We start from the raw sequence: 56,807 nt of genomic DNA on the forward strand, positions 1-56,807 counted from the left end.
ATCGCGCTGATCCCGGAGAGTCGCAAGAGCGAAGGTCTCGCGCTGCTGCGCTCGGTGAGCGACAATCTGGTGGTGTCGGCGCTGCGAAAGCTGTTCCCGAGCGGGCTGTTCGACCAGCGCGGTGCGCAGCGCACCTCCGATGCCCTGATCCGGCAATTGAGGATCGCGACACCGAGTGCGCGTCAGACCGTCGGCCTGCTCTCGGGCGGCAACCAGCAGAAGGTTGTGATCGGCAAATGGCTGGCGGCCGGCTCAAAGCTCTTCATCTTCGACGAGCCGACGCGCGGCATCGACATCGGCGCCAAGTCCGAGATCTTCGCGCTGATCGACCGCCTGGTTGCGGAAGGCGCGGCGGCGCTGATGATCTCGTCCGAACAGGTCGAGATCTGCCATGTCTGCGACCGCGCCTATGTGATGCGCGAGGGGCGCATCGCCGGCCACCTGAACCGCAACGAACTGACCGAGGAGAACATCGTGCGACTGGGGATGCATCATGCGTGAGGCCGCGGTCGTTTCACAGCCCAATCCGCTGCAACGCATTCCCGGCGTTGCCATCGTGCTGGTGCTCCTGATCACGCTGTTCAGCGTGATCGCGCCGGGATTTCTGTCGGTCGCCAATCTCTCCAACGTGCTCGTGCAGTCGACCATCCTGACCATGCTCGCGCTGCCGATGACGCTGATCATCATGACCGAGGGGCTGGACCTGTCGATGGGCGCGGTGCTGACGCTGACCTCGCTCTGCGTCGCGATCGTGTCGCTCGCCACCAAATCGATGCTGCTGGGTTTAGGCGCCGGCCTGCTGGTCGGCGCGGCCTTCGGCGTCGCCAACGGCTGGCTGGTGGCGATCCTGGGCATTCCGCCCTTCGTCGCCACGCTCGGTACGCTCGGCATGGCGCAGGGCCTGTCGCTGATCGTCAGCGACGGCCAGAGCGTGGTCGGCATCCCCCACAGCGTCCGCGACATTTATTCAGCGACGCTGCTCGGCATTCCCGTGCCGATCGTGATGGCTCTCGTGACCTACGCGGCGTTCCACGGCCTGCTCTATCACACCCGCTTCGGCACCTACATTTTCGCACTCGGCGGCAATCGCGAGGCGCTGCGCTATGCCGGCCTCTCGCCGAACCGTCTGCTGATCGCGGTCTACGCGATCGGCGGCGCCATGGCGGGCATCGCGGGCCTGTTGATGACCGCGCGGATGAATTCCGGCCACCCCACCGCCGGCCTCGGACTTGAATTCGATGCCATCGCCGCCGTCGCGGTCGGCGGCACCTCGTTCGAGCGCGGCAATGGCTGGCTGCTCGGTACCCTGCTCGGCGTCCTCTCGGTCGGCGTGTTGCGCAACGGGTTGAACCTGATCTCGCTGCCGTCCTCGGTGCAGGTCGCAAGCGTCGGCGTCCTCGTCATCGTCGCGCTGTTCCTCGATGGTCTCAGGAGCCGGGCATGACCGACATCACCAAAGAGGCGATGATGCCGCCCCGTTCCTTCCTGTCGCAGGATGCGATCCAGGTGTTCTATCGCCTGCTCGCGGCCCTCTTGATCTGCGCGGTGCTCGCCGTGCTCAGCGATTCCTTCCTGAGCCTCGGCAACATCCTCAACGTGCTCCGGCAGGCGAGCCTGACCTTCTTCATCGCCTCCGGCCTGACGCTGGTGGTGCTGACGGCCGGCCTCGACCTCTCCGTCGGCGCCAATGTTGCGCTGTCGGCCTGCATCGCCGGGACCGTGATCCACAAGACCGGCTCGCCGGCGCTCGGCATCCTCACCGGGCTTGCCTGCGGCGGCATCGTTGGCCTGCTCAACGGCGTCATGGTCACCGCGCTGCGCATCCCCTCCTTCATCGCCACCTATGGCATGCTCTGGGTGCTCAACGGGCTCACCTATTGGTACATGGCGGGCGAGACGCTGCACGGCTTCCCGGCGGGCTTCCGGCAGATCGGCAGCGGTTATCTGTTCGGCCTGCCCATCCCGGTCTATCTGCTGCTGGTGTTCCTCGGGATCGGGACGCTGTTTGCGCAACGGACGATCTGGGGCCAGGAGATCTATGCGATCGGCGCCAATCCGGTCGCCGCGCGCCTCTCCGGCATTCCGGTCGCGCGCCGCCTGCTGCTGGTCTATGCGGTCTCAGGCACCATGGCGGGACTTGCCTCGATCATCTTCCTGTCGCGGCTCAATTCGGCCGAGGCCGATATCGGCGAGAGCCTGACGCTGCCGGCGATCGCGGCCGTTCTGATCGGCGGCACCTCGCTGTTCGGCGGCGTCGGCACCGTGTTCGGCACCTTCATCGGCGCGCTGATCCTGACGCTGGTGCTGAACGGCATGAACCTGCTCTCGGTCAGCGCCAACTGGCAGCCGCTGGTGACAGGCATCATCGTCATTCTCGCGGTGTGGCTCGACATGAAGACCCGCCGCCGCGCGCAATGAGTTCATTGAGTTCCAACAAGCAAAATGAGGGATGGAGGCAACATGAGACAACAGAAACTGGCTTACCTCGCACTGCCGCTACTGGTGGCGGCCGCGTTCACCAGCGAGGCGCGCGCCGACGGCGAGACCATCGCCGTCTTCACCAAGAACCAGACCAACCCGTTCTTCCAGACGGTGCGGGTCGGCGCCGACAACATGGCGAAGACGCTGAACGCCAAGACGCTGCAATACATCCCGACCAAGCCCGACAGCATCCCGGAGCAGCTGAGCCAGATCGAGGACGTCGTGGTGAAGAAGCCGAGCGCGATCGTGTTCACGCCGGTCGACTACAAGGCGATGGTGCCCGGGGTCGAGAAGATCAACGAGGCCAAGATCCCCGTCGTCAACATCACCGACCGCTCCGCGGGCGGCAAGTTCCTCTCCTTCGTCGGCGCCGACGATTACAGCCTTGGCCTGGAGACCGCGCGCTACCTGCTCAAGTCGCTGGGCGGCAAGGGCAACATCGTCATCATCGAGGGCGTCAAGGGTTCGCTGACCAATGTCGACCGCGTCCGTGGCTTCAACGACGCGCTGAAGGAGACCCCCGGTGCGAAACTCCTGGCCTCGCAGCCGGGTAACTACCAGCGGCTCCAGGCGCTCCAGGTCATGGAAAATTTGATGCAGTCGAATTCGCAGATCGACGGCGTGCTGGCGGCCAACGACGCCATGGCGGTCGGCGCGATCGAGGCGCTCGACGGCGCCAACCGCAAGGCCCAGGTGATCGGCATCAACGGTACCAAGGAGGCGATCGACGCGATCAAGTCCGGCAAGCTGCTCGCGAGCGGCGACTACAACGGATTTGCCCAAGGCTGCCTCGGCACCATGATGGCGATCCGGTCCTTGCGCAACCAGCCCGTCATCGCCGAGATCGTGCTGAAGCCGACCGTCATCACCAAGGACAATTTTGGGCCCTTCGACGTGCCGCTGGAACAGCGGACCTGCCCGACCTTCGAAGATGCCGGCAAGCTCAGCGCGAAGTAGGCGCATTCCCGATGATCTCGGACGGCCGTCGCGGCGGCCGTCCCAAGAACCGAGCTAAGAAACGGAGACCACCATGCTGTTCGCCATTCACGCCATCGACCGCGCCGGCGCGCTGCCGACCCGGCTCGCCAATTACGATGCCCACAAGGCGTTCCTGAGCGACACCTCGCGCTTCGGCGTGAAGATCGTGATGTCGGGGCCGCTCGTCTCCGACGATGGTCAGACGATGATCGGCAGCCTGTTCCTGATCGAGGCACCGGGTCGTGGCGACGTCGAGGCCTTCAATCGCGCCGATCCCTTTGCGGCGGCCGGCATCTGGGAAAAGGTCACGATCACGGGCTTCCTGCGCCGGCAGGGTTGAGGCCGGCCCCATCAAAAATGCGAAAACAACCCCATGCACAGTAGAATGGGGTTGTTTTTGCTGACGAATTTCCGGCGCGAATCTCACCCTTCAGCCGCTCGTCGCCACAGCTCCGTCTTCGAGATGACAGGCCACCCACTGCTCGGTCCCAACTGCGCGAAGCACCGGCTCTTCGACCCGGCAGCGATCGAAGACGAGCGGGCAGCGAGTGTGGAAGCGGCATCCCTTCGGCGGATTGATCGGGCTCGGCACGTCGCCCTTGAGGATGATGGGATTGCGCTGGGCGCCCGGCTCGGGGAGCGGCACCGCGGACAGCAGCGCTCTGGTGTAGGGATGCCTTGGCGCGGCAAAGATCTCTCGGCGCGGCGCTATCTCGACGATCTTGCCGAGATACATCACGGCGACGCGGTGGGTCATGTGCTCGACGATCGCGAGGTCGTGGCTGATGAACAGCAGCGCGAGCCCGAACTCGCTCTGGAGATCCTGCAGCAAATTGACGATCTGCGCCTTGACCGAGACGTCGAGCGCCGAGACCGCCTCGTCGCACACGATCAGCTCGGGTTCGGCCGCGAGCGCCCGCGCGATGCCGATGCGCTGGCGCTGGCCGCCGGAGAACTCGTGCGGCCGGCGGTTCAGCGCCTCGCGCGGCAGCCGCACCGTGTCCATCAGGGAGGTGACGCGGACCTCGAGATCTTCGGCGGATTTGGCGAGGCCGAAATTCCGGATTGGCTCGGCCAGAATGTCACGCACTCGCATGCGCGGATTGAGGCTGGAGAACGGATCCTGGAACACCACCTGCACGCGTCGGCGCATCTGGCGCATCGTGCCCGGATGTGCGTCGTCGATACGCTGGCCGTCGAGGATGACTTGGCCCGCGGTGATGTCGAACAGCCGCAAGATGGCGCGGCCGACCGTCGACTTGCCGCAGCCGGACTCACCGACGAGCGACAGCGTCTCGCCGCGCGCGATCTCGAAGGAGACGCCGTCGACCGCATAGACGAATTCGGACTTGCGGCCGAACAGGCCGGACTTGACCGGAAAGTGCTTCTTGAGGTCGTTGACCTGGAGCAGCGGAGGGCTCATGCCGCGACAGCTCCTTTGGCCGCATAGTGGCAGGCGGCGACGTGACGAGGGCCCTTCTCCTCGAGCCCCGGCGCATATTGGCGGCACAGATCGGTCGCGAGCGCACAGCGACCGGCAAAGACGCAGCCGGTGATCGGCTTTCTGAGATCGGGCACCTGCCCGGGAATTTCGGCGAGCCGTCTTGCCGTGCCCGTGAGCGACGAGCCGAGCCGCGGCACCGCACCTAACAGGCCTTGCGTATAGGGATGACGCGGCGAGCGGAACAGTTCCGCCACCGGCGCCTCCTCGACCTTGCGGCCCGCATACATCACCATGACGCGCTCGGCGATCTCGGCGACAACGCCGAGGTCGTGGGTGATCAGGATGATGGCCGCGCCGACACGGCGCTTGAGGTCCAGCATCAGCTTCAGGATCTGCGCCTGGATCGTCACGTCGAGCGCGGTGGTCGGCTCGTCGGCAATGAGAAGCTTGGGATTGCAGGCCAGCGCAATGGCGATCATCACGCGCTGGCGCATGCCGCCGGAGAGCTGGTGCGGATATTCGCGCACGCGCCGCTTCGGCTCGGGAATGCCGACCAGCGTCAACATCTCGATCGCGTGCGCCTCGGCCGCCTGCTTGTCCAGGCCCTGATGGATCATCAGCGTCTCGCGGATCTGTCGGCCGACGGTCAGAACCGGATTGAGGCTGGTCATCGGCTCCTGAAAGATCATCGAGATGTCGTTGCCACGGATCGCGCGCATCTCGCGATCGGAGAGTTGCAGCAGGTCTCTCCCGGCAAAGCGGATCGCACCTGCGATCCTGCCCGGCGGCTCCGGGATCAGCCGCATCAGCGACATCGATGTCACCGACTTGCCGCAGCCGGACTCCCCGACGATGGCCAGCGTCTCGCCCTCGTTGACATGGAAAGACACCCCGTCCACCGCGCGGTTGATGCCGCCGGGGGTGCGGAAATGAGTCTGGAGGTTATCGACTTCGAGCAGCGCCATCGCGATCAGCCCCGGTCAGAGACGCTTGGCCATGCGCGGATCGAGCGCATCGCGAAGGCCGTCGCCGAGCAGATTCACCGCAAGCACGGTGACGGACAAGAAGGCCGCCGGAAAGAACACGATGTAGGGCTTGACCTGCCACAGCGCGCGGCCCTCGGCCATGATGTTGCCCCAAGACGGAATGGTCGGCGGTGTTCCGGCGCCGATGAAGGACAGGATCGCCTCGGTGATCATGGCGCTGGCGCAGATGTAAGTCGCCTGCACCAGCATCGGCGCCAGCGTATTCGGCAGGATGTGACGGAGGATGATCATCGGTGTGCGCGTGCCGCAGGCGACCGCGGCATCCACATAGGGCTGCTCGCGCAGCGACAGCACCACGCTGCGCACGAGCCGCGAAACGCGCGGGATCTCGGCGACGGTGATGGCGAGGATGACGTTGCCGACGCTCCCCCGCGTCAGCGCCATCAGCGCGATCGCCAGCAGGATCGGCGGGATCGACATCAAGCCGTCCATGAAGCGCATCAGGATGCCGTCGGCCCAGCGGATGAAGCCGGAGACCATGCCGATGGCCAGGCCGGCCACGGATGCGAAGATCGCGACCGACAGGCCGACCGTGAGCGAGACCCGCGCACCGAACAGCACGCGCGAATAGATGTCGCGGCCGAGCACGTCGGTGCCGAACCAGAAATCGGCGGACGGCGCACGCGTGCGCTTGGCAGGGGCGAGCGCGGTCGGATCGACCGTTCCGAGATAAGGCGCGAAGACCGCGATAAGCACGAGCGTCAGCAGCAGCGCGCCACCAATGGCGACCGTCGGATGGCCGCGCAAAAACCCGACGAAGCCGCGCCGGATCGTGACCGGCCGCAGGATTTCCGGCAGTTGTGGCGCAAGAACGAGCCCGGCCGGGAGCGCCTGCGGATTGAGGGTCGTGTCGGTCAATAGCGGATCCTCGGGTCAACGAGCGTATAAATGACGTCGATCATCAGATTGACGAGGACGTAGACGAAGCTGAACAGCAGGACGATGCCCTGAATCACCGGATAGTCGCGGCGCAGGATCGCGTCGATCGTGAGCCGACCGAGACCCGGAATCGCGAACACGCTTTCGGTGACGACCGCGCCGCCGATCAGGAGCGCGATGCCGATCCCGATCACGGTCACGATCGGCACCGCCGCGTTCTTCAGCGCGTGAATGAACAGGATGCCGCCCTGCCCGAGGCCCTTGGCGCGCGCGGTGCGGATATAGTCCTGCTGCAACACTTCGAGCATGGCGGCGCGCGTGATGCGCGCCACCAGGGCGATGTAGACGCAGCCGAGCGCGATCGCGGGCAGGATCAGGTTCTCGAGCCACGGCCAGAAGCCTTGCGTGAGCGGCGTATAGCCCTGCACCGGCAGCCATTCGAGCTCGAGCGCGAAGATGTAGGCGAGCATGTAGCCGACCACGAAGACGGGCAGCGAGAAGCCGAAAACGGCAAAGCCCATGATGACGCGGTCGATCAGGCTGCCAGCCTTCCAGGCCGCCACCACGCCGAGCGGCACTGCCACCACGATCGTGAGCAGCAGCGTGACGATCATCAGCGACAGCGTCGGCCCTAAGCGCTGTCCGATCATCGCCGAGACCGGCAGATTGGTGAAGATCGAGGTGCCGAGATCGCCGTGCAGGATGCGCCAGACCCAGCCTCCGAACTGGACCAGGAAGGGCCGATCGAGACCGAGGCTCTGGCGGATGCGCTCCACATCCTCCGGACTCGCCTGGTCGCCCGCGATCACCACCGCGGGATCACCCGGCGCAATGTAGAGCAGGCTGAACACAAACAGCGCGACGATTGCCATGACCGGCAGGGTCGCGACGATGCGACGGAGGATATAGGAGAGCATCTGGCCTCAACGCACGATCATGCAGACTTCGACACGCCCCAGAAGAACGGCAGCGGCCCCTTGGTGATGCCGGAGACGTTCTTGCGCCAGGCCGTGTAGGTCAGGAAGAAGCCGGTCGGCGCATAGACGACATCCTCGAGCGCCGCCTTGTTGACCCGCCCGATCGCCGCCTTCTCTTCCTCGAGATTCTTGGCGTCGAACCAGGTCGTGATCTCCTTCTCGGTATTCGGACTATTGGGCCAGCCGAACCAGGCCTTTTCGCCATTGGCGCGGATGGCGGTATAGGCGGCGGGCGTGATGCAGTCGGCGCCGGCGTGCCAGCTGTGGAACATGTTCCAGCCACCCTGCCCGGGCGGCGTCTTCGCCGCGCGGCGCGAGCCGACCGTGCCCCAGTCCGTCGCGACGAAGTCGACATTCATGCCGAGCCGCTTCAGGAGATCCGCGGTCACGTCGCCTTGCGCCTTGGTGATCGGCTGATCCTGCGCCACCAAGCAAGTCACCGGCTGGCCGGAATAGCCGCTTTCGGCCAGCAGCTTCTTGGCCGCATCGAGATCGCGCTTGCCCTTCAGGATCTCGCCGCCGAGCTCGCTGTAGAGCGGCGTATCCGGCGTGAAGAAACCCGGCAACGCCTTCCACAATGCGTTGTCGTCACCGACGATCGCGCGCATGTAGTCTTCCTGGCTCATCGCCATCAGCACCGCGCGCCGCGCCCGCACGTCGTTGAACGGCGCGAATAGATGGTTCATGCGGAACGAGCCGATATTGCCGAGGGGATCGCCGATGTCGACGCTAATGTTCTTGTTCTTCTTCAGCACGGGCACGAGATCGGCGATCGGATTCTCCCACCAGTCGACCTCGCCGTTCTGCAGGGCGGCGGCCGCGGTGGCCGGATCCGGCATCACGATCCATTCCACGCGATCGACCAGGATCTGCTTGCCGCCGGCAAGCCAGGAGGCTTTCTCCTGCCGCGGGACGTAGTCTGCGAATTTCTCGAACACGGCCTTGGCGCCGGGGACCCATTCGCCCTTGGCGAATTTCATCGGACCCGAGCCGACATACTCGGTGATCTGCTTGAACGGATCGGTCTTGGCAATGCGCTCAGGCATGACGAAGGAGCACGGCGCGTTGTTCTTGGCCAGCGCGTAGAGCATTTTCGGGAAGGGCTGCTTCAAGACCCATTTGAAGGTGCGGTCGTCGACGACGGTCAATTCCTGCTGGTTGGCGAGGATCATCAGCCCCATCGGATCGCGCGCAGCCCAGCGCGACAGGCTCGCGACGACATCCTTGCTCAGCACCGGCTCGCCGTCGTGAAACTTGAGACCGGGGCGCAATTTGAACGTCCAGGTCTTGCCGTCGTCCGAGGTCTCCTCGGACTCGACCATCTGGCGCTGCGGCTGCAACGAGGAATCGATGCCGTAAAGCGTGTCCCAGACCAGCGCGGCGGCATTGCGCACGACATATTGCGTGCCCCAGATCGGATCGAAATTGGCGAGATTGGCTTGCGGCACGAAGCGGAGGGTGCGGGCTGATGCGCCTTGCGCGATCGCGGGGGCCGAGAGGCCCGTCAATGCCAGACCGCCCGCGCCAGCCAGTCCCTTCAATACGGTCCTGCGATCCATGAAATCCTCCCAGTAATGCCGTGATGCCGGCCATCGTTGGCCAAGAGCAGGTGAAACCAGAACCCATTGGCGTGCAAATGGTATGCCACTAACCGAACCTTCGCCAGCGGGATCTCACCGCCATTTGGGCCGGCCCAGGCCTCACAGAGCTGCCGCCAGCATCTCGCCGGTCTCGATATGCGGGATCGCCTCGACCAGCTTGCGCGTGTAATCGGTCTTCGGATTGTCGAACAGCGCGCGGCTTTCGCCCTGCTCGACGATTCCGCCATTGCGCAGCACGATGGTGCGGTCGCAGAGCATGCGCACCACGTTGAGATCGTGGCTGACGAACAGCAGCGCGATGTCGTTCTCGCGCCTGAGGCGATCGAGCAGTTGCAACACAACCGCCTGCACCGAGACATCGAGCGCGGCCGTCGGTTCGTCCAGCACCAGGAGCCGCGGCCGGCAGGCGATGGCGCGGGCGATGCCGACGCGGGCCTTCTGGCCGCCGGAGAGCTGGTGCGGAAACCGCGGCAACAGATCCAGCGGCAATCCCACCCGCACGGCGCATTCCTCCACCCGTTCGCGAAGCGCCTCACCCGGGCGCATGCCGCCAAGCCGCATCAGGGGGTGGGCGATACAATCGAACGCCGTAAAGCGCGGATTGAGGCTCTCGTTCGGATCCTGGAACACCATCTGGATGTCTTTGCGCAAGGGCGAGCGGTGAAAGTCGCGCGAGGCCACGTGTCCGATCGAATGCCCGTCGAACACGATGTCGCCTTCGCTCGGGTCGATCAGGCGGCAGATCATCCGCGACGTCGTGCTCTTGCCGGAGCCGGACTCCCCGACGAGACCGACGCTCTCGCCGCCGGCCATCGTCATCGAGAAGTCGGCCACCGCGGCAGAGCCCTCGTCGAAGCGTTTTGCCAGTTTTCGCACTTCCAGGAGCGGCGGCGTGCCATGCACGAGTTCCGCTCGGGGCTTGCTGGCGACAGTCGCGGAGCGCTCTTTCTCCTCTTCCGTCACGAGGTCTTCGATACGGGACGTCGCGGTCGGCGATGCCGCGACCAGGCGCCTGGTATAAGCGTGCTGCGGCGCGCCGAAGAGTGTCCTGGAACTCGCCTCCTCGACGATGCGGCCACGTTCCATCACGGCGATGCGGCGGCAATAACGCGCCGCGAGCCCGAGATCGTGCGTGATCAGGATCGTGGCCATGCCGCGCGCGGCGGCGATATCCGCCAGGAGATCCATCACCACTTTCTGGGTGGTGACGTCGAGGCCGGTGGTCGGCTCGTCCGCGATCAGCAGCGCGGGATTGCAGGAGATCGCGATCGCTATCATGACGCGCTGGCACATGCCGCCGGAGAGCTCGTGCGGATAGGCGTTCATCCGCGCCTCGGGTTCGCGGATCTGAACGGCGCGCAGCAGGTCCAGCGCCTCGGCGCGCGCGGCGTCCTTGGAGATCCGCTTGTGGGTGAGGATCGCGTCCGCGATTTGCAGGCCGATGGCCCGGATCGGATTGAGCGCCGCCCGCGGGTTCTGGAAGATCATCGACATCGCGGCGCCCTGGAGCTGACGAAGGTCATCGCCCCTGAGTTTTGTCACGTCCCGTCCACGAAACAGGATCTTGCCGCCGGTGACGCGCCCCGCTGCGTCGAGCAGCCGCGTCGTGGCGAAGCCCGTCACAGACTTGCCCGAGCCGCTCTCGCCGACGAGGCCGAGCATCTCGCCCTTCTCGACCGTGAGCCTCACGCCGCGCACGGCCTCGACCATGCCGCGTCGCGTCGAGAACGCGACGTGGAGGTCGTCAATGCTGAGCAGCGCCTCGCTCATGTGCGCATGCGGGGGTCGAGAATGTCCCGCATCCCGTCCCCGAGGAGATTGAAGCACAGCACGGCCATCATCAGCGCCAGACCCGGAAATGCGACCAGCCACCACCGCCCGGTCGAGATGAAGCGCGCGCCTTCCGCGACCATGATGCCCCATTCCGGCGTCGGCGGCTTGACGCCCAGACCGATGAAGGACAGGCCCGCGGCGTTGAGAATGGCCCAGCCGAGGTTGAGCGAGATCTGCACCGCCATCGCCGGCAGGATGTTCGGTAGCAGGAAGCGCAGCACCACCGAGAAATGGCTCTCGCCGCAGGCCCGCGCCGCCTCCACCCAACCGACATTCCGGCGGACATTGACCTCGGCCCGCGCGAAGCGGATGTAGAAGGGAAGATTGATGATCGCGGTCGCGATCACGATGTTCTCGATCCGGTTGCCGAGGGCTGCGACCATGGCCATCGCCAGCACGAACAGCGGAAAGGCCATCATCACGTCGACGAAGCGGCCGACGCCGCGATCGAGCCGGCCACCGGCATAGCCACAGAACGAGCCGACCACGGCACCGATCGCGAAGGAGATGCCGACGGCAGAGACCGCAATGGCAAGATCTAGACGCGCGGCGATGATGAGACGGCTGAACACGTCGCGCCCGAGCTGGTCGGTGCCGGCAATGTGCGCCGCGCCCGGCGGCAGCAACGCCTCCGAGACATTGGAGGCCACGGGATCGTAGGGCACGATCCACGGTCCGAAGATCGCGACCAGCACGAACAGGAGCACGCCGGTGGCGGCAACGGCGGTGAGCGGGTTTCCGCGCAGGATCCAGACCGAATGGCGGAGGGTTGCGCTGGTCATCCGATTGACACCCTGGGATCGGCGATGCCGTAGCAGATGTCCACGACCAGGTTGACCAGCACAAACAGGCTGGCCATCAGCAGCACAAAGCCTTGCACCGGCGCATAGTCGGAGGACAGCAGCGCATCGAGCGCATAGGAGGCAACGCCCGGCCAGGAGAACACTTTCTCCACCAGCACATTGGCGCCCAGCATGGTCGAGAATACGATGCCGGCGATGGTGATCACGGGGAGGATCGCATTGCGTAGCGCGTAGGTCACGACCACCTTGCGCCAGGACAGTCCGACCGAGCGCGCGGTGCGCACGAAGTCACTGCCGAGCGAGACCAGCATCGAGGCACGCGTGATCCGCGCCAGCGGCGCAATCACGAACAGCGCCATGCTCACCGCCGGCAGGATCAACTGCTTGCAGGCCGCCCACCAGCCCTCGAAATCGCCGGCGAGCACGAAGTCGATCGAGAGAAACCCGGTGTGCTGCGGCGGCAGCGACGTGAAGACGTCAATCCGCCCTGTCGGATCGGGTGCAAGGCCGAGCAGATAGTAGAAGACGTAGATCAGCAGCAGGCCCGACACAAAGGTCGGCACGCAGACGCCGAGCGCGCAGAACAGCCGGACGCCGTGATCGACGACGGAGCCCGGCCTCAAGGCCGCGAGCACGCCGAGCGGCACCGCGGCGATCAGCGCGATCAGGAGCGCGGTGAAGGTGAGTTCGAGCGAGGCCGGCAGCCGCTCGCGCAGATCCTTCAGCACCGGCTGCCCGGTCATCATGGAGCGGCCGAGATTGCCGCGGCCGATGTCGGAGAGATAGAACACGAGCTGCTCCGGCACCGACTTGTCGAGCCCCATCTGCTTGCGGATCTGCTCGATCTCCTCCTTGCCGGCGTTGGGCCCGGAGGCGAAGAACACCGCGGGGTCGCCGGGCAGGACGCGCATCAGGAGGAAAGTGAAGACCAGCACACCGAACAGCGCCGGCAGCGACGACAGCAGCCGCCCGCCCGCCCGCACCATCGTTGCGCCGAGTCCGGCCCTCACCTTCCAGAGCTCCTTTCGTCTGACGCTATCACTTGCGGCTGACATCGCGATAGTCGACCTGGCGGTGGAACTCGTAGGTGTAACCCTCGATCGAGGACGCCATCACCGCATCCTGATTTGGCTGCCACAGCATGATTTGCGGCATCAGATCGAAATGCATCGCGTTGAGCTTGCGGCCTGCTTCCTCGTACTTCGCCTTGTCCGGCTCGAAGCGGGCTTCCTGCGCGATCGCGGCGAGCTCCGCGTTGTTGATCGAGCTGTAATTCCAGCGCTGATTGCCGGTGTAGAAGTTGCGGTAGAAGTAGTCCGTGGACGGCAGCCAGGCGACGATGCCTTCGGTGTAGAAGGGCAGCTTCTTCTCGTTGATCTGCGTCGACATCTGCGCATCCGGCAGCTTCTGGATGTCGACCTTGATCCCGATCTTGCCGAGCGATTCCTTCACCAGCGCCGCCATCGGCTCGGCGGTCGAGGCCTGGCCGACATTGAAGCTGAAGGTGGTCGAGAAGCCTTCGGGGAGCCCGGCGGCCCTGAGATATTCCCTGGCCTTGTCGAGATCGATCTTGACGGGTTGCTGGAACGGATAGATGCCGTTCAGCGGCTTGCCGTCCGGCCAGCTCGCACCGAACAGCGGCGCGCCGCGGCCGAACAGAGCGGCCTTGAACATGTCGTCATAGGGCAGCGCGAAGGCGACGGCGCGGCGGACATTGACGTTGTCGAAAGGCGGGATCTGATTGTTCATCGAGACGAAGGTGATCGAATTGTATTGCGGCGTCGAGATCACCTTGAGCTTGCCCTTGGACTCCAGCGACTGCACGTCGCTGGCCTGCAGATCAACGACGAGATCGGCATCGCCGCGCTCGACCAGATTGGCGCGCGTCGCCGGCTCCGGCACCGACTGAATGATCACGCGCTTGAAGAACGCCGGCTTGTCGGGCGAGCCACGATTCCAGGCCTCGTTGCGCTTGACGATCACCTGCTCGCCCGGCTTGAACGTCTCGATCACATAGGCGCCGCTGCCGGCGGTGTGCTCCTTCAGCCAGGCGGTGGCCCAGGGATCATCCGCTGTCGCGTGCTCCTTCGCCACCTTCGAATTGATGATCATGGGATAGACGGTGGCCAAGTTCGGCAGCGCGAGCTTGTCGGGCTTCGGCAACGTCACCTCGATCGTGAGGGGATCGATGACCTTGAACTGGTCGGCCGACGTCAAGGAGCCAGTCAGCAGCTGCGCCTTGCCGAGGATCGGCGCGGTGACGCAGCGATCGAGCGACCATTTCACGTCCTCGGCCGTGACCGGCGAGCCGTCCTGGAATTTTGCATCCTTGCGCAGGCGGAAGGTGAGCTTCAACCCGTCGGGGCTGACGTCGTAGGATTCGGCGAGCTCGCCGGTGATCTTGTCGAGATCGAACACCCATTTGCCATTGAGCTGCTTGCGACCGAACGCCACCAGCCGGTCGTAGGTGCTCATGCTCAGCGCGAAGGATTCACGGGTCGAACCGGGGATGTTGGGATCGAGCGTGTTGACGGATGCGCCGGTGACATAGCGCAGCGTCTCCGCCCGGGTTTGCGCCTGCGAAGGCGCGGTGGCGATGAGCAACAGCGCAGTGGCGGCGAGCACGGAGGACGCCGGCCTGAAAGACACAAAACGCATTCGTTTTCCCCAAGATTTCGACAACAACGCCAGCAAGGCAGGTTAAGAAAGAAGCAAGTTGCGCGCCAGTCTCATGATGCGCTTCTGCGGACGCTTCGTCGCGGCGGCGCATGGATGATCATCGCAATTCCCCGCTGCTTCGCGCTTGCCGCGTGACCACGGCCTGCGGCACGTCATAGGCGCTGAGCGAGGCCCAGTGCCGCGCAACATCGGCGCGGAACAGGCCACGCGTCAGGCCATGAACCAGCTTGGGCACCGCGGTCGTCATCGCGTTGATCGACGATCCCGACGGGCCGAAACTCATGGTCGAGGCGATGGCGAACAGATGGATGTCGGAAATCCACGGCGTCTCGCCCGGGACACGTTCGGTGAAAGCATAATCGTCGGCGAGATAAGGGAAGCGGCCGAGCCGTTCGTTGCGCTCGTTGTCCGGCGGCTGGTAACGGTCGGCCCAAGTCGCGATATTGCCGGCAAATCGGCTGAGTTCGCCGCGGCCAGCAAAGATCATGTCGATACCGGTCCCGCAGATGACGAAGTCCGCCGCGATGGCGCCGCGCGGCGTCTGCAGTTCAAGACCGCCCGCGGTCTGACGCGCGGCCTCGATCGGAGCGCCCTCGTGCAATGTGAAATTGGCGTGGCGCGCGCAGCGGTCATAGGTTGCTTGCGGAAATCCCTCGCGCATTTCCAGGATCGTGCGCATGAAGCGCCAGCGCCAGGCATCGTCGAGATCGCTGAGATGGCGCAGGAAGCCGCGGAAGGTCAGCCAGCGATAGGGCTGGATCACCTGGATCTCGGCCCGGCGGCAGAGCAGGTGCACCTCACTGGCGCCAGCCTCCAGCGCAGTGGCCGCATTGTCGAAGGCGGATGCGCCGGCACCGATCACGGCGACGCGCTTGCCGCGAAGGTTTTCGAAGTCGATATCGTCGGCGACGGTTGCGACCGAGCGTGCCGGAAGATCGCGCAGCGGCTCGGGGATCATCCAGCCGCCCATGCCCTCCTGCCCCGTCGCCAGCACGATCTTGCGTGCATGGAGCGTCTGGACGCCATCAGCACTTTTCACGATGGCAGCCAGCAGGCCGTCGGCCGCCGGCGCAATCTCCAGAAGCTCGCAGCCGTTGCGCACGGGTAGGTCTATCGTGCGCCGCAACCAGAGTAGATAGTCGGCCCAATGGCCGCGCGAGATCAGGTCGAGCGTCTGCCAGCTCTCCTTGCCGAAGCGGGCTTCATGCCAGGACTGATAAGTCAGGCTGGGGATATCGAGGTCGGGTCCCGTATAATCCTTCGGGCTGCGCAAGGTCGGCATGCGGGCATAGGTCAGCCACGGGCCCTCCATCCCCTCCGCGGCCTTGTCGAGCAGCAGGATGTTGCTGACGCGGGAGCGCATCAGGCCGAAGCCGATAGCCACGCCGGATTGGCCGGCGCCGACGATGAGCACGTCCAGCGCAGGCTTGCCGTCCGGGCCCATCTTCGGCTCGAGCCAGGCGGCGCCGGGATGCGCGATCCTGGCGAGATCGGCGCGAATGCCCGCTTCGAGTTCTGTCAGCGCATCGCTCATGCCGCGAGCCAACCTCCGTCGATGATGGCCGAGCGCCCTTGCGGTGGCATGTCAAATCTCCTCCCGGTGCTGCATCCACCAGGTGCTCATCGCCGCCGCAGACTCTGCGCAGCCGAACCGCGCGTGCCAGCCGAATTCGTCCGCCATCCGTGTAACCGAGAGCGGAGCGCGTTCCGGCCCTTGCAGTCTGATGAAGGTGCTCTCTCCGGGTGCCGCCAGCCGGCATTGCAAACCGGGATGCAAAGCCGCAAAGGCCTCGCCCCATTGCAGCGCAGACCACGCCGCACCGCTGGAGATGTTGTAGAGCCGGTGGCGTGGCCGCTCGGCCTCGATCAGCACAGCGACGGCTTCGGCGGCGTCTAGGGCATAAATCCAGTCCTTCACTCCCGGACCTGGCATGAGCGCCAGCCCGCAGCGAGCGAACTCGGCAAGGATCTGGAACTGAAGGCTCGGCGTATCCCGCACTTTGCCGATCCGCTCCCAAGGACCGAACACCGCGCTCAAACGCACGCTCAGGAAATCACCGCCAAAGAGCTCGGCGTGCCGCGCCACCGATCGTTCCGAGGTGAATTTGCTGATCGCGTAGAAGGAAATGGGATCGCACGGCGTTTCCTCGTCGAGGACCGGGTAACGGTGCCCCGCGGCACCATAGGCGGACGCCGAGGACAGATTGATCACGCGCCGAACGCCACGGCGGATCGCCGCGCCCAGGATCGGCATCTGAGCCATCACATTAATTTCGAGGATGTTCGAGGTCGTGGATCGCTCGAGCTGATCACCGGCCGTTATCGCAGCGCCAAGGACAATCGCATCGAAACCCTGTTTCAGAAGTACGTCGATCCTCTCGACGTCCGTGATCTCGCCCTGAACAAGGGTAAGCCGCTCCCGGTCGTCGACAAGGGATCGCTCCGCTCCCACCGGCAATTGCTTGCGGTCATACAACGTCACCTCATGCCCGCGCGCGAGCAGCACCTCGGCGAGGTTGAGCCCGACAAAGCCGGTGCCGCCGAAGATGACGGTCCTCATCGCGCGCGATCCACCATCACAGCAGTTTTGCCCCGAAATTCCGTTCCGGGTCCATGTCGGCGACGAGACGGCCGGTGGGCTTGGCCGCCTCGCCGCCGCTGCGTGCCAGGAATTTTCCGCTGCCGGCATCGGCGAGGCACTTGTTGTCGTCGATGACCATCCGGCCGCGCGACAGCACCGACACCGGCCAGCCCTTCAGCTTGCGGCCCGCGAACGGCGTGTAGCCGGCGAGATCGTGCATCATCTCGTCCGCGATCACGGTCTCGCGGTTGGGATCCCAGATCGCGATATCGGCATCGGCGCCGATCGCAATCGAGCCCTTGCGGGGGTGCAGATTGTAGATTTTGGCAGGCGCCGTGGACGTCAGCTCGACGAACTTTTCCAGGCCCAGCCGCCCCTTCGACACCATCGCGTCGAACAGCAGCGGCAGCCGCAGCTCCAGCCCCGGCAGGCCGTTCGCGACTTGCTTGAAATTCGGATTGGGTCCAGCGCGCAGCTTGCCGGTCTCATCAAAGCGATACGGCGCGTGATCCGACGAGATGGTCTGGAGATCGCCGAGCGCCAGCGCCTGCCACAGCGCCTCCTGGTCTGCATGCGTGCGCGGCGGCGGGCTGCACATCCACTTGGCGCCTTCCGCGCCGGGCTTGTCGAGATCGTTCGCGGTCAGGAACAGGTATTGCGGACAGGTCTCGGCAAAAACCTTCAGCCCCTGCCCGCGGGAGTCACGGATCACTCTGGCGCCTTCGGCGGTCGAGACGTGGAAGATCATGATCGGCTGGTCGATCAGCGCGGCCATGCCGATCAGCCGCGTGAAGGCTTCGGCTTCCGACACGCGGGCATGGCTAACGGCGTGGTATTTCGGCATCGTGTATCCGCGCGCGAGCAGGCGTTTCACCATCCAGGCGATGATGCCGTGATTTTCGGCATGGGCGCACAGCATCGCGCCGGACTGGCGCGCGGCGAGCAGGATGTCGAGCAACGGCTCGTCGTCGACCTTGAGGCGGTCATAGGTCATGAAGATCTTGATCGAGGCGTGGCCCTGCTTCACCAGCGCGGGAATGTGCTCCTCGACCGTCTCCTTGGTCGCGTCCGCGATGATCATGTGAAAGGCGTAGTCGATCACGGCGCCCTTCTTCGCCAGCGCATGATAATCCTCCACCACCTGCGGCAGCTTCATGCCGACATGTTGGGCGGCGAACGGGATCACCGTCGTGGTGCCGCCAAAAGCGGCAGAGACAGTCGCGCTCTCGAACGTATCGGCGTTCATGATGCCGGCAGCGGACAGCTGCTCGATATGGGCGTGGCTGTCGACGCCGCCGGGCAGCACCAACTTGCCGCGCGCGTCGATCTCGCGCTTGGCCGCCGGAAGCCCGCGGCCGACCGCCGCGATGGTCTCGCCGGAGATGGCAACGTCGGCCTCGAACACGTCGGTGGTGGTGGCGACGCGTCCGCCGCGGATGATCAGGTCGTAGGTGGGTTCAGTCATGAGGCACTCCGTGATAGGCTTGGGCAAATGCTCTCCATTTCGCAGGAAGACCATCATGTCCCGGCCGCGCATTCTCGTCATCAATCCGAACTCCAACCCCGCGGTCACGCAGGGGCTGGAGGACGCCTTGAGGCCGCTCGGTTTCGAGGGTGGACCGGAACTGGTCTGCCAGACGCTGGCCGAAGGTCCGTTCGGCATTGAGAGCCAAGCCGATGTCGACGGCGTCGCGATGCCGCTGCGACGGCTGGTGGAAGGTGACAACAGCTCGGCTGCCTTCGTCATCGCCTGCTACAGCGATCCCGGTCTTCAGGTCTGCCGCGAAGGCACCGAACGGCCCGTGTTCGGCATTGCCGAGTGCGGCGTGCTGACGGCGCTCGCCCGCGCCGAAACGTTCGGCGTCATCGCCATCGCGCAGCGCTCGATCCCGCGTCACATGCGCTATCTCAGGCAGATGGGACTGACCGATCGCCTCGCCGGCGAGCGGCCGCTCAATATGAGCGTTGCGGAGACCGCTTCGGGCGAAGGCACGCTGGCGAGGATGATCGACGTCGGCCGCGCACTGCGCGACCAGGACGGCGCCCGCGCCATCGTGATGGGCTGTGCCGGCATGGCACGGCACCGTCGCCCGCTCGAAGACGCGCTGGGCATCCCCGTGATCGACCCGACACAGGCGGCCGTCAGCATGGCGCTGGGTACGGTGCAGTTCTCGGCTCACTAGGCGTCCTTCAGCTCTTTGGCGTCCTGCCGCGCGCGCCATTGCGCGTGGCTCTCGCGCGTCAGCGAAAAACATCCCGCTGGGTGGTGTAGAGATTGCCGAACATGCGGCCGATCGGGCGGTAGGCGTCGAGATCGACATACATGTTGGCCTCATTTACGAGGCCCTCGCGGGCGTGAACCCTGAGCACCTCACCGACCAAGAGTTCGCGATCCGGAGAGAAGTTCAGCACCACATGGCGGCGGCATTCCAGCGCAAAGGGCGCAGCAGCGAGCCGCGGCACTTTCACATCGACTGAGGGAAGAATCGCAAGCCCGGTCGCAGCGACCTCGCTGTCGCCGGAGGGGAAATCGACCGCGCAATCGTTCATCGCGACCGACAGCGCCTCGTCCACCATGTGCACGACGAACTCGCCGTCGCGATGGATGTTGCGGGTGGTATCCTTCGGGCTGTGATCCGGCTTGTGCTGAAGACCGAGCACGATCAGCGCGGGGCTCTCGGAGAACACATTGAAGAAGCTGAACGGGGCCGCATTGACCGCCCCGTTCTCGTCCAACGTCGTCACCAGCGCGATCGGCCGCGGCACGATTACGCCGCAGAGCAGCTTGTAGCGATCGCGCGGATCAAGCTCGCGCAAGGAAATGCCATGATCCGACATCGGCGTCATTTCTGCGGCGGCGGCACCGCGCCGGTTTGGCTGGTGATCAGGCCGTAATGCTCGATCCGGCGATGCTGCGCGAAATTGAAGATCGTGGTCTTGCCGAAATTTGTGGCGTCGAGATCGCAGGGATGGACCAGAAGCTCGTCGTCCTCCGTCCTGGCTTCCGCGACGATCTCGCCGTTGGGATCGACGATCAGGCTGCCGCCGAACAGCGGATGGCCATCCTCATTGCCGGCCTTGGCCACCGCGACGACCCAGGTCGAATTCTGATAGGCGCCGGCCTGCACGGAGAGGCGGTTGTGAAACAGGCGCTTCTCGACGCCCTCCTCGCTTCGCTCCGCATTGACGGAGGGCGTATTGTAGCCGATCAGCACCATCTCGACACCTTGCAGGCCCATGACGCGATAGGTCTCCGGCCAGCGCCGGTCGTTACAGATCGCCATGCCGATGATGCCACCCAGCTCGCGCCAGACGTTGAAGCCGAGATCGCCCGGCTCGAAATAGCGCTTCTCCAGATGCTGGTGCGAGCGCTTGGTGTCGTACTCCACATGGCCCGGCAGATGGACCTTGCGATATTTGCCAACGATCTTGCCAGACTTGTCTGTCAGGATCGCCGTGTTGAAGTGATGGCCGTCCGGCGTCAGCTCCGCATAGCCGAAGTTCATTGCCATCCGGTGCTGCGCCGCGCGCTCGAACAGCGGCTTCGTCGCCGCGTTCGGCATCTCGCGCTCGAACCAGATGTCGAACTCGGCGCGGTCCTCCGCGTACCAGCGCGGGAAGAACGTCGTCAGTGCCAGTTCCGGATAGACGATAAGGTCGACGCCTTTGGCCTTGGCTTCGTCCATCAGCGCGATCATGCGCTTGACCACGGCCTCGCGGCTGTCGGCCTGCTGGATCGGGCCCATCTGGGCGGCGGCGACATTGACGATACGCATCAGCGATTTCCCGGTGATCTCTTGGAGGAAGTGAAAGCTTCAACGAATTGCCGGCGCCTGCAACATAACGCGGCACCGCCGATGGTTTCCAGCCGGATGGGCTGGACGGCTTGCAAGGCGTGATCGGCGCTCATCGGTGCTCCTCGTCGGCAATATCGAGGCCATGGTCGAGCGCATCCAGAAGCTGGTCCGCCTCGCGGTCGGAAATGACGAGCGGCGGTGCCAGGAACAGCGAAACCTGCTCGCCGCTGGTTCCGATCACCGCGCCGGCTTCCAGCGCCCGCGTCGCGACGCGCGAGGCGATCGGCACTTCGGTGGTGTCGGCGCGCCAGGAGCGCCAGTCCGGTCCGTGCAGCTCCACCGTCCAGTGCAGCCCCTGCCCCGCTACGCGCTGCACGCTGGGATGTTTCTGCGCGATCGCGAGCAGACGGCGGACGAACAGCTGTTCGAGGCTCTTCACATGCTCGAGAATCTTCTCTTCGCTGACGACCTTCAGGTAGGCGCTGACCGCGGCCATGCTGATCGGATGGCCGCGCAAGGTGCCGTAATTCTGCCAGCTCGTGCCCTTCAATCGCTCGACGATCTCCTTCGATACCACGACTGCAGCGACGGCGGCGGCACCACCGCCAAGCGATTTTCCAAGCGTCACGATATCAGGACGGCTTTGCGCGCCCTGAAACGCGAACCAGCGCCCCGCACGCCCTGCACCGGTGACGACCTCGTCCGCGATCCAGTATGATCCAGCCTCTCGCGCGCAGCGGGCGACTTCGTCCTGATAGGCGCCGTCGTAATAGATGCCGCCCTGGGTGTAGTCGATGATCGTCGCCGCGGTATCCGACAGCAGACGCGTGGCGTCGGCCAGATATTCGCTCGGTGGCTTGTTGTTGGCCGGCCCACCGTAGATCGCGCCATCCGGCGCCGGCAGGATTCGCACCGGCGCCATCGGCGCCGGCAGCTTCGAGCCGCCTGCATGCACCGCGAGTCCGCCGTGCCATTGCGGCTGCACCGTCATGCTGCGCGACAGACCCGTGATGCCGTGATAGGCGCGCTCGCGCGTCGCCAGCGCGGAGCGCTGCGTCAAGGCCTGGCAGAGCGACAGCGCCATGTCGTTAGCCTCGCTGCCGCTGATGCAGAAGCGCACCGCGCCGACCCAATCGTCCTCGCCCTTGAACGCAATGGCCATCAGATCGTCGGCGGCCTGCTCGCGACCGACCCAGGTCCAGCCCTCGTTGACCACGGGCGTGTCCGCCGCCCGGCGGATCGCCTCCACCATCGCGGGATGACGGTGACCGAGACCGCCGCCGGTGTTGCTGCCGTCGATGAGCTTGCGGCCGTCCGCAAGATGAAAATAGACGCCCTCGCCGCCGACCACAGCCATGGGCGCGCTGTCGCCCGCGTTCAGCCCGGTTCGCAACAATCTGCTCATCGCAATCCCTTCACTCCGCAACTTCAGCGCCGTAGCCACCGCCGCCGCAAGTCTCGACGGTGACGAGATCGCCTTGCTGCAGCACGAGGTTGGATTTGCCGTCGATCGCGACGTTGGCGCCCTGCCTGACAAGCGAGATGCGACAGGCCTTGCCGGGTTCACCGCCCTGCATCCCGAATGGCGGAATCACCATGCGCTCGATGCAGGTCGTCAGATGCATCGAGGGCGCCAGAATGCGATAGGCGCGCACGACGCCATCGCCGCCGCGGAAGGCGCCGGCCCCGCCCGATCGCCGGCGAATGGCCTGCTGCTCGAGGCGGATCGCGTAGTTCGCCTCGATCACCTCGACCGGCGTGTTGGAGGTGTTGGACAGATGCACCCGGGTCGCCGAGATGCCGGCCCGATCGTGCCGCGCGCCTTCGCCGCCCCCGTGGACCTCGTAGAGCATCTTCCAGGAACCGTCCTGCCGCGGCTGCGCAAAGAACAGGACGCCCGCGGTGGTCGCGCCGCCCGCGGACAATCGTTCGGGGATGGTGTCCTGCATGGCCCGGAAGATCGCATCGACGATGCGCATCGACGTCTCGTGGTTGCCCGCGGCGACGGAGGCCGACCAACCCGGCTCCAGGATCGAGCCCGGGCGGGTGATGATGGTCAGGGGGCGGAGCGCACCGGCATTCTGCTGCATGTCGCGCCCGCTCATGATGCGCGCGGCATAGGCGACGGCCGAGCGCGCCATGAACGGCGTCGTGTTGCAGAAATTCGAGACGCGGTCGCAGCTCCCCGAAAGATCGAAGGTCGCCTCGTCGCCGGCAATCGTAATCCTGACGTGGATACGCGCGGGCGCGTCGTTCACGCTGCCGTCGTCGAGATGGTCTTCGCCCTCGTAGACCCCGTCCGGCAACGCGCGGATAGCCTCGCGCATCTCGATCTCGGAGAGGTCGTGCAGGCGCGACTGCGTCGCGGTGAACACCGCCTTGCCGTGCTCGCGGCAGAGGTCGACGATGCGCCGCTCGCCGGCCTTGGTCGCCGCGATCTGCGCGAGCAGATCGCCCTCGCAGGATTCGGCGTCCCGAACATTGGCCTTGAGCAATTGCACGATCGGCGCGTTGATTCCGGCTGAGGTTGCGATCAGCACCGGCGGAATGCGCATCGCCTCCTGGAACGTGTCGATCGCCTTGGCAAAATAGCTGCCGGGCCAGGTGCCGCCGATATCCGGCCAGTGCGCGAGGCTGACCGCGAACGCCACGATCTCGCCATCGACAAAGACAGGGCGGACGACCTTGACGTCGTTGAGATGATTGCCGCCGAGCGCGCCGACATTGTAGATCAGCACGTCACCGTCGTTCAGGCTGTCGCGCGGCACCACCTTCAGCAATTCGGGGACCGTGTAAGCCATCGCGCCCAGATGGATCGGGATGTCGCGGCCCTGCCCGACCAGGCCGCCATGGCCGTCCGTGATCGCCGACGACAAATCGCCGGCCTCGCGCAGCAGCGGCGAGCGCGCCGAGCGCGTCATCACCAGGCTCATCTCCTCGGCCGCAGCCGAGAGCCCGTGCCTGATGACCTCGACGACGAACGGATCGAGCTTCACGTTGCCCTCCGCGTCAGGAACAGATTGCCTGAAACGTCCGGCCTCGCCTGCCAGCCCGACGGCACCACCACCGTCGACCACGCGTCTTCGATGATGGCCGGGCCGTTGACGGTGTCGGTCAGCGAGGCGCGGTCGACGATCCCTGTCGCGATCTCGTGGAAGCCGTCGAACGAGCAGAGGCGCGTGCCTGATGACAGCGCCCTCGCCGCCGTCGCCGGCCGGCCCACCACCGTTGTCGACGGCCGACACGCCTGTACCCGCACGGATTCGATGACGCAGGGCTCGCTCGTCGCATAGCCGAAGAGTTCGTGATGCCGCGCCAGAAAATCGCTCTTGAGCCTGATCACGTCGAGCGGCAGTGCGAGCGGGATTGGAATGGCGTCGTTCTGCGCCGCGTAACGCATCAGCGCCACCAGCTCGACTTCGATCTCCGCCTTCGCGACACCGTTGGCGATCAGGGGCGCCGACGCATCGTCAATGAGCGCCCCAATGCGCTCCGACACGCGTACGAGATCGATGCCGTCCAGACCGGCGCGCAGGGTCTGCTGCTGCAGGAAGCTGAAATCGGCGGTGAGACAGCCCAGCGCCGAGAACGCGCTCGATGCGCTGGGCACGACGACCTGCGCAATCCCGTAGAGATCGGCGAGGCCCGCAGCATGCATGGGGCCGCCGCCGCCGAAGGCGAGCAGCGTGCAGTCGCGCCCGTCGATGCCGCGCTCGACCGTGACGCGGCGCAGCGCGCGGGCCATCGTCGCGTTGGCGACCTTGATGATGCCGAGCGCCGTTTCGGTCAGGCTCAGCCCCAACGCCCGCGCGATCGGCGCGATGACGCGCTTGGCCGCATCGATGTCGATGCCGATGCGGTCGCCAAGCTTCGTTTCGGGATTGAGATAGCCGAGCACGGCGTTGGCGTCGGTGATGGTTGGCTCGCTGCCGCCGCGGCCGTAGCAGGCCGGACCCGGCTCGGAACCGGCACTCTCCGGCCCGACCGTCAGGCCACCCGGGCCGTTGCGCACGATCGATCCGCCGCCCGCCCCGATGGAGTGGACCGCAAGCATCGGCTGGCGCAGCGGCTTGTCGCCGAGCATGCGGCCGTCGGTCATCTCGGCCTGGCCGTCGACGATCAGGCACACGTCCGTCGTGGTGCCGCCCATGTCGAAGGTGAGCATGCGCGGCGTGCCGAGCTGGCGCGCGATGCTGACCGACGCCGAGACGCCGGCGGCCGGGCCCGACATTGCCATCACAAGCGGGCGACGCTTCACCGCGGAGATCGGGATCATCGCGCCGGCGGAATGAAACACCTGCAGGCCGGGGCCAATCGGCAGGCGTTGCTCCAGCTCGCTCAGATACTCGACCGCAATAGGCATCGCGGCCGCGTTGAACACGGTCGCCGAGGTCCGCTCATACTCGCGTGCCTCGGGGTTGACCTCATGTGACAGCGAGACATGGGCGACGACGTCCTTGAGGCGCTCGCCGAGCACTTTTTCGTGCACGGGATTGGCATAGGCGTGAAGGAGAGCCACCGCGACGCTCTGAACGCCGGTCTCCTTCAGCCAGGCCACCAGGCGCTCGATCTCCGCTTGTTCCAGCGACTTCAGCACCCGTCCCTCGTGATCGAGGCGCTCGGCGAGCCCGAAGCAGCGCTCAGGCGGCACGAGCGGCGGCGATTTCGGCGGAACGTCGAGACGGTAGAGATCGCGGCGGCGATAACGCGCGATCTCGAGCACATCGGCAAATCCCTCGGTCGCGACCAGCGCCACCTTCGGCAGTCGGCCCTCGACGATGGCGTTGGTCACGCGCGTGGTGCCGTGGACGAAGCGCCTGACCTCGCTTCTGCGCAGGCCCACCGCCTCGATCGCCTCCAGCATCGCCTGAACCGGAGCGTCGGGGCGCGACGGCACCTTTGCGATCCGCGCCTCCGATGAATCGCGCCGGATCGCGATGATATCGGTGAAGGTGCCGCCGATATCGGTGCCGACCTCCCAGTGATTTTCGGAGGAGCTCATGTGCGGGGGCAGCGACGGATGAGGTCCGAACCGGACGCCGGGCTGTTACCGTCCATCGCGACATCCAATGCCCAACCGAGAGCGCTCATCATGCATCCCTTGTCTTGCCATTGTCCGCGAGTGTGCGACAGAGCGGTCAGGTCGGGATAGAGCCAGGTTTGTCGCAAACCACCGGGCCGGCGCCGCGAGCTGCAAGTTCGGTTGCACGTTTTGGTGCAGCAGTGCCCGCGCGGAGAGCATGCAGATGTCGACAGCTGGACACCAGCAGAGTGCATCGCACCACGGATTTTTCGGCGCAAACCGTCACGTCCGTTGCACTGCAATCCGAACATCCAAAATCACCTGTCTAATTTGCAGGCGATCGAGGGGCGCTGCGCGAGGTTCGGATGCCCATGAGCTATGCACGGCAGGCGGCTCAGCCCTTCTTTATTGTACGGTCAGTAAGCGAGGATATCGTCCGGTCCAATCGATGGGCGACAGCGCAACCATCCGTTGGGACCAGCTCGTTAGAAACCATCGAGATTCGGACGTCCTGCGTTGAAAGTCGCGATCGCGGGCCAGATATTGCCTGAACCCGCCAGTCATGTTCGGATCGACCATCGCCTGCATGCCCTTCTTCCGGCTCAACGACGACCATATGAACCCCGATGATCTCGGGGATTTCGATCCTGAAACCGTGCCGCGCACCGTCGCCGCGTTCGGGGGCCACATGGTCACCAAGGGCATGGAGCTGGCCATGCACGAGCATCGCAAGGACGAGCTCGTCCTGACCATGCGTGGCATCGTCAGGCTGGAGGCCGGACACGGCGTCTGGATCGTCCCGCCGCGCTGTGCGGTGTGGATTCCCGGCCATGTTCCGCACAGCGTCAGCGTCGCTGGCGACGTCGAGATGCATTGCCTGTTCGTCGAACCGGATGCGGTGCCGGCGCTTCCGCGGCAATGTTGCACGCTGACCATCTCGCCCTTGCTCGAGCATTTGCTGGTGCACGCCACCCACATGCCGGTCATGTACGATCCCGACGGCGCCGACGGCAGGATCGCCGCGGTGCTGCTCGACCAGCTGTCGCTGGCCCCCGCCGAAGAGCTGCGCTTCCCCATGCCGGCCGATGCCAGGCTGCGCCGGATCGCCAGCGCGATGATGACCGATCCTTCCGATCGCGCGACGATCGAGGATTGGAGCCGGCGCATGGCCGTCGCCCCGCGCACCCTCACCCGCATCCTGCAACGCGAGACCGGCATGAGCTTCGGCCGCTGGCGCCAGCAGCTCCACATCCTGATCGCGCTTCAGCGCCTCGACCAGGGCGCATCGGTCCAGGCCGTGGCGCTCGATCTCGGCTATGAGGGGGCCAGCGCCTTCGTCACCATGTTCCGCAAGGCACTGGGCAAGCCGTCGGCGCGATATCTGGCCGAACGCCGCATCGGCGCACACTGACCGGAATTCGCAATCGATTGTCCCGTTCGCGGAATGCGGTCTGAGGGACCATTTCGTATCCAGGCTCCGAAGCGCCCGGCGGGCGCATTGCAAGGAGCCGACCGACATGGATTCACTCAGCAAGGGCGTCGTCGCCGACGTCCTCCATCGTCTTCATCAGGAAGCGGAGATCGCCGACGGCCAACTGTGCAAACCTTCGCGAACGAAGCGAAGAGCCGGGATGAGATCATCAGCAAGGCCATCGCGGCCGAGAGCCGCGATCTGAACGAAGTCTATCGCGGACTTGCGGACAATTTCCTGAGCGTCTCTCCGCGGTTCGGACGCTTCCTCTACATGTGCGTCCGCGCCTCCAAGGCACAGCGCATCGTCGAGTTCGGCTCCTCGATGGGGATTTCCGCGATTTACATGGCGGCGGGCTTGCGCGACATCGGTGGCGGCCGCCTGATCGGGACCGATCTCGAACCCGGCAAGATCGAGCGGGCGCGGGCGAATCTTGCCGCCGCGGGGCTCGCCGACCTCGTCGAGTTCAGGCACGGCGATGCGCGCGAAACGCTCAGCTCCGGCCTTGGCGACGAGATCGACATGGTGATGCTCGATGGCGCTTTCACTCTCTATCTTCCCATTCTCAGGCTGCTGGAGCCGCACTTGAAGCGCGGCGCGCTCATCGTCGGCGAGAACGCGCTCGAGGAAGCCTCGGGCTATATCGACTACGTGCGCGATCCCGAGAACGGTTACCTCTCACTGTCGCTGCCGTTCGAGCCGGGACGCGGCAACGAATTCACGATCAAGACCAGATGATCGGCATGGCGGTGAACCCTGCGATGGAGCCAAACTTGAACGAGCCTGCTCACGAGCCACAAACGTCCGAGCCATCGCGGGCACCGCAGGGACGGGTCACGCGGATGTTGCTGCGATGGCTGATGCGCCCTGCGCGCGTTGCCGGCATCAAGACGCTCTCGCCGCACTTCCGGCTCGTCGAGCTCGAAGGCGAAGCGCTCAGAAACGTCGCCTGGGCGGCCGGCGACAAGATCCAGGTCGCGATGGGCTCGGGCCTGAGCGCGCGCACCTATACGCCGATGTCGTGGGACGCCGGCAACGGCAGAACGCGGCTGCTGGCCTTTGCACATGGCGAAGGCCCCGGCAGCCGCTGGGCTAGCAGTTTGCGCGAAGGTGACAGTTGCCAGTTCTTTGGTCCACGCCGCTCGCTCGACCTTGCCGACCTCCAAGCGCCCATCGTTCTGTTCGGCGATGAAACCTCGTTCGGCCTTGCGGCGGCGTTGCGCGACAGCCTGCAGGCTGGCGGCGCGCTCCATCTGTTCGAAGCCGCTGATATCGCGGAGTCGAGACTTGTGCTGGACTCCATCGGCCTCGGCCACGCCAGGCTAATGGCACGCAGCGCCGATGACACCCATCTTGCAACCGCCGAATCCGAGTTGCTCCGCCTTGCCGCAAACGGCGCACAGTTCGTCCTGACCGGTAAGGCATCCTCGATCCAGCGCGTCGGCCGCGCCTTGAAGGCCGCCGGCGTCGCATCATCGCGGATCAGGGCAAAAGCCTATTGGGCTCCGGGCAAGACCGGCCTGGACTAGAGAGGAGCCGATAGAACCGCCGGCCGTTGGTCAAGACACGCGGTCTCGGTCAGGACCGCAGACGCCGCCAGCCAATCGCGATCCCGGTGACGGAGAACGCCAGTCCCAACGCACACAGTCCAACGATAAGGGCATCGCGCAGACGCGGATGCGCCAGCAGGACCGGAAAATCGAGCGTGTGGAGCGCGCTGTAGAACCAGCGGTAGGCCCGCCGCGAGGCATCCAGCCTTTGCAGCACACTGCCATCGGCACCGTCGATATCGAACCAGAGGTCGCCGCAGCGCAAGCGGTAGACGGGCGCACCGGGAATAGCCGATTGCGCGGGGTAGTCGTCGTTGCCAGCAAGAACGGACGGCGCGCCGCAGCCGGCGGCGAGGCGCGCCACCAGATTCTGGATCTCATGCACGTCCAGAAATTCCGTTGGTCCGTCGCGGGGCGCGTCCCCTGCCTTGATCAAGACCTGACGGTCGAGGCCCACCCGGTCGCGCCGGTAGACAGTGCCGTTGAAGGCAAACCATTCGATCTCCCGGGCCGAGGGCGATATCGGCTGCCGATCGAGCCATGGGGCAGCCGTCCAATCAGGCAACGCGTTCATCACGCCGGATTCGGCCGCGGTCAATTGTCCGCGCGAGAACAGCCGGCCGTGATCCATGGAGAGCCAGCCGCTGAGGCTCCATGTCAGCACGAACATTGTTGCCGTGAGGCCAATGACGTGGTGCAACGCGTGCCAGCCACGATAGGGCGAGGACATCCGGCGCCCTCGCAGCTGCACCCGCGCGATCCCGAGCACCGCACCAAGCATCGCCGCGATCAAGGCCAGCAAGGACAGCGTCCAGACGACGCGATCCCACAGCGACCAATTGCTTCTCAGGACCGTCGGGTAAATCCAGTGCAGCACACTGCCGGCCCAATTCCAGCCCCGCTCGCGCCGCCTCGTGTCCAGGACGATCTCGCCGGTGGACGACGAGACATAGACTTCCGTTCCGGCGGCATCGCCGAACGCCACACGAAACAGCGGCCGGTGGCGATCGAAGCCGTTCGGCACGCTCCACTGATCATGGTCCGAGAGCGCAACGACCGCGGCCCGCGCGGCATCGGGCCCGCGATTGCGCCCGTGCTCCCGCGCGATGGCAAGCGCGGTATCGGCAATCGCGACCGACGCATCCCCTCCGTCGGAGGCGCGGACCGCGCGCACGCGCGATGATCCCGACACGATGTAGACCGCTGCATCGCTCCGCTGGATCAGCCGGACGCGCACGGCGCCCGCGACCCCGCTCGCAGCGACCGCCTCCACAACCGGGATCCTCGCCGCTCCACGATCCACCGGCGCAAGGCCGGCAAACCGTTCCGCTTCCGTCAGCGACGGAAACGGAACGAAGTGCATCACGATCCCCGTCGCAAACCACATCGCGAACAGCAGGCAGAACGCGATCCCGAGCCAGCGATGCGTAACGACGATCGCGCTCATCATCCGTTCAGCGCCCTACCATTTGAACGCGGCCGAGAGCTCATAGGTGCGCGGCGCACCGAGGAGGATCTGGTCGGGATAGAACGGATCGCCCCAGATCGCATAGCGCTTATCAGTGATGTTGCGCACGCGGAAGGTCAGGCGGGCCTGGTCGACCGCATTGAACACCGTCTTGGGGATATCGACGAAGGCGTAGACGTCGGCGACGGTATACGCCTTCATCGTCACGACATTGGCATCGGTGTTGTAGCGGTCGCCGACATGGCGGCCGGTGATGCCGAGCTCCACCGGCCAGGGCGTGAAGAAGCGCCAGGATGCACCCGCATTCGCCACGATGCGCGGCACGTTCGGCGGCGTATTGCCGGAGAACGAGCCGCCGACGAAATTGTAGTCGGCATAGCGGGCGTCGACATAGGCGATGTTGCCCCACAGACGCAGTGGATCGATCGGACGGACCGAAGCGGCGAGCTCGACGCCCTTCGACTCCTGTCGCCCGGCGATGTTGAGCGCCATGCCGCCGGCCGCGGCATAGACGTTCTTGCGCACGATGTCGTAGGCCGAGAAAGACCACTCCGCCCTGTTGTCCCAGAACAGGTGCTTGACGCCGGTCTCGTAGGTACGCGAGGTCGTCAGGTCGAGCGGCTGGGTCGGCGACAACAGGAAGCTGGTGTTCGCGGAGACGTCGGCGCCGGTCGCGTACTGGCTGAAGAAAGTCAGGCCGGGCACGGCCTCCCAAGTGTAACCGATGCGGCCCGTCACCGGCGCCCAGTCTTTCGTGAACGGGAAGCCCGCGTTCACCAGGCCGGCGGCATCCGTCGAGTTGCGATCGAGCCCGATGTGCTCGACGCGCAGGCCGCCGATCAGCGCGAAGGTCCGCGTCAGCTTCAGCCGGTCCTCGAACGACAGCGCCTCGTTGTCGATACGCGCGGTCTGCTGCTTGGTCGTGAGCAGACCGTAGAAGCCGCGGTTGGGATCGACCAGCGAGACATAATCGTTCGGGAAGTTTGCCGCGCCCGGCCTGACGAAATCGAGATAGCTCGACGACAGCGTCGTGACCAGCCGGTTGTCGAAGCCTGCGATATTCGTGTCCCAGATCAAATCGGTGATGTTGCCGACGAGGCGCTGGCTGTGCGCGACATAGAAGCGCTCGCGATACACCTGGTTGTTGGTGGAATCGAACGCTTCGACCTCGTTGTTGAACCAGCTGCGCTCGGCGCCGTAACCATAGGCCTGGCTCTTCAGCGTCAGGTCCGGCGCCAGCTTCAGCTCGAAACCGCCGCGCAGCCACACCTCCTGCGCGACGTTGCGGTTGTCGAGGACGTTGTAGTTGGTATTGAAGGTGCGGTCGTCGATCGTGACAGCCCCAAGATCAGTCCTGTTGAAGTAGTTGCCGGAGACGATCCCCGTCGTCGCGTGCGATCCACTGAAAGCGATCGGCACCAGCGGCGCGCCCCAATAGGCTTTCGAGCGATCCTCGCGATACTCGATCGCGCCCCAGATCTTGAGACTGTCCGAGATGCGATAGTTGAGCTGGCCCGACACATCGAGCATCTTAGTATTGGTGTCGTCAGCAAAGCCGTTGAGCGCCGAACGGCTGATGTCGAAGCGGTAGTCGAGGCCCTGCACATTGGTGCTGCCGCCCGAGCCGTAATGCGCGCGGAACGAGCTGAGCGAATCCCAGGAGAAATCAGCTTCGTTCCGGATCGCTCCCGTGTGCGGCTGCTTGGTCACAAAATTGATCGCCCCGCCGGCGGCGCCCTCGCCCGAGATCAGCGATGCCGGGCCCTTCAGGAATTCCACGGCTTCCAGATTGGCGGTGTCCATGATCCGCGAGGTCATGTTCTGCGGACCGATCTTGATGCCGTTGTAGAGCGTGTTGATCTGGCTGTTGGTGAAACCGCGCATCGAGAAGGCGGAAGGCTCGGCCGGATTATCGCCGGAGGTGACGCCGACCGCCCCCTGCGCCACGTCGGACACGGTGCGATAACCCTGCTCGCGCATGGTCTCCGCGGAGATCACCTCGACGGTCGCGGGCGTCTCGCGCACCGTCAGGCCGAGCCGCGAGGCGCTTTCGGCCACGGCATTGCTGTTGAGCGGCGTCGGGGGTGCCGCAGTCGGCACGGCAGGCTTCGGCATCGCTGCTGCGGTCGCCGGCCTGCGCGCTGCTGCGCGGCGCGTGCTCTGCGCCTCCCGGCCGGCAGGCTTGGCCTGCTTGCGGGATTGGGCCGGCGACACCTCGACCGGCGGCAGGGGCTCTCGGGCCTGCTGCGCCAGCGCAGCGGGCGGATCGAGAGCGGCAAAGGATGTGAGTGCCGCGGAGGCGAGCAGGAATTTTCGCGGTCGTACGATACGGATGGAAGACACGGTTTCGGGCCTCGGTATGACGTCAGTGGCACGTCACAGCGAACGAGGTCTCACCTTTTGGCCCTTCAGCCGTCCGATGAAGCCGAATGTCTGTACTCCCCGACCGACATCTTCGCGTGTGACCACGGCTGACGGCAGGTCTCCTGGCTCGCGGGTCATCACCACTTCGTCGCCTTCCCGGGACCGAGGACCCAGTGGCTTCTGACGAAGGATTATCCGCTCACAGTTGCGGGGGCAGCCACGGCGTTGGGGACAATGTCCCCGCACCGTATTCCCTTTTCATCCCCTCTCGGGGAAACCGTCGCGAGCATCTAGGATTACCATCACAACAGAGTCAATGTGCCAGTTGCGGCGTTATGGCCACAACGACCAACTTCCTTGGAGATGAGCATGGAAGGCGAGACCTTCCTCTGGTTGATACGGCACGCGCCCGTCGCGGGCGTCACAGGTACGATCCACGCGTCCGACGCGCCGGCCGATCTCAGCGATCGCGCGCAACTGGACGCTGTGCGACGGCACCTGCCACCGGATGCCGCCGGCTATGCCAGCCCGTCGCGGCGTACGGTCGAGACGGCGCGCGCGCTGGGCCTCGAACCGGAGCCCGTCAGTGAATTCCGCGAGCAGGATTTTGGTGACTGGACCGGCCATCGCCATGACGAACTCGAGGCGACCCGCGGTGAGGCCTATGCGCAGTTCTGGAGCGATCCAGCTGGCGGACGACCGCCGGGCGGCGAGAGCTTTGCGGATCAGGTCGCGCGTGTCCGGCAGGGCCTGTCGCGGATCGCAGCCGGATCGGCCACGCTCGTCGTGCATTCCGGCACCATCCGCGCCGCACTCTGCATCGCGCTGGACCTGACGCCGCAGGCGGCCTTGCGCTTCGTGGTCGATCCGCTGTCGCTGACCCGGATCGATCGCCTCCTGAGCGGCTGGCGCGTCGTCTCCGTCAATCAGCGGATCAGCTAGGACGATCCGGCACATTGGCCTGCGCAAACGTCGCCATGCCATTGTGGAGGCTGCAGGCGAGGCGCACCAGCGGCAGCGCGATGGCGGCGCCCGATCCCTCGCCGAGCCGGAGATCGAGGCTGATCAACGGCTGCACGTTCAGCGCGCGCAGCACCAGCCGATGCCCTTGCTCCGCCGATTGATGCGACGGCAGCAGGAACGGCTGGCACGACGGATTGAGACGTGCCGCCGCCAGCGCCGCCACCGATACGATGAAGCCATCGATCAATACAGGGATGCGGCGCTGCGCGGCCGCGATGATCGCACCTGAGATCGCCGCGATCTCCAGGCCGCCAACGGCGCATAGGATTTTTTCCGGCGAAGCGCCGCCAACGCCGTGACGCGCGATCGCAGCATCAATCACACGGGCCTTGTGCGCGCGCCCCGCCGCATCGATCCCGGTGCCGCTCCCCGCAATCTCTTCGGCGCTGATGCCGAGCAGGCCCGCCGCGATTGCCGCCGAGGTCGTGGTGTTGCCGATCCCCATCTCGCCGAAGATCAGGAGATCAGGATGATGGGCCGCCGCGCGCGCAACCGCGTGCTGGCCGGCCTCGAAGGCAAACCCCAGCTCGGCGGGTGCGAGAGCGGCTTCGACGCTGAAATCGCGCGTGCCGTGGCGCGGCTTGTCGGTGACGATTCCTGCCATCTCGTCCTGCGCCAGCGTGCCGGCGTCGACCACCTCCAGGCTCGAGCCAAGCTCGCGCGCCAGCACCGAGATCGCGGCGCCGCCGGCGGCGAAATTCGCCATCATCGCGATAGTCACGGCTTGCGGATAGGCCGATACGCCCTGCGCGACGATGCCGTGGTCGCCGGCGAAGATGATGATCGGCACCCGTGCCGCACGCGGCTGTTCGGTCGCCTGCAGGCCCGCAAGCTCGATTGCGAGCTGCTCGAGCCGGCCGAGCGCGCCGGTCGGTTTTGTCAGTTGCGCCTGCCGAGCGATCGCCGCCTCGCGATGGGCCGCGGAGACATCGGGGCAGTTCTGGGTGACCCATTCGGGGAGCATGCTGCCTCGCTTAACGTGCGCGCTTGAGAATGTAGCTGTCCATGATCCAGCCGTGCCGCTCGCGCGCTTCCTGCCGCGCCGCGACGATGCGCGGGCCAACCTCCGCGAGCACGCCGGACATGACGATCTGGTCGGGCATGCCGAGATAGGCGCCCCACCAGATCTGCAAGCCCGGATCGAGCGATTGAAACGCCGTGCCGCCGTCGAGCATCACCACCACGGTATCGACACCCTGCGGCCAGCTGCCTTCGCGCAAGCGCCGCCCCGTCGTGACCAGAAAGGGCTCGCCGATATCGTTGAGCGGCAGCGCATGGGCCGCGCAAAGCGCCTGGATCGAGGTAATGCCGGGCACGACCTCGATCGTCGGCAACGGATTGAGCCGTCGTGCAATGCGCAGCGAGGAGTCATAGAGCGAGGGATCGCCCCAGATCAGCAGCGCAACCTTGCCTTCGCCTTCGAGATGGTTTGCGATCGCTTTCGACCAGGTCGCGGCAACCGCATCGTGCCAATCATCCACGCCCTTGCGATAGTCAGCTTCACCAGCGTCGCGCACGGGAAGATCGAATTCGGCAATGATTGTCTTGTCGCTGGTGAGCACGTCCGCACAGATCATCCGCCTGAGATCGGCGAGATCGGACTTCGCCGTCCCCTTGCGCGGGATCAGGACGAGATCGGCGGCATTGATCGCATGAACAGCCGCGCGCGTGAGCTGGTCGGGATCGCCGCAACCGATGCCTATCAGGGAGAGCGTGAGCATCGCGAACGCGACGGGCGGCCCTGCTGGCCGCCCGTTCGCTTGTCTCTCAGGCCGCGTTGTGCAGGCGCGGGGTGACGAGGCCGGGCGCGGTGACGCCGCGCAGCGACTTCGCCAGTGCCAGCACCGCGAGATCGGCGAGCGGCTCGATCACGATGACGAGCGCATAGGACGCCGCGAACGTCGCGATGTTGGCGAGGTTGCTCATCGCAAAGCCCGAGCCATAGAGCGCCCAGAACGCCACCCAGGCGATCACGCCGGCCTGGTAGGTCGTCGAGAGCGCCAACGCCTGCCGATACTTCAAATCGACATAGGCGGTGTTGCGCGAGATGATCCGTGTGGCGATCGCCTGGATCGCGAACAGCGGCACCAGCAGCGTGGTGACGTTCATGCCGTATTGCGGGATGTCGGCCGGCTCGAAGAACACGCCCTGGAGCAGCAGACCGAAGGCAAGGCCGAACGCCGCCGGCGCCGCGCCGAACAGCAGGAACAGTGTCGAGCCGAGAATGAAGTGCACCTCGGAGACGCCGACCGGGAAGTGCGGCAGGATCTCGAAGAAAGTGAAGACGAGGACTGTGGTGGCCAGCGTCCGCGCCGCGAACGACGTGATGCCCTGCTCACGCACGGTCTCGACCGCGAGCTTCAGCGCAACGCCGCCTGCGGAGATGCCGGTTGCGTAACTCAACACGAGCTTGGCGCCCGTCACGACCCCGGGTTCGATATGCATGGCTCAGTTCCTTCCTGCCGTCACACCCGACGGCCTTGGCCTCAAAACGTGCAGGGCCGGTCTCCTGGCTCGCGGTTCCCCGGGATTTCCGGCCTTCCCGGACCTTGCGGCCCAGTGGCTGATCGGAGTCCCTCACCGCTTACAGTCGCGGGGGCGGCTGGGGTTTTGGGCGCCGCAACTGGGTCCGCCCACCCCCATTCCCGATTATGCTCCGGCGCTTTGCGCCGCGTCGAGCACCATGCCTCTCTTGTGTGCCCCTTTCGCTGAGCCTGCGTCAAGGGGCGAACGGCGGCCAAGGCCGTCATGTGGGATAATCCCCCGCCAGCGCCCCAAACAGGATCACGGCGGCCGTCGAGGCGGCCCCGCCGCGCGCAAGCTGCTCGGCAAGCTCGGCGATGGTGGTGCGGACCAGCCGTTCGTCGGGGCGTCCGAGGGATTCGGCGAACAGCGCGGGGGAATCCGCAGCGAGCCCGTGCGCGATCAACTTTGCGGCAAGCGCCGGAAAGGTGCGCCGGCCCATATAGACCACGGTCGTCGCTTCAGGGTCGGCCAGCGCCGCCCAGTTCAGGTTGGGCGGCAACTCGCCGGTGACATCGGCACCGGTGACGAATTGCACCCGGCGCGATGTATGGCGCCGGGTCAGGGGGATGCCGGCTTGCGCCGCGGCAACGCAGGCCGAGGTGACGCCGGGAACGATCTCGTAGCCGATGCCGGCCTCACGCAGCGTCTCTAGCTCCTCCTCGAGCCGGCCGAAAATGCCGGCGTCGCCCGACTTGAGCCGCACCACGCGCGCGCCTGTTGCGGCATAGTCGACCAACAGGCGGTTGACGTGGTGCTGCTTGGTCGAGGGACGCCCTGCCCGTTTCCCCACCGCGACGAGATTGGCGCCTGGCCGGGCGAGATCGAGGATCGCGCCGGAGGCAAGATCGTCATAGAGCACGACGTCGGCTGCGCGCAGCCGCGCGGCGCCCTTGAGCGTGAGAAGCTCGGGGTCGCCGGGCCCGGCGGAGATGAAGGAGACGAATCCGCTCACCGGTCCTCCGCGATCAGATGAAAGAAGGTGCCGGTGGCGTGGCCGCGCTGCGAGCCGGTTTCGGCGATGACCGCGCCGGTCGCGTCATGCACGACGGCCAGCGGTGTATCAGGCTGGGCAAGAATGGTCGAATAGTGGAATTCGTGGCCGCGCAGGCGTGCGCCGGAGCGATGTCCCGGCATCGGCGCGGCGAGTGCGGCCAGACGATAACCGAGATGCATGCGGCGCTTGGCAAAGCTCGTCTCGAGGCCAAGCAGTCCCGTCATCTCGTGGCGGACACCGTCCGCGTCAGTCAGAGCGGTTCCCAGCACCATATAGCCACCGCATTCGCCGTGCACCGGCCGCGTTTCGGCAAAGGCGCGCAGGCCGCTGCGAAAACGCGCATTGGCCGCGATCTTGCCGGCATGCAGCTCGGGATAACCGCCGGGCAGCCAGCACACATCGGCGCTCGCGTCAGGCGCTTCATCGGAGAGCGGCGAGAATGTCGAGATCTCCGCGCCCGCCGCGCGCCAGGCCTCCAGCATATGCGGATAGACGAAGGAGAACGCCGTATCGCGGGCGAGCGCGATGCGCTGGCCCGGTGGCGTCACGTTCAGCCCCTTCGCGGCAGGTTGCGGCGACCAGCTGGCGGCCGATCGCAGCACCGCATCGAGATCGACATGCTCGGCGACGAAGCGCGCGGCCTCGTCGATCAGCTTGCCGATCTCGCCCTGCTCTTCGGCCTGCACCAGGCCGAGATGCCGCTTCGGCAGGCTGATCTCGGCATGACGCGGCAGCGCGCCGAACACGGCGATGCCGGAATCGTGGAGCGCACGCCGCACGAGGTCTTCATGGCGCGGGCTGGCGACGCGGTTGAGCACGACGCCGGCAAGCCGCACGCCGGGGCGATAATCGCGAAGGCCTGCGGCGATCGCCGCCGCGGTCTGCGCCTGGCCGGAGGGATCAATCACCAACAGCACTGGCCAGCCCAGCATCTCCGCAATGTCGGCGGTGGCACCGGTGCCGGAGACACCGCGCGCGGCGACGCCGTCGAACAGGCCCATCGAGCCCTCGGCGAGCACGACATCGGCATCCGCACCGCGGCTGACGAGATGCGAGATCGCCACGCGATCCATCGCCCAGCTGTCGACGTTGACGGAAGCGCGGCCCGTGGCGGCGGCGTGGAAGGCGGGATCGATGTAATCGGGACCGCTCTTGAAGCACTGCACGTTCAATCCGCGATTGCGCCAGGCGCGCGCGAGCGCCAGCGTCAGCGTGGTCTTGCCGACGCCGGAAGCCGGCGCGGAGATGACGAAGCCTGCCGCCATCACGAGGCCTCCGGAAAGCGTGGCTCGGCACCGACAGGCCGATAGCGACGATCGTAGTCGGCGGCATAGAGGCGGCTCTCGTCGAAATCCGCAGCGCCAAGCGTTCTGCCGACCAGAATGATCGCGGTGCGTTCCATCTCGGTGCCGACGGCAGCATCGAGCGTAGCAAGCGTGGCGCGGACGATGCGCTGGTCCGGCCAGCTCGCGCGCCAGACGATGGCGACCGGGCAATCCGCGTCATAATGCGGCGCGAGCTCGGCGACGACCTTGTCGAGCAGATGGATCGACAGATGGATCGCAAGCACCGCACCGGTCGTGGCGAATGCGGCGAGCTTCTCGCGCTCGGGCATCGCACTGGCGCGGCCGGGCGTGCGCGTCAGCACCACCGTCTGGGCGAGACCGGGCAGCGTCAGCTCAGCCTCCAGAGCGGCGGCGGCGGCGGAGAAGGACGGCACGCCAGGCGTCACGGTGAAAGGGATACCGAGTGCGCGCAGGCGGCGGAGCTGCTCGCCCATCGCCGACCAGATCGAGAGATCGCCGGAATGCAGGCGAGCGATGTCCTTGCCTTCGGCATGCGCGGCGGCGATCTCCGCGATGATCTCGTCGAGCGATAGCGGCGCGGTATTGACGATGCGCGCGCCGGGCGGGCAATGCGCCAGCACGCCTTCGGGGACCAGTGAGCCCGCATAGAGGCAGACCGGACAGGCCGCGATCAGGTCGCGGCCGCGCAACGTCAGCAAATCGGGCGCGCCCGGCCCTGCCCCGATGAAATGCACCGTCATGCGCCGTCTCCTTCCGCGATCGCGGCGGTCGCGGTGCGATCCTGCGAGACAACGCGTGTCGAGATCAGCCGTGCACGCGGCCCCGCCGCAGCGAGAGCTGCGGCTTCGGCAACCGATCCGATGCCGAACTTCTCCATCACGAGTTTGGACTGGGTCGGCGTGGCTATCCTGGCCAACATGTCGGCCGGAACAGCCTTGATCGGCAAGCCGCACTCAAGCGCGAGCTGCTTCAACGGCTCCGCGTCGGCCTTGTCGCTGACAGTTGCCATCGCAGTGAGGCCTTCGGGATCACCCGCAGCCAGCAGCGCTTCGCGCAGCGAAGCGAGAGTGACATCTCTCCTGAACCCAAACCCGGCCACCTTCATCGGACCGTACTCCACTGCACCACCGGCCGTGCCGCCTCCCAGGACCGGTAACGGCCGAGCGGGCCAGCATAAGCGATGTCGACCCGCATCAGCTCGCCACCGTGGCGCTGGTGCAGATCGCCGAGCAACGCTTCCGTCTCCAATGTGACCGAATGTGCAACCAGCCGTGTGCCCGGTGCAAGCCGCGACCAGATCGCATCGAACATCGCGATGTCGAGGCCGCCGCCGATGAAGACCGCATCCGGTGCTTCGAGTGCAGCAACAGCTTCAGGCGCCCTCCCCGTGACGACGGTTATCCGGTGCGAAAGTCCAAACGCCGCTGCATTGCTGCGGATGTTTGCGACGCGATCCTCGCGCGGCTCGATTGCGGTCGCCGTCCCGCCGCACAGCGCCCACTCGACCGAGATCGACCCCGAACCGGCGCCGATATCCCACAGCCGTTCGCCCGGACGCGGCGCCAGCGCCGAAAGCGCGAGCGCACGCACCGGCCGCTTGGTGATCTGGCCGTCATGGACGAACAGATCGTCAGGACGCCCCGAGGCGTGGGGCATACCATGCGTGCCCTTCGCCTCAACGGCGACGGTGATCAGGTTTCCAGCGGGATCACCGGCGAAACCGTCGGCGCGATGTTCTTGGATGCTATCGCGCGGACCACCGAGTGCGGCGAGCGTCCAGAAGGCCGAGGCTCCCCATCCACGCTCGCTCAACCATTTTGCGAGATCGCTTGCCGCTTTCCCATCGCGCACGAGGCAGATGATGCGCGCCCCTCGCGCCAGATGCGGAACGAGACGTTCGAACGGTGCGGCGTGAAGCCCGAGGCAGACGGCGGATTCGAGCCGCCAGCCCAGCCGTGCGGCCGCAAGCGAGAAGGTCGACGGAGCGGAATGCGCGGTCCACTCGCCGGTCTGCAGCTTCTCGGCGAGACCAGCACCTGCGCCATGCCAGAACGGATCGCCGGAAGCGAGCACCACTGTCGGCCGGCCGCGGCTGCTCAGAACGACGTCGGCGTCGAACGGCACCGGCCACGGACGGCCGCGGCTGCCGACGCCGGCAAGCGCGAGATGCCGTGCACCACCAAAGACAGTTTCGGCCTCGTTGAGCGCCTTTCGGCTTGCCTCGGATAGCCCGGCAAGGCCATCTTCGCCGATACCGATGATGGTCAGCCAGGGATCAGCCAAGGAATCAGCCATGACGCGCGCCCTCATTCTGGGCGGAACTGCCGATGCGAGCCAGCTCGCGGCGGCGATCGCGCGCGCAGACATCGAGGCCATCTATTCCTATGGCGGCCGCACCCGCGCGCCTGCCGATCAGCCGCTGCCGACCCGCATCGGCGGCTTCGGCGGCGTGAGCGGACTGGCCGATTACATCCGCCGCGAAGGCATCACGCACGTGATCGACGCGACGCATCCTTTCGCCGCGGAGATGAGCCGCAATGCGGTCGAGGCGTGCGCGGAAACCGATACGCCGCTGGTTGCGCTGGAGCGCGCGCCTTGGGCCAGGACGCAAGGCGACAACTGGATCGAGGTCGACGACGTCAACGCGGCCGTCGCAGAGCTGCCCGAGACGCCCGCGCGCGTCTTTCTCGCCATTGGCCGCCAGCACATCGCGCCATTCGCGAGCAAACCTCAGCACGCCTACACGCTGCGCTTCGTCGATCCGCCCGAGGCGCCCCTGCCCTTCGCAGCCGACGTAATCGTGTCGCGCGGACCTTTCACGCTCGACGCCGAACTGAAGATGATGCGCGCGCGCGGCATCACCTGGATCGTCGCCCGAAACTCCGGCGGCGACGGCGCGCGCGCCAAGATCGACGCAGCGCGCGTGATCGGCCTTCCCGTGGTCATGATCTCGCGACCAAAACTGCCCGAGCGTCCGCGGGTCGAAAGCGTCACTGACGTGATGCAGTGGCTCGGTCATTCTACCCGCCTCGGCGCATAGACCCAGCGGCCGACGCGGCGCGTCTGCGAATTGCCGACGATCACCAGCGTGCGCATATCGGCCATCTCGGGCCGGGCTTCGTGCAGCGTGACAGTTTCGATCCTCTCGTCAGCTGTGCTGACCGCGCGCGCAAAAATCACGAGGCGCTCGCCGCAACCGGCGTCCTTCAGCACCGCGAGCGCGCGGCCAAATCCTTCGGGCCGACTTGCGGAGCGCGGATTGTACATCGCAATCGAAAAATCAGCTTCGGCGGCAAGCCGCAGGCGCTTCTCGATGGCTGCCCACGGCTTGAGATTGTCGGAGAGATTGATGGCGCAGAAATCATGGCCGAGCGGCGCGCCCGCGCGCGCGGCAGCTGCCAGCATCGCCGTGATGCCAGGCAGCACGCGAATCGAAAGATCCCGCCATTGCGGCGCCTGTTCAAGCGCCTCGAACACGGCAGAGGCCATCGCGAAGACGCCGGGATCGCCCGAGGACACGACAACGACCTGCCCGCCTTCGGACGCAAGCCGCAGCGCTTCGCTCGCGCGCTGCAGCTCCTCGCGGTTATCCGAGGGATGCAGCTTAAGCCCGGCACGCGGCGGCACGCGCGTGACATAGGGTGCGTAACCCAGAATGTCGGTTGCGGCGGCCAGCGCGGCCGTGACCTCGGGCGTTACCAGCGCATCGCTGCCCGGCCCCAGGCCCGCGATGGTCAACGTGCCCGTCATTCTGCGGCGTCCAGTTGCCGGCCCTTGCCGTGCACCAGCACGATCGCGAAATAGGGACAGTCCGCGCCGTCAATGTCGGCGAGCCGCACCACGCGCTCGCCCGCCATGGTGCCGCGCTCGACCAGCCAGGCATCGTCGAGCCGGCCGGCGGAGCTGAGCGCACGGCGCACCTTTGCGAGATTGCGCCCGGTCTTCATGACGACAACCGCATCGGAATCGCGCATGCGCCGCTCGAGCTCGTCCTCGGCCAGCGTTCCCATCAGCACGGTCGTCACGTCATCGCCGAGCGCGATCGGCTGCCCGACGCCGTTCCAGCAACCGACCATGCCGGGAATGCCCGCGATCACCTCGATCTCGACGCGGCCTTGCAGGCGCGTGTGCAGATGCATGAAGGAGCCGTAGAAATAAGGGTCGCCCTCGCAGAGCACGACGACGTCCACCGCGCGCGAAAGCCGCGCCAGACGCTCCGCCCACTCGTCGTAGAAGCCCGCCAGCAGCTGCACGTACTCGGCGCTGTCGAAGGCGATCTCGGTGGTGACCGGATATTCCATGGGATATTCGGTGACATCGGCCGCCAGCATGCCCTCGACGATGCGCCGCGCCTGACCCGGCCGGCCCTTCTTGCGGAAGTAGGCGACGTGGCTTGCGGCGCGCACGGTGCGATTGGCGCGCACGCTCATCAGATCAGGATCGCCAGGGCCGAGACCGCAGCAGATGATGCGCCCCATCGCTATTCGCTCCGGCTCGCCAAGGCGTTCACGGCGGCAACCGTGATAGCGGAGCCGCCGAGGCGGCCCTCGACGGTCAACGCCGGCACTGGCGGATCGGCCATCAGCGCCGCCTTGGATTCGGCTGCACCGACGAAGCCGACCGGGCAGCCGATGATTGCGGCCGGCCGTGGGCAATCGCGGTTCTCCAGCATGTTGAGCAGATGAAACAGCGCGGTCGGCGCATTGCCGATCGCAACGATCGCACCATCGAGATGCGGCCGCCACAGCTCCAGCGCCGCGGCCGAACGCGTGTTGCGCATGGATTGCGCCAGCGCTGGAACGGCCTCGTCGCCGAGCGTGCAGATGACGGCATTGGCTGCCGGCAACCTCGCGCGCGTAATCCCTTCAGAGACCATGCGCGCATCGCACAGGATCGGCGCGCCTCGTTGCAGGGCGGCGCGCGCAGCGGTCGCCATGCCCTGCGTGAAGCGGATATGCGCCTCCAGGCCGACCATGCCGGCGGCATGGATCATCCGCACCACGATTTGTTCTTCGTCCGGCGTGAAGCGGGCAAGATCGGCCTCGGCGCGGATGGTCGCAAAGGACTGCCGGTAGATCGCCGCGCCGTCAGTCTCGTAAGTGTGCGGCATCAGTTCCCTCCCACCAGAATGGAGGGATCGCTGACGATGTCCGCGCCGTTCAGGCCGCGCAGCACCGGCTCGTCGCGGATCGAGCCGTCACGGACGAGATCGAAGCCGGCGCGGGTCGCCACCAGCGTGACCGCGGCCGCGCCGGAATGGGCACAGCCCTTGCCGCAGCCGGAGACGTGGAGCCGCGTATCGGCGGCAATGCGCGGGGCGAGCGCTGCTGCGAGCGCACGCGTATCGGCATGGGCTTCGCGGCAGCGCGGCGCGCCGCTGCAGGCGATGACGCGCAGCGCGGGATCAAAGGGCTCGGTGATCAGGCCCGGCGCGCTCGGCATCTCGCGCTTGCCTTCGCTCAGCACCATCCGCCAGGGCGTCATGCGCAGCGCATGTCCACAACCGGCGAACTGATGCAGCGTCGTGTGCAGCATCTGCCCGAACGCGACGCCGACCATCGCGCCTTGCGGATAGTGCCCGGGACGCGAGGCGGCCATCACGGGCGCGGGCTCGATCTCGCCGCGCAGCGATTGAGGCAATGCCGCGCCGGACGCGATGTGGGCCGCCATGCGCCCTCGCCCGCCCGTCGCGCCGCCGGAGACCAGGAACCAGCTTGCGAGCGCGAGCGCCGTGCTCACGGCCTCCCCGCGTGCGACGGAGCGGCCGAGCTTTGCGCCATCGGCCCGCACCACGAGACGGCCTGTGCGATCGCGCTCGATGCGAATGTCGGCGGAATCGCCGGCGAGCACGCGCGAGGTCCCGTCATCGATGGCGAAGCCGAACTTCGTTGGAAGCGCGAGCGCATTATCCTCGAGCGCTTCTTCCAGCTCGGCGGCGAGCGATTGAGTCGCGTCGCCAGCGCGCCAGAACGGCGTAACGAGGATGTTGCGACGGGCTTCCGTAGCCGGATCGGGATCGAGCAGCGCCAATCGTGCAAGGCCGTCGATCAACGGCCGATGGCCAACTTCACTGACGCCCCTGATCTGCAGATTGGCGCGGCTCGTCACGTCGATCAGACCATTGCCGTGTTGCCCGGCGAGCTCGGCAAGTCCGGAAATTTGCGGTGCTTCCAGCCGTCCACCGAACGGACGCACGCGCACCACGAGCCCGTCGCCCGAGAGCATCGGGCGCAGCGCGCCGGGACACCAGCCCTTGACCGTGGCCGCGCTCATGAGGCCTCCCGCAGCGCCGCGGCGATCGAATTGCGGCGCGTTTGCCAAAGCGCCGCATCGTGCAGGCGCACAAAACAGGTTTCCATCGCGGCGAGCGCGGACGGATTCTCACGCGCCATGAAAGCGCGGACGTCATCATTGCCGAGCGTTGCATCGTAGTAGAGATCGAACAGATGCGGCGGCACGGCGCCGGCGAGATGCGCGAAAGCGGCCATGTGCTCCAGCGTCGCGGTGATTTCGGCGGCGCCGCGAAAGCCGTGACGCATCATGCCGGCGATCCAGGCCGGATTCGCGGCACGCGCACGGACGACACGCGCGATTTCCTCGGTCAGGGTGCGCGCATGCGGCTGCTCGGGACGCGTCGTGTCGAGATGATAGAGCGCTGGCCCTGCCGCGCCGAGATGCGCGGCCGCGGCCGCAACGCCGGCTTCATGCGCGGCATAGTCGGCCGCGAGCAGCAGATCTGTCTCCGGCAAGTCCTGGACATGGACAAAGCCATCGGCCGCAGCGAGGCGCTGTTCGATGCCGGCGCGATTCGGCTGCATCTCGCCGTCGGCCGAGAACGCCCAGGACGATGCCGCCAGCCAGGCTTCACCGGCTGCCTCGCGGGTCTCCGGCGTGAAGGCATCGGGGATCGCGGATAGGCCCACGCCGTATTGTCCGGGACGCGGCGCGAACACGCGGGAGGCGCGGTGGCGGTACGGATTCTCATCGCCCTCGTCCTCGCGCGCCGCAAGCGCTTCGGAGGCGGCCTCGAACAATTGCGCAAGGCCTGAGAAGACGTCGCGGAACAGGCCGGACACGCGCAGCGTGACGTCGATGCGGGGACGGCCGAGCTCGGCCGGCGCGACGATGTCGTAGCCGGTGACGCGGCCGGAGGCGTGATCCCAGCGCGGCGCAAGGCCGGCCAGATGCAGCGCCATCGCGAACTCTTCGCCCGCGGTGCGCATCGTTGCCGAACCCCAGAGATCGACGACGAGCCCCTTCGGCCAGTCGCCGTGATCCTGCAGATGGCGGCGCAGCAGCTCTTCGGCGAGTTTTATCCCCTGCGCATGTGCCGACGGCGTCGGCACGGCGCGCGGATCGACCGCAAAGAGATTGCGCCCGGTCGGCAGCACGTCCTGACGGCCGCGATAGGGCGAGCCCGACGGTCCCGGCGCAACGCGCTGGCCGGCAAGCGCGGCGCGCAGCGCTCCGCGCTCCGCCTCACCGCAGGCGCCGCGGCCGAATACGTGCAGGCCGTCCCCGAATTGGCTTTCCTTGAGATCGCAGACGAAGCGATCAATCCGCGGAATGGCTTCGGCGGGCGCGGCCGAGGCATCCAAACCGAGATCGTCTTCGAGGCCTGCCACGCGCGCCTCGTCGCGGATCGCGGCAATCAGCCGTTGGCGGCGCGCGGGATCGAGACCATCAGCGGTCGAATATTCGTCGAGAAGTCGTTCGAGCCGGCGCAGGGCCTCCGGCACCGAGGATGTTTCCAGCGGCGGCGGCAAATGGCCGATGGTGACGGCGCCAATGCGCCGTTTCGCCTGCGCGGCCTCGCCGGGATCGTTGACGATGAAGGGATAGATGATCGGGAGATCGCCGATCAGGGCTTCCGGCCAGCAGTGCGATGACAGCGCCACGGATTTTCCGGGTAGCCATTCCAGCGTGCCATGTGCGCCCATATGCACGACGGCATCGCAGGCCTGCTGCCGGAGCCAGAGATAGAACGCGACATAGGCGTGGCGCGGCGTGCGGGCGAGATCGTGATAATCGATATCGCGCGTGGTCGCATCGCCGCGTTCCGGCTGAACCGCGATGATCGACTTGCCGCAAGCGACGGCCGCGAATTGAAACGCGCCGTCCTGGCAGCTCGGATCATCCTCCGGCACGCCCCAGGCTTGCGCGAGATCATCCTGCAAGACTTGCGGCAGGCGCGAAAGCGCCGCGCGGTAATCGGCAACGTCCCAGGTCAGTTGCCGCTTGAGCAGCGTCTCGCCAAGGGTGTGGACCGGCGCAACATCGAAGCCGGCCTCCGCGAGATCCGACACCAGCGCCTCGACCGAAGCCAGCGCATCGAGACCGACCGCATGCGCGATCTGATGCGGCCGGCCCGGATAATTCGAGAGCACGATCGCAATGCGCTTCTCGGCCGCTGGCTTCTCCGCGAGGCCCCGCCAAGCCGCGACGCGCGCGGCGACGGCCGTCACGCGCTCCTCGTCGGGCCGGTGCGCCAGATGCGAGAATTGCAGATCGGGGTCACGCATCCCCGCCGATTTGAAGCTCACCACGCCCGCGAACAGGCGGCCATCGACCTCGGGCAGCACCACATGCATCGCAAGATCGCCGGGCGACAGGCCGCGCAGCGACTCCACCCAGTCCTCGCGCCGCGCGGTGGAGAGCGCGACCTGAAACACCGGACAGGATGCGGCGTCAAATGGTGTCGTGCCGTCGTCGCCCATGGCCGAGAACGCCGTCGCATTGACGATCGCCGCCGGAGGATTTTGCGCAAGATGCGCGCGCAGCCAATCCGCAACGCCCGCAGCCTTCAGCGACGTGACGAACGCGCCACAAGTGTCAAATCCCTTCTGACGCAACGTCGCGATCAGGGCATCGACCGGGCCGGTGTCGGCAGCGGTGAGATAGGAGCGATAGAACGTCACCAGCGCGCGCGGCCTGCCCTCGCCGCCCACCGGCGCAGCAATGACACCACGCGCGGGATCGTAGAACCCCATCTCGGGCACGGTCGTCTCGCCGATAACTGGCCCGGCATAGAGGCCCGAGGCCAGCGCGAGCTGTGCAATCGCGGCCTGCGCCGCGACCGGGCCGCCGGTGTCGCAGAGCACCTTGAGCCGGCGCAGCGTCGAGACCGGCAAGGTCGAGTATGCATCGAGCCGCGTGTCGTCACGGCCATCGGCCGGCAGCACGGCCAGCACAATGCCACGGTCCTTCGCGAGCTGTTGCAGGGCCGCAAGCCCATATGGCCAGTAGGACTCCCCGCCGATCAGCCGCACCAGAATGCCGCGCGCCTTCGACAGCGTGCGCTCGATATAGGTGTCGACCGACAGCGGATGACGCAGCTCAGCAAGGTTCGCGAGCCGCAGCGTCGGCAGGTTCTCGCGACCACGCCGCCAGCCGGCTGCGAACGCCGCGAGATCCGAATCCGAATACGAGAGCACCACGAGATCGGCCGGGTCCTGGCCGATATCCCTTGGCGTCGCAGTCTCCTCCAGACCGCGGCTCTCGCGGAAGACGACGTGCATCAGATACCTAGTCCTGCCTTGATGGCGGCCTCGTCGATATCGCCGTGCTCGCCGATCACGACGAGCTTCGACCGCCTGTGACCGGCGCCCCACGGCTTGTCGAACTGGTGGCGCACGCGCTCGCCGACGGCCTGCAGCAGCAGCCGCATCGGCTTGCCCGCGACCGCGATGTAACCCTTGGCCCGCAGCACGTTCTGCTCGCGTGCCAGCTTCTGGACGGATGCGACCAGCGCATCGACGTCGGCGACTTCAGGAAGGTCGACCACGACGGAGGCGAAGTCATCGTGCTCGTGCTCCTCCTCGCCGTCATGATGCGAGGGGCGCGCAGCGAGATCGTTCTCGGCGGCGGCGCCGAGACCGAGGATGACGCGCGCATCGATCGCGCCGTCGGTCACGGGGAGCATCGGCACGCGGCGCGGCATCTCGGCAATAATCGCCGCCTTGGCCGCTTCAAGCCCCGCCGCGCCCGCAAGATCGGCCTTGGTCAGCAGCACGATATCGGCGCAGGCGATCTGATCCTCGAACACCTCCGACAGCGGCGTCTCGTGATCGAGATTTTGGTCTGCCGCCCGCTGCGCTTCGACGGCATCAGGATCCGGTGCAAAGCGGCCGGCGGCGACAGCCTCGGCATCCGCGAGCGCGATCACGCCGTCGACGGTGATGCGCGAGCGGATCTCCGGCCAGTCGAATGCCTTCAGCAGGGGCTTGGGCAGCGCCAGGCCCGAGGTCTCGATCAGGATGTGATCGGGGCGCACGGGCCGCGCCAGCAGTTTCTCCATGGTCGGAATGAAATCGTCCGCGACCGTGCAGCAGATGCAGCCATTGGCGAGCTCGACGATATTCTCCTCCGGGCAATTGGCGTCGGCGCAGGATTTCAATATCTCGCCGTCGACGCCCTCGCTGCCGAATTCGTTGACGAGCACCGCGAGCTTCTTGCCGCCGGCATTGCTGAGCAGATGCTGGATCAGCGTCGTCTTGCCGGAGCCGAGAAAACCGGTGACCACCGTCACAGGGACTTTTGCGAGCGAGTTCATTCGGCGGCCTCCGGCACGACGGCAATGGGGGGAATGCGGGCAAGCGATTGCTTGCGGAATATTTCCGGCCGGCTGCGCCAGGGCACGAGACCATCCGGCGCCGCCGCATAGGCCGCCGCCCCCGCGATCACATCCTGCGCATTCGCATCCGACAGGCGGCCATAGACATACGACCAGCGGCCGGGCGCGCTGAGCGCGACCGAGCAGCCCTGATTGCAGGCCGACAGGCATTCGACGGGAACCACATTGACGCCCTCGGGCACGCCGGCGTCGAGGATCGCCCCATGCAGGCGCTTGCCGGGCGTCGCCTCGCCCTCGCCAGGCGTCTCGCCGGCACGGCAGGTGATGCAGACGTGAAGTGTGACGGTCATCGCCTCTTCCAGATAACAGCGGGAGGCGATGAGGCACACGGACCATTCTTCAGAAGGCCCGTTTCCCCGTCGCGGAACACCCCGTCCGCCGGTCCAAAACTCGTCCGCGCTGGCAGGTCTCCCGGCTTGCGGAGCAGGGTTTTCCCCTTCGATCCCCGCCTTCCCGATTCCCGCGGGAATCAGTGGCTTCGGGCATCTCTCCGGTCACGGTCGCGGGGGCGGCTGCATTTTGGACCCAAATCTTGCCGATTCGGACCCTATCGCATTCCCTCTTCGCCTGTCATAGGACAGGAACCAACGCCGGGCCACCATTTGCCGGTGGCCGCCACTTGTCAAGCCGAAGGACCGGGACCGATGACGCCTGAACCGGATACAAAAACGGCCGAGGAAACCGACGCCCGCCACGCCACGAAAATGGCGAAGAAGAAGGCCGCCCGCGACAAGATCATGGCGACCAAGAGCGGCGAAAAGGGCCTCATCATCGTCCACACCGGCGCCGGCAAGGGCAAGTCCTCCTCGGCCTTCGGCATGATCGTCCGCTGCGTCGCCCATGGCTTCCCCTGTGCGGTCGTGCAGTTCATCAAGGGCGCCTGGGATACCGGCGAGCGACGCCTGCTCACCGGCCATTTCGGCGACCTCTGCCAGTTCCACGCCATGGGCGAAGGTTTTACCTGGGAGACGCAGGACCGCGCCCGCGACATCGCCGCCGCGCGCGCCGGCTGGGAGAAGGCCAAGGAGCTGATCCTCGATGAGAGCTTGCGCATGGTCGTGCTCGACGAGATCAACATCGCGCTGCGCTACGACTATCTCGACATCGCCGAGGTCGTCGAGTTTCTGACCACCTCGAAGCCGCCGATGACGCATGTCGTCCTCACCGGGCGCAACGCCAAGGACGAGCTGATCGAGATCGCCGATCTCGTCACCGAGATGACGCTGGTCAAGCATCCCTTCCGCTCCGGCATCAAGGCGCAGGCCGGCGTCGAGTTCTGAGTTCGATGGCGCGCGCATTGATGATCCAGGGGGCCGGCTCGGACGTGGGCAAGTCGCTCATCGTCGCAGGCCTTGCGCGTGCCTTCACGCGGCGCGGCCTGCGCGTGCTGCCGTTCAAGCCGCAGAACATGTCGAACAACGCCGCCGTCACCATCGATGGCGGCGAGATCGGCCGCGCCCAGGCGCTGCAGGCGCTGGCAGCAGGCGTCGAACCGCACACCGACATGAACCCCGTGCTGCTCAAGCCCGAGACCGATGTCGGCGCGCAGGTGATCGTCCACGGAAAGCGCATCGCGACTGCGCGCGCGCGTGACTACGCCGCGATGAAGCCCTCGCTGATGGGCGCGGTGCTGGAGAGCTTTGAGCGGCTGAAGGCACGCGCCGATCTAGTGCTGGTGGAAGGCGCCGGCAGTCCGGCCGAGGTGAATTTGCGTAAGGCCGACATCGCCAATATGGGTTTTGCGCGCAAGGCCGACGTGCCGGTCGTGCTGATCGGCGACATCGACCGCGGCGGCGTCATCGCCCAGCTCGTCGGCATCAAGACGGTGATCGACCCCGACGATGCCGCGATAATCCGGGGTTTTGTCATCAACAAGTTCCGCGGCGATCCCACCCTGTTCGACGACGGCTACAGGCTGATCGAACAAAGAACGGCATGGCGCGGCTTCGGCGTGCTGCCCTGGTTCGCCCGCGCTGGCGAGCTGCCGGCCGAGGATGCGCTGGGCCTCAGTGACGCGCGCAAGCCGGGCCAGTGCAAGATCGCCTGCCTGGCGCTGTCGCGGATCGCCAATTTCGACGATCTCGATCCACTCAAGCTCGAGCCGGGCGTCGATCTCGTGATGGTACGCCCCGGCGAAGCCATCCCCGGCGATGTTCGTCTCGTCATCATTCCCGGCTCGAAGTCGACCCGCGGCGATCTCGCCTTCCTGCGCGCGCAAGGCTGGGACATCGATCTGCTCGCGCATCACCGCAGGGGTGGCCATGTGCTCGGCCTCTGCGGCGGCTATCAGATGCTCGGGCGCAGCGTTGCGGACCCAGAGGGGATTGAAGGTCCCGCAGGCGACACGGCGGGGCTCGGGCTGCTGGATGTGGACACGGTGATGAGTCCGCAGAAGACGCTGACGCGGGTTACGGCTGTGCATGCCGCCACGGATCAGCCGATCGAGGCGTACGAAATCCACATCGGCCGTACCGATGGGCCCGATCGTGCGCGCCCGTTTGCGACACTGAACGGCGAGACCGAAGGCGCGATCTCGCGCGATGGCCGCGTGCAGGGCAGCTACCTGCACGGCCTGTTCACGTCGGATGATTTCCGCAAGGCGTACCTCGCAAAGCTCGACATTCCCGCTGGCAACGAGCCCTACCACGCCCGGGTCGAGAGTGCGCTCGATGCGCTCGCCGACCACATCGAAAAGCATCTCGACGTCGAAGGTCTGCTTGCGCTAGCGCGCTAGCACCTCGGCAAGGCGCATCCATTCGGCTTCGCTGCCGGGAAGCCCGAGCCGAAGCCATGTCGGCTTTTGCGCGAAGACGCGCGACCAGATCTGGCTTTGTGCCAGTCTGTCTTGCGCGGCGAGCGCGTCGGGTGTCTCGTAGAGACGGAACAGCGGCGTCCCCCCAAGTAGCATCCAGCCTTGCGCTTGCGCTATGGCATCGAGGCGAACACAGTCCCGGGCAAGTCGCGCTGACGTGGTCTCAGCCCAGGCGTCGTCGCGCAGCGCGCGACAGCCGATCGCGATCGCCGCTCCCGAAACCGGCCATGGACCCGACATCGACGCAAGCTTGCCAATGTCGGCGGCATTGCCGATCGCGAAGCCGAGCCGCAGGCCGGCAAGGCCATAGAACTTTCCGAACGAGCGCAGGATCAGCAGTCCCGGTCGATCGGCTTCCGATGCAAGCGACAGCTGCGAAACGGCGTCGACGAAGCTCTCGTCGATGACGAGGCGGCCGACGCGCGGCAGCAGTGCGAGCAGATCCTTTGGTGCACGATGCTGTCCGCCGGGGTTGTTGGGATTGACGATCACCGCAAGATCCGCGCCCGCCAGCGCGTCGAGTTCCCTGACCTCCTGGACATCCCAGCCTGCGGCCGACAGAACCCCTGCGTATTCATTGTACGTCGGTCCGAGGATGCGGGCGCGGCCGGTTCGTAACAGCCGCGGCAGCAATTGAATGGCAGCCTGCGCGCCGCCCATCGCAACGATCGGTGCGCTGGTGCGATAGGCATGCTGCGCCGCCTGATGCAGGGCGTTGATGTCGGATTGCGAGGGCAGCGCATTCCAATAGTGCGCATCGATCTCGCCGACGGGATAAGGCAGCCGGTTGATCCCTGTCGACAGATCGATCCAGTCTTCCGCGCGTCCGCCGAAACGCTGCTGTGCCAGATCCAGATTTCCACCGTGCTCGCGCATGTCCCGTTCTTTCATGCGAAAGCCAGGATCGCAAGGGTGCCAGCGAGCAGCACCATGGCGCGGCGGTAGACCGTCAGTGCCTCGGCGATATCAGCGGCGCGCGGATCGCGCGCGCCCTCGTTGAGCCAAGGCTCGTCGGTCGCGCTGCCGTGATAGATGCGGGGGCCGCTGAGCCGGACGCCAAGCGCCCCCGCCATGGCCGCCTCCGGCCAGCCGGCATTGGGCGAGCGGTGACGGCGTGCGTCGCGCGTCATGCACGACAACGCCTCCGATCGCCGCGGCGCTAGCAGCACGAACACGAATCCAGTCAGCCGCGCCGGAATGAAATTGGCGACATCGTCGATGCGGGCCGCCGCCCAGCCGAAGGCCTCGTGCCGCTCGTTGCGATGGCCGATCATGGAGTCCAGCGTGTTGATCGCCTTGTAGCCGAGGATGCCCGGCAGGCCGAACAACGCGCCCCAGAACACCGGCGCCACGATGCCGTCGGAGGCATTTTCCGCAAGGCTCTCGATCGCCGCGCGCGCGATGCCGGCTTCATCGAGCGCTGCGGGATCGCGGCCGACGATCCGCGAAACCGCGTCGCGCGCGGCGGCGATATCGCCAGCCAGCAATGGATTTGCGACGGCGGCCACGTGATCATGCAGCGAGCGCAGCGCAACCAGCGGCCAGGCCAGGATACCGACCAGCACGATTTGGATCCAGCTCGAGGAAAGCAAGGCCTGAAGCGCGCAGCCGATCGCAACGGAAAATGCGATCACCAGGAGCGATCCGGCGACACCAGCAGCGCGGCGGAGCGCCGGCGGATCTGACCCGCGATTCCAGCCGCGATCAATTGCACCGATCAGCCGACCCAGCCAGGTCACGGGATGACCGATCCGCGCGAACAGCCAAGACGGCCAGCCCAGGAGGGCATCCACCGCCATCGCCACCACCATCGCGCCCGCAAAGCCCACACACGCCTCCTGTCCCGCCCCTGTTGCGCAAAGCGAAGGCAGAGTGCAAGCCCCCGCCCGGCTGATTTCGGCTTTGTCTTTGGCCGCGTTTGGTGATTAGTCAGGCTTACAGGAGACCTTTATGGCCGTCATCTTGATCACGGGCGGAGCGCGATCGGGCAAGAGCAAGCGTGCGGAAATGCGCACGCGCGCCTTCCCCGGGCAGCCCGTCTATGTCGCGACGGCTGAGGCGCTTGACAGCGAAATGGAAGCGCGGATCGCCAAGCACCGCGCGCGCCGCGGAACCGACTGGATCGAGCGCGAGGTGCCGCTCGATCTCGTCCCCGCGCTGATCGCGACCGACGGTGGCGGCGCAACGCTCGTGGACTGCCTGACGCTGTGGCTCTCCAACCTGATGCATGCCGAGCGCGACTGGGAGCGCGAAGTCGGAGAACTCGCCGCCGCCCTGCCCCGCCTGAAAAGCCCCGTCGTCTTCGTGACCAACGAAGTCGGTCTCGGCATCGTCCCCGACAACGCGCTGGCGCGCAGCTATCGCGACGCCGCCGGCATCATGAACCAGATCATCGCCGAAGCCGCCGACGAGGTCGAGTTCGTCGTCGCCGGTTTGCCCATGAAATTGAAATGATGCCGCGCTCCGAACTCTTCAAGGACATGGTCGCCGATCTCAGGATGGCGGCGTCGTTCGTCACGATCCTTCCCGTGGCATCGTCCAAGCCCGCGGCCGATGGCGCCGTCGCGCGTGCGACATGGGCGCTACCCGTGGCCGGACTGCTGGTCGGCCTTGCCGGCGCTTTCGTCTACAAGGTCGCCATCCGCTTCGGACTGACGCCGAACATTGCCGCCCTGCTCGCACTGGCCACGACCGCCCTCATCACCGGCGCGCTGCACGAAGACGGTCTTGCCGATACGGCCGATGGGCTCGGCGGCGGCCGCACGCGCGAGCGCAAGCTCGAGATCATGCGCGACAGCCGGATCGGGACCTACGGCGTCTGCGCGCTGATCCTGTCGTTCGGCCTGCGCTGGAGCGCACTCGCGGCGATCGCCGATCCCTTGCTGGTGGCATTTGCGCTTTGCGCCGCGCACGCCGCCGCCCGCGCGGGCGTGCCGGCCTTCATGTCACTGGTACCGCCAGCGCGGCCTGACGGGCTGTCGGCGAGCGCGGGATCGCCGCCGGGCCGCAGCGTCGCCATCGCCTTCGCTCTTGGAACGCTCGCGCTCGCTCTCGCGTTGGGGCCGGGCAAGGCGCTGGTCGGCCTGATCGTGCTGTCGCTCGCCGGCCTGTTGCTGGCGCGGCTTGCCGTGCGCCAGATCGGCGGGCAGACCGGCGACATCTTCGGTGCGTTCGAGCAGATCGGCGAGATTCTCATTCTGCTGGTCGCGGCATCCTTCCGGATGGGAGGCTGATCTCATGGTCGAGTTCGACGACACCTTCCGTCAGCACTTGCGCGAGCTGTTCGTGTGGCGCCGCGACGTCCGCCGCTTTCGAGCTGACCCGCTGCCGGCCGGCGCCATCGATCGCCTGATCGAGACCGCCTGCCTGTCGCCCTCGGTCGGCCTCAGCCAGCCCTGGCGCTTCGTCACCGTCGATGATGCTGCACGACGTCGCGCCATCATCGATGATTTCACGGCGTGCAACGCCGACGCACTGAATTGCTATTCCGGCGAACGCGCGGCCCGCTACGCCACGCTGAAACTGTCGGGCCTTGAGCAGGCCCCCGGTCACCTCGCCGTGTTCGCCGACAAGGCCAGCGACATCGGCCACGGCCTCGGCCGTGCGACCATGCCGGAGACGACCGAGTATTCCGTGGTCGCCGCCATCACCGCGATGTGGCTCGCCGCGCGCGCCGAGAGCATCGGCATCGGCTGGGTCTCAATCCTCAACCCGGATCGCATCCACGTCGTCCTCGACGTGCCCGATACCTGGAAGTTCATCGCCTATCTCTGCATCGGCTATCCGGAAGCCGAATGCGACCAGCCCGAGCTGGAGCAGGCGAAATGGGAGCACCGGCGCGGCGCGGACGAGTTTACGTTGCGGCGTTAAGCGGATCGCGCCTCAAGCTCGCCCGTCAGATACCAGCAGTCGATCCATCCTCTGTCATTGCGAGAGAAGCGAAGCAATCCAGGATCGCAAGGGCTCTTCGCAATGACGGCGGAGAGAGCGGCACAACCTTCCGCTACGACCTGCTCCTGCCGGCCACCGCCGCCACAGGCGCGGGTGGCTCCGGCTTCTGGAACATCAGCAGCGGGCGGAAGATGACGCGGCCATAGGCCTCGTAATGGTTTTGGGTCGAGACCGCCATCTTCAGTGGCGTCGCGTAATTTGCCTCGAAGGTCATGAACTGCGCATAGGTCCAGGAGAAACCGACGCCGACCGAGGCCATTTCGGTGACGCCGGGGAAGGTCGAATACACCGCGCCCCAATCGGTGAAGATGTAGGTGTCGAAACCCCTGAGCCATTGCGACCAGTTGTAGTGCAGCTCGGCGTTGAGATAATAGCCGCTGTCGCCGGAGGCCGCATTGGAGGGATAACCGCGTACGGTGGTGGGACCGCCGATCGAGAAGATCTGATCGCCGGGCAGCAGCTTCTCCTGCGTGTACTGCCAGCTCGCCAGCACATTGGCGCTGAAGTTCTGGGGCCCTGCGGCGCTCGTCGCGATCAGCGAGCCGGTGTAGGTGTTGAACGCGCGGTTGTTGCCGAGCACATAGTC

Annotated in this window: 52 protein-coding genes, 1 pseudogene and 3 riboswitches (2 of these 56 cut by a window edge); of the genes and pseudogenes, 16 read left to right on the top strand and 37 right to left on the bottom strand. The window is 66.2% G+C overall.

All coding sequences use genetic code 11. The annotated features are described in order from the left end of the window. The 5 genes from XI03_RS39825 to XI03_RS39845 all read left to right on the top strand — a co-directional run. A protein-coding gene (locus XI03_RS39825) for a sugar ABC transporter ATP-binding protein (protein ID WP_271595181.1) crosses the window boundary here: on the top strand, positions 1 to 501 show its final stretch. Its footprint begins 1,023 nt before the window's first position; the window shows 501 of its 1,524 coding nt (coding positions 1,024–1,524); the start codon falls outside the window, past its left edge; the stop codon is at positions 499 to 501. Beyond that, the gene (locus XI03_RS39830; protein WP_038970496.1) at positions 494 to 1,444 is read left to right on the top strand and encodes an ABC transporter permease; all 951 of its coding nucleotides are present in this window, start codon (positions 494 to 496) and stop codon (positions 1,442 to 1,444) included. The genes XI03_RS39825 and XI03_RS39830 overlap by 8 nt, the downstream gene beginning before the upstream one ends. Then, on the top strand, positions 1,441 to 2,418 hold the full coding sequence (locus XI03_RS39835) for an ABC transporter permease (RefSeq protein ID WP_038970497.1): 978 nt from the start codon (positions 1,441 to 1,443) through the stop codon (positions 2,416 to 2,418). Before XI03_RS39830 ends, XI03_RS39835 begins: the two co-directional genes overlap by 4 nt. Positions 2,419 to 2,460: 42 nt before the next feature. Continuing rightward, entirely contained in the window at positions 2,461 to 3,438 is a 978-nt protein-coding gene (locus tag XI03_RS39840; RefSeq protein WP_271595182.1) for a sugar ABC transporter substrate-binding protein, read from the top strand. Positions 3,439 to 3,511: 73 nt separating this feature from the next. Further along, positions 3,512 to 3,799: a YciI family protein gene (locus XI03_RS39845; protein ID WP_271595183.1), complete on the top strand. Its 288-nt coding sequence runs from the start codon at positions 3,512 to 3,514 to the stop codon at positions 3,797 to 3,799. A 90-nt stretch (positions 3,800 to 3,889) separates the two neighbouring features. Here XI03_RS39845 and XI03_RS39850 read toward each other — a convergent pair whose 3' ends face one another. From XI03_RS39850 to hydA, 12 genes are all read right to left on the bottom strand, one after another. Continuing rightward, positions 3,890 to 4,882 carry an ABC transporter ATP-binding protein gene (locus XI03_RS39850; RefSeq protein ID WP_028142478.1) on the bottom strand — a complete coding sequence of 331 codons (993 nt, stop codon included), beginning with the start codon at positions 4,880 to 4,882 and terminating at the stop codon, positions 3,890 to 3,892. After that, entirely contained in the window at positions 4,879 to 5,868 is a 990-nt protein-coding gene (locus tag XI03_RS39855; RefSeq protein WP_028142477.1) for an ABC transporter ATP-binding protein, read from the bottom strand. Before XI03_RS39855 ends, XI03_RS39850 begins: the two co-directional genes overlap by 4 nt. Before the next feature lie 15 nt (positions 5,869 to 5,883). Further along, on the bottom strand, positions 5,884 to 6,807 hold the full coding sequence (locus tag XI03_RS39860; protein ID WP_152103202.1) for an ABC transporter permease: 924 nt from the start codon (positions 6,805 to 6,807) through the stop codon (positions 5,884 to 5,886). Further along, entirely contained in the window at positions 6,804 to 7,745 is a 942-nt protein-coding gene (locus XI03_RS39865; RefSeq protein WP_028142475.1) for an ABC transporter permease, read from the bottom strand. Before XI03_RS39865 ends, XI03_RS39860 begins: the two co-directional genes overlap by 4 nt. A 17-nt stretch (positions 7,746 to 7,762) precedes the next feature. After that, positions 7,763 to 9,364 (bottom strand): ABC transporter substrate-binding protein, encoded by a 1,602-nt coding sequence (locus tag XI03_RS39870; RefSeq protein ID WP_038947948.1) that lies wholly within the window; start codon positions 9,362 to 9,364, stop codon positions 7,763 to 7,765. Positions 9,365 to 9,505: 141 nt separating this feature from the next. Then, positions 9,506 to 11,176: a nickel ABC transporter ATP-binding protein NikE gene (nikE, locus tag XI03_RS39875; protein ID WP_271595184.1), complete on the bottom strand. Its 1,671-nt coding sequence runs from the start codon at positions 11,174 to 11,176 to the stop codon at positions 9,506 to 9,508. Next, positions 11,173 to 12,021, bottom strand: a complete 849-nt coding sequence (locus XI03_RS39880; RefSeq protein ID WP_271595185.1) for an ABC transporter permease — start codon at positions 12,019 to 12,021, stop codon at positions 11,173 to 11,175. Before XI03_RS39880 ends, nikE begins: the two co-directional genes overlap by 4 nt. Then, the gene (locus XI03_RS39885) at positions 12,018 to 13,052 is read right to left on the bottom strand and encodes an ABC transporter permease (protein WP_271595186.1); all 1,035 of its coding nucleotides are present in this window, start codon (positions 13,050 to 13,052) and stop codon (positions 12,018 to 12,020) included. The genes XI03_RS39880 and XI03_RS39885 overlap by 4 nt, the downstream gene beginning before the upstream one ends. Positions 13,053 to 13,080: 28 nt before the next feature. Next, positions 13,081 to 14,700, bottom strand: coding sequence for an ABC transporter substrate-binding protein (locus tag XI03_RS39890; RefSeq protein WP_271595187.1), 1,620 nt, complete (start codon positions 14,698 to 14,700; stop codon positions 13,081 to 13,083). 118 nt (positions 14,701 to 14,818) lie between these two features. Continuing rightward, positions 14,819 to 16,255: an NAD(P)-binding domain-containing protein gene (locus XI03_RS39895; RefSeq protein ID WP_271595188.1), complete on the bottom strand. Its 1,437-nt coding sequence runs from the start codon at positions 16,253 to 16,255 to the stop codon at positions 14,819 to 14,821. Positions 16,256 to 16,306: 51 nt separating this feature from the next. After that, entirely contained in the window at positions 16,307 to 17,281 is a 975-nt protein-coding gene (locus XI03_RS39900; protein ID WP_271595189.1) for an NAD-dependent epimerase/dehydratase family protein, read from the bottom strand. A gap of 16 nt (positions 17,282 to 17,297) precedes the next feature. Next, positions 17,298 to 18,767: a dihydropyrimidinase gene (hydA, locus tag XI03_RS39905; protein ID WP_271595190.1), complete on the bottom strand. Its 1,470-nt coding sequence runs from the start codon at positions 18,765 to 18,767 to the stop codon at positions 17,298 to 17,300. 55 nt (positions 18,768 to 18,822) lie between these two features. On the opposite strand from hydA, the gene XI03_RS39910 reads away from it, so the two are divergent. After that, positions 18,823 to 19,485 (top strand): aspartate/glutamate racemase family protein, encoded by a 663-nt coding sequence (locus XI03_RS39910; protein WP_038947936.1) that lies wholly within the window; start codon positions 18,823 to 18,825, stop codon positions 19,483 to 19,485. Here XI03_RS39910 and XI03_RS39915 read toward each other — a convergent pair. From XI03_RS39915 to XI03_RS39935, 5 genes and pseudogenes are all read right to left on the bottom strand, one after another. Beyond that, a pseudogene (locus XI03_RS39915) lies at positions 19,482 to 20,149 on the bottom strand (flavin reductase family protein). The gene XI03_RS39910 and the pseudogene XI03_RS39915 overlap by 4 nt on opposite strands. Then, positions 20,146 to 21,078 (bottom strand): N-carbamoyl-D-amino-acid hydrolase, encoded by a 933-nt coding sequence (locus tag XI03_RS39920; RefSeq protein WP_271595191.1) that lies wholly within the window; start codon positions 21,076 to 21,078, stop codon positions 20,146 to 20,148. The pseudogene XI03_RS39915 and the gene XI03_RS39920 overlap by 4 nt, the downstream one beginning before the upstream one ends. 130 nt (positions 21,079 to 21,208) lie before the next feature. Beyond that, positions 21,209 to 22,504, bottom strand: a complete 1,296-nt coding sequence (locus XI03_RS39925; RefSeq protein WP_271595192.1) for a class-III pyridoxal-phosphate-dependent aminotransferase — start codon at positions 22,502 to 22,504, stop codon at positions 21,209 to 21,211. Positions 22,505 to 22,514: 10 nt separating this feature from the next. Beyond that, entirely contained in the window at positions 22,515 to 24,095 is a 1,581-nt protein-coding gene (locus tag XI03_RS39930) for a hydantoinase B/oxoprolinase family protein (RefSeq protein WP_271595193.1), read from the bottom strand. Continuing rightward, on the bottom strand, positions 24,092 to 26,101 hold the full coding sequence (locus tag XI03_RS39935; RefSeq protein ID WP_271595194.1) for a hydantoinase/oxoprolinase family protein: 2,010 nt from the start codon (positions 26,099 to 26,101) through the stop codon (positions 24,092 to 24,094). Before XI03_RS39935 ends, XI03_RS39930 begins: the two co-directional genes overlap by 4 nt. Before the next feature lie 583 nt (positions 26,102 to 26,684). On the opposite strand from XI03_RS39935, the gene XI03_RS39940 reads away from it, so the two are divergent. From XI03_RS39940 to XI03_RS39950, 3 genes are all read left to right on the top strand, one after another. Then, positions 26,685 to 27,533, top strand: a complete 849-nt coding sequence (locus tag XI03_RS39940) for an AraC family transcriptional regulator (RefSeq protein WP_271595195.1) — start codon at positions 26,685 to 26,687, stop codon at positions 27,531 to 27,533. Between the two features lie 186 nt (positions 27,534 to 27,719). Continuing rightward, a complete protein-coding gene (locus tag XI03_RS39945; protein WP_271595196.1) occupies positions 27,720 to 28,331 on the top strand; it encodes an O-methyltransferase in 612 nt (203 codons plus the stop codon). A 122-nt stretch (positions 28,332 to 28,453) separates the two neighbouring features. Beyond that, positions 28,454 to 29,122 (top strand): siderophore-interacting protein, encoded by a 669-nt coding sequence (locus tag XI03_RS39950; protein WP_271595197.1) that lies wholly within the window; start codon positions 28,454 to 28,456, stop codon positions 29,120 to 29,122. Between the two features lie 49 nt (positions 29,123 to 29,171). Here the strand turns inward: XI03_RS39950 and XI03_RS39955 are convergent, their stop codons facing one another. Continuing rightward, on the bottom strand, positions 29,172 to 30,593 hold the full coding sequence (locus XI03_RS39955) for a PepSY domain-containing protein (RefSeq protein ID WP_271595198.1): 1,422 nt from the start codon (positions 30,591 to 30,593) through the stop codon (positions 29,172 to 29,174). Positions 30,594 to 30,605: 12 nt separating this feature from the next. Beyond that, positions 30,606 to 32,954 (bottom strand): TonB-dependent receptor, encoded by a 2,349-nt coding sequence (locus tag XI03_RS39960; protein WP_271595199.1) that lies wholly within the window; start codon positions 32,952 to 32,954, stop codon positions 30,606 to 30,608. 116 nt (positions 32,955 to 33,070) lie between these two features. Then, positions 33,071 to 33,272: riboswitch (cobalamin riboswitch) on the bottom strand. A 72-nt stretch (positions 33,273 to 33,344) separates the two neighbouring features. Between XI03_RS39960 and XI03_RS39965 the strand changes: the two genes are divergently transcribed. Next, positions 33,345 to 33,917 (top strand): histidine phosphatase family protein, encoded by a 573-nt coding sequence (locus tag XI03_RS39965; protein WP_271595200.1) that lies wholly within the window; start codon positions 33,345 to 33,347, stop codon positions 33,915 to 33,917. On the opposite strand, the gene cobT is transcribed toward XI03_RS39965, so the two are convergent. From cobT to cbiT, 8 genes are all read right to left on the bottom strand, one after another. Then, positions 33,910 to 34,962: a nicotinate-nucleotide--dimethylbenzimidazole phosphoribosyltransferase gene (gene cobT, locus XI03_RS39970; RefSeq protein ID WP_271595201.1), complete on the bottom strand. Its 1,053-nt coding sequence runs from the start codon at positions 34,960 to 34,962 to the stop codon at positions 33,910 to 33,912. The genes XI03_RS39965 and cobT overlap by 8 nt on opposite strands. Positions 34,963 to 34,972: 10 nt before the next feature. Then, on the bottom strand, positions 34,973 to 35,719 hold the full coding sequence (gene cobF / locus XI03_RS39975; RefSeq protein WP_271595202.1) for a precorrin-6A synthase (deacetylating): 747 nt from the start codon (positions 35,717 to 35,719) through the stop codon (positions 34,973 to 34,975). A 46-nt stretch (positions 35,720 to 35,765) separates the two neighbouring features. After that, positions 35,766 to 36,443, bottom strand: a complete 678-nt coding sequence (locus tag XI03_RS39980) for an energy-coupling factor ABC transporter permease (protein WP_271595203.1) — start codon at positions 36,441 to 36,443, stop codon at positions 35,766 to 35,768. A gap of 37 nt (positions 36,444 to 36,480) precedes the next feature. Further along, positions 36,481 to 36,699, bottom strand: a riboswitch (cobalamin riboswitch). A 45-nt stretch (positions 36,700 to 36,744) separates the two neighbouring features. After that, the gene (cobA, locus tag XI03_RS39985; protein WP_271595204.1) at positions 36,745 to 37,476 is read right to left on the bottom strand and encodes a uroporphyrinogen-III C-methyltransferase; all 732 of its coding nucleotides are present in this window, start codon (positions 37,474 to 37,476) and stop codon (positions 36,745 to 36,747) included. After that, positions 37,473 to 38,783 (bottom strand): cobyrinate a,c-diamide synthase, encoded by a 1,311-nt coding sequence (locus tag XI03_RS39990; protein ID WP_271595205.1) that lies wholly within the window; start codon positions 38,781 to 38,783, stop codon positions 37,473 to 37,475. The genes cobA and XI03_RS39990 overlap by 4 nt, the downstream gene beginning before the upstream one ends. Then, a complete protein-coding gene (gene cobM, locus XI03_RS39995; RefSeq protein ID WP_271595206.1) occupies positions 38,783 to 39,565 on the bottom strand; it encodes a precorrin-4 C(11)-methyltransferase in 783 nt (260 codons plus the stop codon). Before cobM ends, XI03_RS39990 begins: the two co-directional genes overlap by 1 nt. Continuing rightward, a complete protein-coding gene (locus tag XI03_RS40000; protein ID WP_152103213.1) occupies positions 39,562 to 39,930 on the bottom strand; it encodes a cobalamin biosynthesis protein in 369 nt (122 codons plus the stop codon). The genes cobM and XI03_RS40000 overlap by 4 nt, the downstream gene beginning before the upstream one ends. Further along, positions 39,927 to 41,108, bottom strand: coding sequence for a precorrin-6Y C5,15-methyltransferase (decarboxylating) subunit CbiT (gene cbiT / locus XI03_RS40005; RefSeq protein WP_271595240.1), 1,182 nt, complete (start codon positions 41,106 to 41,108; stop codon positions 39,927 to 39,929). The genes XI03_RS40000 and cbiT overlap by 4 nt, the downstream gene beginning before the upstream one ends. A gap of 10 nt (positions 41,109 to 41,118) precedes the next feature. On the opposite strand from cbiT, the gene XI03_RS40010 reads away from it, so the two are divergent. Continuing rightward, a complete protein-coding gene (locus XI03_RS40010) occupies positions 41,119 to 41,865 on the top strand; it encodes a cobalt-precorrin-6A reductase (RefSeq protein WP_271595207.1) in 747 nt (248 codons plus the stop codon). Here the strand turns inward: XI03_RS40010 and cobJ are convergent. From cobJ to XI03_RS40045, 7 genes are read right to left on the bottom strand one after another with little or no spacing between them, the layout of a single operon-like run. After that, on the bottom strand, positions 41,841 to 42,575 hold the full coding sequence (cobJ, locus tag XI03_RS40015; RefSeq protein WP_271595208.1) for a precorrin-3B C(17)-methyltransferase: 735 nt from the start codon (positions 42,573 to 42,575) through the stop codon (positions 41,841 to 41,843). The two genes, XI03_RS40010 and cobJ, sit on opposite strands and share 25 nt — an antisense overlap. Continuing rightward, complete coding sequence (locus tag XI03_RS40020; protein WP_212429407.1) at positions 42,572 to 43,303, bottom strand: precorrin-2 C(20)-methyltransferase; 732 nt, start codon at positions 43,301 to 43,303, stop codon at positions 42,572 to 42,574. Before XI03_RS40020 ends, cobJ begins: the two co-directional genes overlap by 4 nt. Before the next feature lie 2 nt (positions 43,304 to 43,305). Further along, the gene (locus tag XI03_RS40025) at positions 43,306 to 43,935 is read right to left on the bottom strand and encodes a precorrin-8X methylmutase (RefSeq protein ID WP_271595209.1); all 630 of its coding nucleotides are present in this window, start codon (positions 43,933 to 43,935) and stop codon (positions 43,306 to 43,308) included. Beyond that, the gene (gene cobG, locus XI03_RS40030; protein WP_271595210.1) at positions 43,935 to 45,098 is read right to left on the bottom strand and encodes a precorrin-3B synthase; all 1,164 of its coding nucleotides are present in this window, start codon (positions 45,096 to 45,098) and stop codon (positions 43,935 to 43,937) included. Before cobG ends, XI03_RS40025 begins: the two co-directional genes overlap by 1 nt. Continuing rightward, on the bottom strand, positions 45,095 to 48,343 hold the full coding sequence (gene cobN / locus XI03_RS40035) for a cobaltochelatase subunit CobN (RefSeq protein WP_271595211.1): 3,249 nt from the start codon (positions 48,341 to 48,343) through the stop codon (positions 45,095 to 45,097). The genes cobG and cobN overlap by 4 nt, the downstream gene beginning before the upstream one ends. After that, positions 48,343 to 49,377, bottom strand: a complete 1,035-nt coding sequence (gene cobW / locus XI03_RS40040; RefSeq protein WP_097668709.1) for a cobalamin biosynthesis protein CobW — start codon at positions 49,375 to 49,377, stop codon at positions 48,343 to 48,345. Before cobW ends, cobN begins: the two co-directional genes overlap by 1 nt. Beyond that, a complete protein-coding gene (locus XI03_RS40045) occupies positions 49,374 to 49,748 on the bottom strand; it encodes a DUF1636 domain-containing protein (RefSeq protein ID WP_271595212.1) in 375 nt (124 codons plus the stop codon). The genes cobW and XI03_RS40045 overlap by 4 nt, the downstream gene beginning before the upstream one ends. 94 nt (positions 49,749 to 49,842) lie before the next feature. Then, positions 49,843 to 50,062, bottom strand: a riboswitch (cobalamin riboswitch). A gap of 40 nt (positions 50,063 to 50,102) precedes the next feature. Between XI03_RS40045 and cobO the strand changes: the two genes are divergently transcribed. Continuing rightward, the gene (gene cobO / locus XI03_RS40050; RefSeq protein ID WP_028142439.1) at positions 50,103 to 50,738 is read left to right on the top strand and encodes a cob(I)yrinic acid a,c-diamide adenosyltransferase; all 636 of its coding nucleotides are present in this window, start codon (positions 50,103 to 50,105) and stop codon (positions 50,736 to 50,738) included. A 5-nt stretch (positions 50,739 to 50,743) separates the two neighbouring features. Further along, positions 50,744 to 52,192, top strand: coding sequence for a cobyric acid synthase (locus XI03_RS40055; protein WP_271595213.1), 1,449 nt, complete (start codon positions 50,744 to 50,746; stop codon positions 52,190 to 52,192). On the opposite strand, the gene cobD is transcribed toward XI03_RS40055, so the two are convergent. Next, positions 52,181 to 53,146 (bottom strand): threonine-phosphate decarboxylase CobD, encoded by a 966-nt coding sequence (gene cobD, locus XI03_RS40060; RefSeq protein WP_161966553.1) that lies wholly within the window; start codon positions 53,144 to 53,146, stop codon positions 52,181 to 52,183. The two genes, XI03_RS40055 and cobD, sit on opposite strands and share 12 nt — an antisense overlap. Positions 53,147 to 53,157: 11 nt before the next feature. Next, the gene (gene cbiB, locus XI03_RS40065) at positions 53,158 to 54,099 is read right to left on the bottom strand and encodes an adenosylcobinamide-phosphate synthase CbiB (RefSeq protein WP_028142436.1); all 942 of its coding nucleotides are present in this window, start codon (positions 54,097 to 54,099) and stop codon (positions 53,158 to 53,160) included. Between the two features lie 121 nt (positions 54,100 to 54,220). On the opposite strand from cbiB, the gene cobU reads away from it, so the two are divergent. From cobU to bluB, 3 genes are read left to right on the top strand one after another with little or no spacing between them, the layout of a single operon-like run. Then, positions 54,221 to 54,724 carry a bifunctional adenosylcobinamide kinase/adenosylcobinamide-phosphate guanylyltransferase gene (gene cobU, locus XI03_RS40070; RefSeq protein ID WP_038970542.1) on the top strand — a complete coding sequence of 168 codons (504 nt, stop codon included), beginning with the start codon at positions 54,221 to 54,223 and terminating at the stop codon, positions 54,722 to 54,724. Beyond that, positions 54,721 to 55,503: an adenosylcobinamide-GDP ribazoletransferase gene (gene cobS, locus XI03_RS40075; protein WP_271595214.1), complete on the top strand. Its 783-nt coding sequence runs from the start codon at positions 54,721 to 54,723 to the stop codon at positions 55,501 to 55,503. Before cobU ends, cobS begins: the two co-directional genes overlap by 4 nt. A 4-nt stretch (positions 55,504 to 55,507) precedes the next feature. Then, the gene (gene bluB, locus XI03_RS40080; protein WP_152103220.1) at positions 55,508 to 56,140 is read left to right on the top strand and encodes a 5,6-dimethylbenzimidazole synthase; all 633 of its coding nucleotides are present in this window, start codon (positions 55,508 to 55,510) and stop codon (positions 56,138 to 56,140) included. Between the two features lie 133 nt (positions 56,141 to 56,273). Here the strand turns inward: bluB and XI03_RS40085 are convergent, their stop codons facing one another. Beyond that, on the bottom strand, positions 56,274 to 56,807 hold the final stretch of the coding sequence (locus XI03_RS40085; RefSeq protein ID WP_271595215.1) for a ShlB/FhaC/HecB family hemolysin secretion/activation protein. It continues 1,155 nt past the right edge of the window; the window shows 534 of its 1,689 coding nt (coding positions 1,156–1,689); the start codon falls outside the window, past its right edge — the gene reads right to left on this strand; it ends in the stop codon at positions 56,274 to 56,276.

The sequence above is a fragment of the Bradyrhizobium sp. CCBAU 65884 genome (assembly GCF_028128835.1).
Classification (GTDB): Bacteria; Pseudomonadota; Alphaproteobacteria; order Rhizobiales; family Xanthobacteraceae; genus Bradyrhizobium; species Bradyrhizobium ottawaense.

Bases quoted from the DNA above. Each gene is read 5' to 3' on its own strand.
- XI03_RS39830 (WP_038970496.1), top strand. From the start codon at position 494: ATGCGTGAGGCCGCGGTCGTTTCACAGCCCAATCCGCTGCAACGCATT.
- XI03_RS39835 (WP_038970497.1), top strand. From the start codon at position 1,441: ATGACCGACATCACCAAAGAGGCGATGATGCCGCCCCGTTCCTTCCTG.
- XI03_RS39840 (WP_271595182.1), top strand. From the start codon at position 2,461: ATGAGACAACAGAAACTGGCTTACCTCGCACTGCCGCTACTGGTGGCG.
- XI03_RS39845 (WP_271595183.1), top strand. From the start codon at position 3,512: ATGCTGTTCGCCATTCACGCCATCGACCGCGCCGGCGCGCTGCCGACC.
- XI03_RS39850 (WP_028142478.1), bottom strand. From the start codon at position 4,882: ATGAGCCCTCCGCTGCTCCAGGTCAACGACCTCAAGAAGCACTTTCCG.
- XI03_RS39855 (WP_028142477.1), bottom strand. From the start codon at position 5,868: ATGGCGCTGCTCGAAGTCGATAACCTCCAGACTCATTTCCGCACCCCC.
- XI03_RS39865 (WP_028142475.1), bottom strand. From the start codon at position 7,745: ATGCTCTCCTATATCCTCCGTCGCATCGTCGCGACCCTGCCGGTCATG.
- XI03_RS39870 (WP_038947948.1), bottom strand. From the start codon at position 9,364: ATGGATCGCAGGACCGTATTGAAGGGACTGGCTGGCGCGGGCGGTCTG.
- nikE (WP_271595184.1), bottom strand. From the start codon at position 11,176: ATGAGCGAGGCGCTGCTCAGCATTGACGACCTCCACGTCGCGTTCTCG.
- XI03_RS39880 (WP_271595185.1), bottom strand. From the start codon at position 12,021: ATGACCAGCGCAACCCTCCGCCATTCGGTCTGGATCCTGCGCGGAAAC.
- XI03_RS39890 (WP_271595187.1), bottom strand. From the start codon at position 14,700: ATGCGTTTTGTGTCTTTCAGGCCGGCGTCCTCCGTGCTCGCCGCCACT.
- XI03_RS39895 (WP_271595188.1), bottom strand. From the start codon at position 16,255: ATGAGCGATGCGCTGACAGAACTCGAAGCGGGCATTCGCGCCGATCTC.
- XI03_RS39900 (WP_271595189.1), bottom strand. From the start codon at position 17,281: ATGAGGACCGTCATCTTCGGCGGCACCGGCTTTGTCGGGCTCAACCTC.
- hydA (WP_271595190.1), bottom strand. From the start codon at position 18,767: ATGACTGAACCCACCTACGACCTGATCATCCGCGGCGGACGCGTCGCC.
- XI03_RS39910 (WP_038947936.1), top strand. From the start codon at position 18,823: ATGTCCCGGCCGCGCATTCTCGTCATCAATCCGAACTCCAACCCCGCG.
- XI03_RS39920 (WP_271595191.1), bottom strand. From the start codon at position 21,078: ATGCGTATCGTCAATGTCGCCGCCGCCCAGATGGGCCCGATCCAGCAG.
- XI03_RS39925 (WP_271595192.1), bottom strand. From the start codon at position 22,504: ATGAGCAGATTGTTGCGAACCGGGCTGAACGCGGGCGACAGCGCGCCC.
- XI03_RS39935 (WP_271595194.1), bottom strand. From the start codon at position 26,101: ATGAGCTCCTCCGAAAATCACTGGGAGGTCGGCACCGATATCGGCGGC.
- XI03_RS39940 (WP_271595195.1), top strand. From the start codon at position 26,685: ATGTTCGGATCGACCATCGCCTGCATGCCCTTCTTCCGGCTCAACGAC.
- XI03_RS39950 (WP_271595197.1), top strand. From the start codon at position 28,454: ATGCGCCCTGCGCGCGTTGCCGGCATCAAGACGCTCTCGCCGCACTTC.
- XI03_RS39955 (WP_271595198.1), bottom strand. From the start codon at position 30,593: ATGATGAGCGCGATCGTCGTTACGCATCGCTGGCTCGGGATCGCGTTC.
- XI03_RS39965 (WP_271595200.1), top strand. From the start codon at position 33,345: ATGGAAGGCGAGACCTTCCTCTGGTTGATACGGCACGCGCCCGTCGCG.
- cobT (WP_271595201.1), bottom strand. From the start codon at position 34,962: ATGCTCCCCGAATGGGTCACCCAGAACTGCCCCGATGTCTCCGCGGCC.
- cobF (WP_271595202.1), bottom strand. From the start codon at position 35,719: ATGCTCACGCTCTCCCTGATAGGCATCGGTTGCGGCGATCCCGACCAG.
- XI03_RS39980 (WP_271595203.1), bottom strand. From the start codon at position 36,443: ATGCATATCGAACCCGGGGTCGTGACGGGCGCCAAGCTCGTGTTGAGT.
- XI03_RS39990 (WP_271595205.1), bottom strand. From the start codon at position 38,783: ATGGCGGCAGGCTTCGTCATCTCCGCGCCGGCTTCCGGCGTCGGCAAG.
- cobM (WP_271595206.1), bottom strand. From the start codon at position 39,565: ATGACGGTGCATTTCATCGGGGCAGGGCCGGGCGCGCCCGATTTGCTG.
- XI03_RS40000 (WP_152103213.1), bottom strand. From the start codon at position 39,930: ATGAAGGTGGCCGGGTTTGGGTTCAGGAGAGATGTCACTCTCGCTTCG.
- XI03_RS40010 (WP_271595207.1), top strand. From the start codon at position 41,119: ATGACGCGCGCCCTCATTCTGGGCGGAACTGCCGATGCGAGCCAGCTC.
- cobJ (WP_271595208.1), bottom strand. From the start codon at position 42,575: ATGACGGGCACGTTGACCATCGCGGGCCTGGGGCCGGGCAGCGATGCG.
- XI03_RS40020 (WP_212429407.1), bottom strand. From the start codon at position 43,303: ATGGGGCGCATCATCTGCTGCGGTCTCGGCCCTGGCGATCCTGATCTG.
- XI03_RS40025 (WP_271595209.1), bottom strand. From the start codon at position 43,935: ATGCCGCACACTTACGAGACTGACGGCGCGGCGATCTACCGGCAGTCC.
- cobG (WP_271595210.1), bottom strand. From the start codon at position 45,098: ATGAGCGCGGCCACGGTCAAGGGCTGGTGTCCCGGCGCGCTGCGCCCG.
- cobN (WP_271595211.1), bottom strand. From the start codon at position 48,343: ATGCACGTCGTCTTCCGCGAGAGCCGCGGTCTGGAGGAGACTGCGACG.
- cobW (WP_097668709.1), bottom strand. From the start codon at position 49,377: ATGAACTCGCTCGCAAAAGTCCCTGTGACGGTGGTCACCGGTTTTCTC.
- XI03_RS40045 (WP_271595212.1), bottom strand. From the start codon at position 49,748: ATGACCGTCACACTTCACGTCTGCATCACCTGCCGTGCCGGCGAGACG.
- cobO (WP_028142439.1), top strand. From the start codon at position 50,103: ATGACGCCTGAACCGGATACAAAAACGGCCGAGGAAACCGACGCCCGC.
- XI03_RS40055 (WP_271595213.1), top strand. From the start codon at position 50,744: ATGGCGCGCGCATTGATGATCCAGGGGGCCGGCTCGGACGTGGGCAAG.
- cobD (WP_161966553.1), bottom strand. From the start codon at position 53,146: ATGCGCGAGCACGGTGGAAATCTGGATCTGGCACAGCAGCGTTTCGGC.
- cobU (WP_038970542.1), top strand. From the start codon at position 54,221: ATGGCCGTCATCTTGATCACGGGCGGAGCGCGATCGGGCAAGAGCAAG.
- cobS (WP_271595214.1), top strand. From the start codon at position 54,721: ATGATGCCGCGCTCCGAACTCTTCAAGGACATGGTCGCCGATCTCAGG.
- bluB (WP_152103220.1), top strand. From the start codon at position 55,508: ATGGTCGAGTTCGACGACACCTTCCGTCAGCACTTGCGCGAGCTGTTC.